Source organism: Micromonospora sp. CNZ322, from assembly GCF_007827755.1.
In genome coordinates this window covers 338,694-396,183 of sequence record NZ_VITD01000005.1, presented here as the reverse complement: position 1 = coordinate 396,183, position 57,490 = coordinate 338,694, and the positions used below count along the sequence as shown (strand labels likewise).

General features: G+C 69.5%; 51 protein-coding genes (2 of these 51 only partly in view). 28 read left to right on the top strand and 23 right to left on the bottom strand.

Translation table 11 applies throughout. The annotated features are described in order from the left end of the window. The 3 genes from FB453_RS15710 to FB453_RS15700 form a co-directional block, all read right to left on the bottom strand. Window positions 1-255, bottom strand: partial view of a double winged helix-containing putative transcriptional regulator gene (locus FB453_RS15710; RefSeq protein ID WP_186718302.1) — the 5' portion only. It extends 1,863 nt beyond the left edge of the window; only the first 255 of its 2,118 coding nucleotides appear in the window; the start codon lies at window positions 253-255; its stop codon lies off the left edge, out of view. Window positions 256-737: 482 nt separating this feature from the next. Next, window positions 738-1,400 (bottom strand): response regulator transcription factor, encoded by a 663-nt coding sequence (locus FB453_RS15705; RefSeq protein ID WP_112726174.1) that lies wholly within the window; start codon window positions 1,398-1,400, stop codon window positions 738-740. Beyond that, a complete protein-coding gene (locus FB453_RS15700; protein WP_145790947.1) occupies window positions 1,397-2,545 on the bottom strand; it encodes a sensor histidine kinase in 1,149 nt (382 codons plus the stop codon). The genes FB453_RS15705 and FB453_RS15700 overlap by 4 nt, the downstream gene beginning before the upstream one ends. Window positions 2,546-2,776: 231 nt before the next feature. Here FB453_RS15700 and FB453_RS15695 point away from each other — a divergent pair, with 231 nt between their 5' ends. After that, entirely contained in the window at window positions 2,777-3,253 is a 477-nt protein-coding gene (locus FB453_RS15695; RefSeq protein ID WP_486480284.1) for a DUF1772 domain-containing protein, read from the top strand. Next, window positions 3,250-3,759: a hypothetical protein gene (locus FB453_RS15690; protein ID WP_486480283.1), complete on the top strand. Its 510-nt coding sequence runs from the start codon at window positions 3,250-3,252 to the stop codon at window positions 3,757-3,759. The genes FB453_RS15695 and FB453_RS15690 overlap by 4 nt, the downstream gene beginning before the upstream one ends. A 100-nt stretch (window positions 3,760-3,859) precedes the next feature. On the opposite strand, the gene FB453_RS15685 is transcribed toward FB453_RS15690, so the two are convergent. Then, entirely contained in the window at window positions 3,860-5,104 is a 1,245-nt protein-coding gene (locus FB453_RS15685) for a PQQ-dependent sugar dehydrogenase (protein ID WP_145790945.1), read from the bottom strand. 195 nt (window positions 5,105-5,299) lie between these two features. Between FB453_RS15685 and FB453_RS15680 the strand changes: the two genes are divergently transcribed. From FB453_RS15680 to FB453_RS15655, 6 genes are all read left to right on the top strand, one after another. Next, complete coding sequence (locus FB453_RS15680) at window positions 5,300-6,535, top strand: low temperature requirement protein A (RefSeq protein WP_145790942.1); 1,236 nt, start codon at window positions 5,300-5,302, stop codon at window positions 6,533-6,535. Between the two features lie 42 nt (window positions 6,536-6,577). Continuing rightward, entirely contained in the window at window positions 6,578-7,114 is a 537-nt protein-coding gene (locus FB453_RS15675) for a TetR/AcrR family transcriptional regulator (RefSeq protein ID WP_145790940.1), read from the top strand. An 85-nt stretch (window positions 7,115-7,199) separates the two neighbouring features. Next, window positions 7,200-8,375: a GDSL-type esterase/lipase family protein gene (locus FB453_RS15670; protein ID WP_145790938.1), complete on the top strand. Its 1,176-nt coding sequence runs from the start codon at window positions 7,200-7,202 to the stop codon at window positions 8,373-8,375. A gap of 225 nt (window positions 8,376-8,600) precedes the next feature. Further along, the gene (locus tag FB453_RS15665) at window positions 8,601-10,382 is read left to right on the top strand and encodes a pyridoxal phosphate-dependent decarboxylase family protein (protein ID WP_486480282.1); all 1,782 of its coding nucleotides are present in this window, start codon (window positions 8,601-8,603) and stop codon (window positions 10,380-10,382) included. Window positions 10,383-10,465: 83 nt separating this feature from the next. Then, on the top strand, window positions 10,466-11,023 hold the full coding sequence (locus FB453_RS15660) for a hypothetical protein (RefSeq protein ID WP_145790936.1): 558 nt from the start codon (window positions 10,466-10,468) through the stop codon (window positions 11,021-11,023). A gap of 1 nt (window position 11,024) precedes the next feature. Further along, complete coding sequence (locus tag FB453_RS15655; RefSeq protein ID WP_145790933.1) at window positions 11,025-12,464, top strand: dihydrolipoyl dehydrogenase family protein; 1,440 nt, start codon at window positions 11,025-11,027, stop codon at window positions 12,462-12,464. A gap of 124 nt (window positions 12,465-12,588) precedes the next feature. Here FB453_RS15655 and FB453_RS15650 read toward each other — a convergent pair whose 3' ends face one another. Continuing rightward, entirely contained in the window at window positions 12,589-13,197 is a 609-nt protein-coding gene (locus FB453_RS15650) for a TetR/AcrR family transcriptional regulator (protein ID WP_145790931.1), read from the bottom strand. Window positions 13,198-13,426: 229 nt separating this feature from the next. Here FB453_RS15650 and FB453_RS15645 point away from each other — a divergent pair, with 229 nt between their 5' ends. Then, entirely contained in the window at window positions 13,427-14,200 is a 774-nt protein-coding gene (locus tag FB453_RS15645) for an alpha/beta hydrolase (protein WP_486480281.1), read from the top strand. Further along, window positions 14,197-14,643 carry a hypothetical protein gene (locus FB453_RS15640; protein ID WP_145790929.1) on the top strand — a complete coding sequence of 149 codons (447 nt, stop codon included), beginning with the start codon at window positions 14,197-14,199 and terminating at the stop codon, window positions 14,641-14,643. The genes FB453_RS15645 and FB453_RS15640 overlap by 4 nt, the downstream gene beginning before the upstream one ends. 51 nt (window positions 14,644-14,694) lie before the next feature. Here the strand turns inward: FB453_RS15640 and FB453_RS15635 are convergent, their stop codons facing one another. Further along, on the bottom strand, window positions 14,695-15,357 hold the full coding sequence (locus FB453_RS15635; RefSeq protein ID WP_145790926.1) for a class I SAM-dependent methyltransferase: 663 nt from the start codon (window positions 15,355-15,357) through the stop codon (window positions 14,695-14,697). A 313-nt stretch (window positions 15,358-15,670) separates the two neighbouring features. Beyond that, on the bottom strand, window positions 15,671-17,863 hold the full coding sequence (locus FB453_RS15630; RefSeq protein WP_145790924.1) for a UvrD-helicase domain-containing protein: 2,193 nt from the start codon (window positions 17,861-17,863) through the stop codon (window positions 15,671-15,673). Between the two features lie 222 nt (window positions 17,864-18,085). Between FB453_RS15630 and FB453_RS15625 the strand changes: the two genes are divergently transcribed. Next, on the top strand, window positions 18,086-18,895 hold the full coding sequence (locus tag FB453_RS15625; RefSeq protein ID WP_145790922.1) for a hypothetical protein: 810 nt from the start codon (window positions 18,086-18,088) through the stop codon (window positions 18,893-18,895). Window positions 18,896-18,973: 78 nt separating this feature from the next. Here FB453_RS15625 and FB453_RS15620 read toward each other — a convergent pair whose 3' ends face one another. Together FB453_RS15620 and FB453_RS15615 are read right to left on the bottom strand one after the other, a co-directional pair. Continuing rightward, entirely contained in the window at window positions 18,974-19,528 is a 555-nt protein-coding gene (locus FB453_RS15620) for a DUF4175 domain-containing protein (RefSeq protein WP_145790920.1), read from the bottom strand. A gap of 128 nt (window positions 19,529-19,656) precedes the next feature. Further along, complete coding sequence (locus tag FB453_RS15615; protein WP_145790918.1) at window positions 19,657-21,504, bottom strand: glycoside hydrolase family 15 protein; 1,848 nt, start codon at window positions 21,502-21,504, stop codon at window positions 19,657-19,659. Between the two features lie 272 nt (window positions 21,505-21,776). On the opposite strand from FB453_RS15615, the gene FB453_RS15610 reads away from it, so the two are divergent. Continuing rightward, the gene (locus FB453_RS15610) at window positions 21,777-22,550 is read left to right on the top strand and encodes a hypothetical protein (RefSeq protein WP_145790915.1); all 774 of its coding nucleotides are present in this window, start codon (window positions 21,777-21,779) and stop codon (window positions 22,548-22,550) included. Window positions 22,551-22,592: 42 nt separating this feature from the next. Here the strand turns inward: FB453_RS15610 and FB453_RS15605 are convergent, their stop codons facing one another. Beyond that, entirely contained in the window at window positions 22,593-23,597 is a 1,005-nt protein-coding gene (locus FB453_RS15605) for a LacI family DNA-binding transcriptional regulator (RefSeq protein ID WP_145790913.1), read from the bottom strand. A 139-nt stretch (window positions 23,598-23,736) separates the two neighbouring features. Between FB453_RS15605 and FB453_RS15600 the strand changes: the two genes are divergently transcribed. The 4 genes from FB453_RS15600 to FB453_RS15585 are packed head-to-tail and all read left to right on the top strand — an operon-like array spanning window position 23,737 to window position 29,265. Continuing rightward, window positions 23,737-25,044, top strand: a complete 1,308-nt coding sequence (locus FB453_RS15600; protein ID WP_145790910.1) for an extracellular solute-binding protein — start codon at window positions 23,737-23,739, stop codon at window positions 25,042-25,044. After that, window positions 25,041-26,039 (top strand): carbohydrate ABC transporter permease, encoded by a 999-nt coding sequence (locus FB453_RS15595; RefSeq protein WP_112584411.1) that lies wholly within the window; start codon window positions 25,041-25,043, stop codon window positions 26,037-26,039. The genes FB453_RS15600 and FB453_RS15595 overlap by 4 nt, the downstream gene beginning before the upstream one ends. A 2-nt stretch (window positions 26,040-26,041) precedes the next feature. Then, on the top strand, window positions 26,042-26,902 hold the full coding sequence (locus FB453_RS15590; protein WP_181518555.1) for a carbohydrate ABC transporter permease: 861 nt from the start codon (window positions 26,042-26,044) through the stop codon (window positions 26,900-26,902). A 38-nt stretch (window positions 26,903-26,940) separates the two neighbouring features. Further along, a complete protein-coding gene (locus FB453_RS15585) occupies window positions 26,941-29,265 on the top strand; it encodes a beta-xylosidase/alpha-l-arabinosidase (protein ID WP_145790908.1) in 2,325 nt (774 codons plus the stop codon). Window positions 29,266-29,405: 140 nt separating this feature from the next. On the opposite strand, the gene FB453_RS15580 is transcribed toward FB453_RS15585, so the two are convergent. Beyond that, window positions 29,406-30,266: an oxygenase MpaB family protein gene (locus tag FB453_RS15580; protein WP_145790906.1), complete on the bottom strand. Its 861-nt coding sequence runs from the start codon at window positions 30,264-30,266 to the stop codon at window positions 29,406-29,408. Beyond that, window positions 30,263-30,943: a haloacid dehalogenase-like hydrolase gene (locus tag FB453_RS15575; protein ID WP_145790904.1), complete on the bottom strand. Its 681-nt coding sequence runs from the start codon at window positions 30,941-30,943 to the stop codon at window positions 30,263-30,265. Before FB453_RS15575 ends, FB453_RS15580 begins: the two co-directional genes overlap by 4 nt. Before the next feature lie 200 nt (window positions 30,944-31,143). On the opposite strand from FB453_RS15575, the gene FB453_RS15570 reads away from it, so the two are divergent. Then, window positions 31,144-31,488, top strand: a complete 345-nt coding sequence (locus FB453_RS15570) for a hypothetical protein (RefSeq protein ID WP_145790902.1) — start codon at window positions 31,144-31,146, stop codon at window positions 31,486-31,488. 51 nt (window positions 31,489-31,539) lie between these two features. On the opposite strand, the gene FB453_RS15565 is transcribed toward FB453_RS15570, so the two are convergent. After that, window positions 31,540-32,586, bottom strand: a complete 1,047-nt coding sequence (locus FB453_RS15565; protein ID WP_145790899.1) for an SMP-30/gluconolactonase/LRE family protein — start codon at window positions 32,584-32,586, stop codon at window positions 31,540-31,542. A 283-nt stretch (window positions 32,587-32,869) separates the two neighbouring features. Between FB453_RS15565 and FB453_RS15560 the strand changes: the two genes are divergently transcribed. The 3 genes from FB453_RS15560 (at window position 32,870) to FB453_RS15550 (ending at window position 35,839) form a co-directional block, all read left to right on the top strand. Beyond that, on the top strand, window positions 32,870-34,048 hold the full coding sequence (locus FB453_RS15560; protein ID WP_145790897.1) for an aminotransferase class I/II-fold pyridoxal phosphate-dependent enzyme: 1,179 nt from the start codon (window positions 32,870-32,872) through the stop codon (window positions 34,046-34,048). A 106-nt stretch (window positions 34,049-34,154) separates the two neighbouring features. Continuing rightward, window positions 34,155-34,670: a SigE family RNA polymerase sigma factor gene (locus FB453_RS15555; RefSeq protein WP_091407022.1), complete on the top strand. Its 516-nt coding sequence runs from the start codon at window positions 34,155-34,157 to the stop codon at window positions 34,668-34,670. Next, window positions 34,667-35,839 carry a hypothetical protein gene (locus FB453_RS15550; RefSeq protein WP_145790895.1) on the top strand — a complete coding sequence of 391 codons (1,173 nt, stop codon included), beginning with the start codon at window positions 34,667-34,669 and terminating at the stop codon, window positions 35,837-35,839. Before FB453_RS15555 ends, FB453_RS15550 begins: the two co-directional genes overlap by 4 nt. A gap of 4 nt (window positions 35,840-35,843) precedes the next feature. Here the strand turns inward: FB453_RS15550 and FB453_RS15545 are convergent, their stop codons facing one another. Together FB453_RS15545 and FB453_RS15540 are read right to left on the bottom strand one after the other, a co-directional pair. Further along, window positions 35,844-36,242, bottom strand: a complete 399-nt coding sequence (locus tag FB453_RS15545; RefSeq protein ID WP_145790893.1) for a hypothetical protein — start codon at window positions 36,240-36,242, stop codon at window positions 35,844-35,846. Window positions 36,243-36,416: 174 nt separating this feature from the next. After that, on the bottom strand, window positions 36,417-37,142 hold the full coding sequence (locus FB453_RS15540; protein WP_486480280.1) for a TetR/AcrR family transcriptional regulator C-terminal domain-containing protein: 726 nt from the start codon (window positions 37,140-37,142) through the stop codon (window positions 36,417-36,419). Between the two features lie 96 nt (window positions 37,143-37,238). Here FB453_RS15540 and FB453_RS15535 point away from each other — a divergent pair, with 96 nt between their 5' ends. Further along, a complete protein-coding gene (locus FB453_RS15535) occupies window positions 37,239-37,469 on the top strand; it encodes a hypothetical protein (protein WP_112584423.1) in 231 nt (76 codons plus the stop codon). A 7-nt stretch (window positions 37,470-37,476) separates the two neighbouring features. Here FB453_RS15535 and FB453_RS15530 read toward each other — a convergent pair whose 3' ends face one another. Further along, a complete protein-coding gene (locus FB453_RS15530) occupies window positions 37,477-38,352 on the bottom strand; it encodes an alpha/beta fold hydrolase (protein WP_222431354.1) in 876 nt (291 codons plus the stop codon). Window positions 38,353-38,457: 105 nt separating this feature from the next. After that, window positions 38,458-38,802, bottom strand: a complete 345-nt coding sequence (locus FB453_RS15525; protein WP_145790891.1) for a DUF1330 domain-containing protein — start codon at window positions 38,800-38,802, stop codon at window positions 38,458-38,460. A gap of 167 nt (window positions 38,803-38,969) precedes the next feature. On the opposite strand from FB453_RS15525, the gene FB453_RS15520 reads away from it, so the two are divergent. Beyond that, window positions 38,970-39,773 carry a helix-turn-helix transcriptional regulator gene (locus FB453_RS15520; protein WP_145790889.1) on the top strand — a complete coding sequence of 268 codons (804 nt, stop codon included), beginning with the start codon at window positions 38,970-38,972 and terminating at the stop codon, window positions 39,771-39,773. Between the two features lie 15 nt (window positions 39,774-39,788). Here FB453_RS15520 and FB453_RS15515 read toward each other — a convergent pair whose 3' ends face one another. Continuing rightward, window positions 39,789-40,793, bottom strand: coding sequence for a hypothetical protein (locus FB453_RS15515; RefSeq protein WP_145790887.1), 1,005 nt, complete (start codon window positions 40,791-40,793; stop codon window positions 39,789-39,791). Between the two features lie 467 nt (window positions 40,794-41,260). Here FB453_RS15515 and FB453_RS15510 point away from each other — a divergent pair, with 467 nt between their 5' ends. Continuing rightward, a complete protein-coding gene (locus FB453_RS15510) occupies window positions 41,261-44,260 on the top strand; it encodes a glycoside hydrolase family 95 protein (protein WP_145790885.1) in 3,000 nt (999 codons plus the stop codon). On the opposite strand, the gene FB453_RS15505 is transcribed toward FB453_RS15510, so the two are convergent. Beyond that, window positions 44,196-45,572 carry an MFS transporter gene (locus FB453_RS15505; protein WP_486480279.1) on the bottom strand — a complete coding sequence of 459 codons (1,377 nt, stop codon included), beginning with the start codon at window positions 45,570-45,572 and terminating at the stop codon, window positions 44,196-44,198. The genes FB453_RS15510 and FB453_RS15505 overlap by 65 nt on opposite strands. A gap of 33 nt (window positions 45,573-45,605) precedes the next feature. Further along, complete coding sequence (locus tag FB453_RS15500; RefSeq protein WP_145790883.1) at window positions 45,606-46,388, bottom strand: SDR family oxidoreductase; 783 nt, start codon at window positions 46,386-46,388, stop codon at window positions 45,606-45,608. Between the two features lie 68 nt (window positions 46,389-46,456). Here FB453_RS15500 and FB453_RS15495 point away from each other — a divergent pair, with 68 nt between their 5' ends. Beyond that, window positions 46,457-47,434, top strand: a complete 978-nt coding sequence (locus tag FB453_RS15495; protein ID WP_486480278.1) for an ArsR/SmtB family transcription factor — start codon at window positions 46,457-46,459, stop codon at window positions 47,432-47,434. Between the two features lie 94 nt (window positions 47,435-47,528). On the opposite strand, the gene FB453_RS15490 is transcribed toward FB453_RS15495, so the two are convergent. Continuing rightward, window positions 47,529-50,990 (bottom strand): alpha-glucuronidase family glycosyl hydrolase, encoded by a 3,462-nt coding sequence (locus tag FB453_RS15490; RefSeq protein ID WP_145790881.1) that lies wholly within the window; start codon window positions 50,988-50,990, stop codon window positions 47,529-47,531. 148 nt (window positions 50,991-51,138) lie between these two features. Beyond that, the gene (locus FB453_RS15485; RefSeq protein WP_145790879.1) at window positions 51,139-52,221 is read right to left on the bottom strand and encodes a LacI family DNA-binding transcriptional regulator; all 1,083 of its coding nucleotides are present in this window, start codon (window positions 52,219-52,221) and stop codon (window positions 51,139-51,141) included. 185 nt (window positions 52,222-52,406) lie between these two features. Between FB453_RS15485 and FB453_RS15480 the strand changes: the two genes are divergently transcribed. Genes FB453_RS15480 through FB453_RS15465 form a run of 4 tightly spaced genes read left to right on the top strand, consistent with a single transcriptional unit; the run spans window position 52,407 to window position 56,522 of the window. After that, entirely contained in the window at window positions 52,407-53,627 is a 1,221-nt protein-coding gene (locus FB453_RS15480) for an ABC transporter substrate-binding protein (RefSeq protein ID WP_112584430.1), read from the top strand. Then, window positions 53,624-54,736, top strand: coding sequence for an ABC transporter ATP-binding protein (locus FB453_RS15475; RefSeq protein ID WP_145790877.1), 1,113 nt, complete (start codon window positions 53,624-53,626; stop codon window positions 54,734-54,736). The genes FB453_RS15480 and FB453_RS15475 overlap by 4 nt, the downstream gene beginning before the upstream one ends. Next, the gene (locus tag FB453_RS15470) at window positions 54,733-55,632 is read left to right on the top strand and encodes an ABC transporter permease (RefSeq protein ID WP_145790875.1); all 900 of its coding nucleotides are present in this window, start codon (window positions 54,733-54,735) and stop codon (window positions 55,630-55,632) included. The genes FB453_RS15475 and FB453_RS15470 overlap by 4 nt, the downstream gene beginning before the upstream one ends. After that, the gene (locus FB453_RS15465; protein ID WP_091406994.1) at window positions 55,632-56,522 is read left to right on the top strand and encodes an ABC transporter permease; all 891 of its coding nucleotides are present in this window, start codon (window positions 55,632-55,634) and stop codon (window positions 56,520-56,522) included. Before FB453_RS15470 ends, FB453_RS15465 begins: the two co-directional genes overlap by 1 nt. Here the strand turns inward: FB453_RS15465 and FB453_RS15460 are convergent. Next, window positions 56,500-57,490, bottom strand: partial view of a gluconokinase gene (locus tag FB453_RS15460; RefSeq protein ID WP_145790873.1) — the 3' portion only. Its footprint extends 536 nt past the window's final position; the window shows 991 of its 1,527 coding nt (coding positions 537-1,527); its start codon lies off the right edge, out of view; the stop codon is at window positions 56,500-56,502. The genes FB453_RS15465 and FB453_RS15460 overlap by 23 nt on opposite strands.

Below are 57,490 nucleotides of genomic sequence, written 5' to 3'. Positions count from 1 at the left end.
CCACGTCGCAGGCTCCAGTCTGGGGGCTGCGCCACCCTGGCGTCGTTCGATGCTCTCGATGTCGAACGACAACTCAGGCTTCGTGTCGAGGCCAACCGCGCGCCCCTCGCCGACCTGCTTGACGAGCTCGAGGACTAGCGGGAGCCACACCGCCTTACCGCCGAGCAGGCCCGGGATCGCGCTGGCCTGCCTGCGCCAGAGCGCCTTCTGTTCGGCGAGAACTTCGGGTCGGCCGGACGGATCACCATGCGTCATGGGGGACATCCTAGATAGACATTCAAGCAGTGATCAATGCCATCAAGGAGTACGTCAGCCTGATTAGGCATCTACTATGAGTTATCACGTCGGTCTGCCCAGGATGGCCCTGGCCGTCACGGTGGGGTACTCGGGACATCCTCGGCTTGTGCGCCAGCGAGGGCGGTGAAGGCACCAAGTTCTGCTGCGGGCCCCACCGAGTTGAAGAACCGCCGTGTCGCCGACGCGTGCGTGGTGGGAGGAGTCGTGCACGTCGGTCATGGACTCGTCTCTCGGATCGGTCGCTGGGCGGCCCGTTTGCTCGGATATCCGAAAGATCAGGCCAGCAGACGCGGGATGGCCAGTAGGCGGCGTCCGACGTTGTGCTCCCGAGCTGGTTGGTCACCTCGTCTGAGGCGCTGCTTGTGCCGCCGAGACACGGCTGTTGCTGCAAACTGCTCGACCAGTCGGGCTGGATGACCACGGACGAGCTGGTGCGAGGCTCAGCTGTCGCCGGGGCGCACCAGCCCGCTCTCGTACGCGATAACCACAAGCTGGGCCCGGTCGCGGGCGTTCAGTTTGTGCAGCAGACGACTCACGTACGTGCGGGCGGTGTCCGGGCTGAGATGCAGGGCCGCCCCGATCTCCACATTCGACCGTCCGGTGCCGACCTGTGCCAGGACGTCGCGTTCCCGCGCGGTGAGCCCGGTCAACCGGGCGGGGTCCGCGATGGGGGAGCGGGCGGCCGCGGCGATCACCCGCCGGGTCACCGCCGGTGACAGCAGCGCGTCCCCGCCGGCCACCACGCGGACGGCGTCCCGCAGGGCGTCGGGCGGGGTGTCCTTGAGGAGGAAGCCGGCGGCGCCGGCGCGGATGGCCTCGAAGAGGTACTCGTCGTCGTCGAAGGTGGTCAGCATGACCACCCGGACGTGGGCCAGCGCCGGGTCGGCGAGGATGCGGCGGGTGGCCTCGATACCGTCACCGCCGGGCATCCGGACATCCATCAGGACGACGTCGGGCCGCTGCTCGCGGGCGACCGCCACACCGGCCCGGCCGTCGCCGGCTTCGCCGACAACGGTGATGTCCGGGGCGCGTTCCAGCAACGCGCGGAGTCCGGTGCGGACCAGGTGCTGGTCGTCGACGAGGACGACGCGTACGTCGGTCATGCGGCGACTCCGGCCAGCGGTAGGTGGACCGAGACCCGGAAGCCGCCGTCAGCGGTCTCGCCGGCATCGAGGGTTCCGCCGAGCAGGGCAACCCGCTCCGACATACCGCGTAGCCCTTGACCCGTCTCAACCGCCGTGCCGCCGGCGGATCCCCGACCGTCGTCAACGATCTCCACCGACAGCCGGGCCGGGCTCGCCCGGATCGTCACAGTGGCGCGGGTGGCGTGTGCGTGGCGTAGCACATTGGTCAGTGCCTCCTGCACGATGCGGTACACAGTGCTGCCGACCACCGTGGGCAGGGTGTCGACCGAGCCGTCGATACGCAGTTCGACCGGCAGCCCACCGCGGCGGACGCCCTCAATGAGCGTACGCAGCTGGGTGAAACCGGGAGCCGGCTCGCGCGGCCCGGGCTCGCGACGCAGCGTGCCCACCGTGGCACGCAGCTCGGCCATGGCGCTGCCGCTCACCGAGTGGATCGCGGCCAGGGCGGCCTCGGCCCGCTCGGGTTCGGCATCAGCGAGTGCCTCCCTCGCCACAGCCGACTGCAGGGTGACCACCGACATCGTGTGTCCGAGCGTGTCGTGCACCTCCCGGGCAATGCGCAGCCGCTCGGCCTCGACCTGCCGGGCTGCCTCCCGGCGGCGTTCCTCGGCCGCCGAGGCGGCCTGCCGGGCCAGCGTGACCCGTAGCGAACGCCGGTTGCGGACGGCGTCACCGAGAGCGATGACGGCGAGTATCAGGGCCGCCTCGGAGCCGAGACCGGCACCGATCACGACAGAGATGTCGTCTCCCTCGACGAGCCGGGCGGCCACCGAAACGGCCAGCAGGCTCCCGCCGACGGCGGCGGCCGGGACCACCCGGCCCCGCTGGGCGGCCACGTAGAGGATGGCGGCGGCCGGCGCGGCCACGCCGACCGGCGGCAACTCCAGCGCGTAGTAGCCGAGGATGCCGGCGGCTGTCGCCAGCAGCGCGGGGACGGTCCAACGCCGGGCCACCAGCAGCAGTACGGCCAGGCCGACCCCGAACCCGCCGGCCAGCGCCGCCTGGGAGATCGGCGCGTCCTCGGTCACGATCGCAGCCGCGACCAGGCCCAGGATGGCCACAGCGAGCAGCGCCTCGGTTCGGGTGGGTGAGGTGGCCTGCACGTCCGTGAGCCTAAGTCGGCGCGGGCCCGCGCCGCTGCCGTCCGCAGGCATCGCCCCCGCCCCCATACGTACGTCGAGAAGCGATGCCAGCTCACGCGGCTGCGCGGCAGACGGCCCCGATTTGGCGACCTAGCGTCAACGGCGACATCACAGATCGTGACCACATGGGTCCCGAGATTAAGGAGAAGTACTGCTGTGTCCCGTATCAGGCTGACGTGGACCGTGCTTATCGTGCTCGTCTGGGCAGCGATGATGTCCTTTGGTGGGGTCGCGGCCGAGACCGTGATGCTCTACCCGAACATTTTCGGGGACGCACCCGCCTCGCTGGACCGGGCCCGTGAGTTCCTGGTCGCCGGAGGCCCGAGCGACTACTTCCCGCCGCTGGGCGCCTCGGTCGTGTTGATGAGCCTCGCCGCGACCGCCCTCACGTGGCGCAATCGGCGACTGCGGTGGTACGTCGCCGCCGCCGCGGCGGTCTTCATCGCCTGCGAGTTCCTGTTCTCGGTGGTGTTCTTCTGGCCACGCAACGAGATCATGTTCGTCGACCCGGTCGGCACGCACTCCCCGGAGTACCTACGCCAGGTTGCCGAGGAGTTCGTCGCCGGCCACTGGGTGCGCCTCGCCGGCGGAGCGGTGACATCCGCGCTGGCATTCACCGCCCTGCTGCGCTTCGCCAGGGAAACCGCGCCGGTACGGGCCACGCGATGAGCGTCGGGCGTCGCACGCTCGGGTTCTCGTGGCCTGCCCTGGTCGCGCTCGCCGTGTTGGCCGCACCGCGGGTGGTCCTGCACGACCTGCACGTCGTGGAGGAAGGGCAGCCCGCCGCCGTGCTGCTCGCGGTCGTACCGCTGATCTGTTGGGTCGCCGCCGTGCTGTGGCGGCGTCCGCCGCGTCCGTTCCTGACCGTGGTGGTCATCGGGGCGATCTACGGTGTTCTTCTCGCGGTTGGTCACCAGATTCTGTGGGACGAGGCGTTCGGTGCGACCGGGCCGAGGCTCGGGGACATCGACCCTCGGGCGCAGGAAGCGATCCTTCGGGTGGCGGCGGTGTTCTCCAGCCTCGTCACCGGAATCCTGACCGGGGTGGTGGCCGGGGCGGTGGCGGCGGTCCTGGGCCGGCTCGTCATCGGGCGGCAGCGCGCCGCCGGGCAGTCGGTCGAGAAGGCGTGGCGCGGACCGGACGACGCGGGTGCCACTCGGCCACCGCAAGGCTGATCTGTCAACCGGCGAGCACCAGCCCGGCGCGAGCAGGGGACGGCCGCTGAACGCGGCCGTCCCCAGAGGTGGTGCGGACGTCAAGGGCATGTCCCGAGGTTCAGCGGATCGTCGCCCCGCCGGTGGGGGTCGGCTGGATCCGCTCGAACCGCACCTTGCTCAGGAATCCCGGGAGGTCACTGAGCACGTACAGTTCGCCGTTCACATCGGCGCCGAACGCAGTCGGCTGGGTGGGGAAGGTGCCGATCTCAGCGGACTCGTAGCCACCCGTGGACTTGGGACGCACGGCGAAAGCGCGGGTCGAGCAGTAGTCGCTGGCGATGTAGGTGCCCCGCGCCTCCGGGGTGACGGACCCCCGGTACACCAGGCCGCCGATGATGGAGCAGTTCTCCGTCATGTAGTGGTCGTACTCGACGATCGGGTCGGTGAGCCGCACGCCCGGCCGGCACTGCGTCTCGTCGAAGACCGGCGTGCCCTCTCGACAGGACCAGCCGAGGTTCGCGCCACGCTGCGACGGGCGGACGTGGTTGATCTCCTCGATCAGACCCTGGCCGACGTCACCGATCCACAGCGAGTTGTCGGCCGGGTCGATGGAGAACTTCCACGGGTTGCGCAGCCCGTAGACCCAGATTTCCGGGCGCGCGCCCGGCGTGCGGACGAACGGGTTGTCGTAGGGCACGCAGTAGGGCTTTCCCCCGCAGCTGCGGTTGACGTCGATCCGCAGGATCTTGCCGAGCAGGGTGCCGAGGTTCTGGCCGCTCTTGTAGGGGTCGTTCGCGTAGCCACCGTCGCCGAGGGACCAGTAGAGGTAGCCGTCGCGGCCGAAGGCCACCTGTCCGCCGTTGTGGTTGCCGTACTCGGCGTGCGCCTGGGTGAGCAGCACCTGCACCCGATCAGGAGCGTTGATGGGCACTCGCGCCAGGGTCAGCGCGCCGGCCGGCAGGCTCGTGTAGGCCACGTAGAGCATCCCGGTCCGCGCGAAGTTCGGCGCCGGAGTGATGCCGAGAAGGCCGCGCTCGTTGTCCGACGTGTCGATCCGGGCGGTCAGGTCGATCACCGGGTCGGGTGCCAGGCCGGTGTCGGGGTGGTAGGCGCGGACAGTGCCGTTCTTCTCCGCGATCAGCATCCGGCCGTCCGGCAGCCCGGTGATCGCGATCGGACGCTGCAGACCGAAAGCCACCTGTTCGGAAACCACGGTCAGCTCAGCGAGTGGCGCAGCACGGAGTTTCGATGGGCCGGCCGCGGCGGTGCTGGCCACCGGCGCCGGTGGCGACAGAGACGTAGCCAGGGCCAGAACGAGCAACCCGGCCAGCATGGCGGCCGGGCGACGACGTCGTCGTGACATGTTCAGCTCCTCGAGCAGGTGGGTGGTGGACGCGGTCTGGGAGCGTTCCCACGATACATTGGCTCGAATCGATATCCAACCTCTCGCTGATCTCTCGCGGCCGGTCGTACCAGGTGTGGTTGCGGCGGGGTGCGCGCTGACGCAACTCCGGCGGCGGCCGGCTCGTTGGTAGCGAGGGGCGGACGGAGGCGGACGATGGCGGCGGGGCGGGGTGCCGAACTGCTGCGCCCTCCGGTGAGCTCGGGTCGGGCGACGTTCCTGGAGCTGTTCTTCGATCTGGCGTTCGTCGTGGCCCTCACCCGGGTCTCGCAACGATTCGCGGGGTTGAGCGATGACACCGGCTGGGCGCTCGCCGGGGGGTTCGGGCGTACCCTGCTGCTCTTTCTGGCGCTCTGGTTGATCTGGTCGCACACCGCCTGGATCACCAGCCGGTACGAACCGGAGCAGCCGATCATTCAGGCCGTCGTGGTCGGCACCATGTTCGCCGGCCTGATCATGGCGGTGACGCTGCCCCGCGCCATGGAGGAGCGAGCGCTGCCGTTCGCGGTCGCGTACCTGATGGTGATGGTGGTGCGGCCGCTGGTGGTCGCCGTCGCGCTGCGTGGCCATCCGCGACGGCTGGTGCCCTTCCGGCTTGTCGTATGGGCTCTGGCGAGCGCCCCGCTGTGGCTGGCCGGCGCGTTGGGCCCGGATCACCTCCGCCTGCCGCTGTGGGTTGTCGCCCTCGCTGTCGACTACCTCGCCTGGACTTTGGGCTGGCCGCTGCCGTGGCTCGGGGTCGCGAAGGTGGGTCGGTGGCGGATCGCGGGGACCCATCTCGCGGACCGTTATCAGCAGATGTTCCTCATCGCGCTCGGTGAGTCGATTCTGGTTATCGGCGTGGTCTTCAGCGGCGCGGACTACTCCGCGGAGCGGGCAGCCGCCTTCGCGGTCGCGTTCGCCACCAGCGCGCTGCTCTGGCGGATCTACTTCTACCGCGCCGGTCTGCTGCTGACGGAGGCGTTCGACCGGGCGGGTATGCCCGGCCGGCTGGGAGCGGTGTCGGAACGGACGCACCTGTTGATCGTGCTCAGCGTGCTCGTCACGGCGGTCGGCTACGAGCTGGTGATCGATCATCCGTACGGGCAGCCGCGGCCCAGTTGGCTGCTGTTCGTGGTGGGCGGTCCGATGCTCTTCCTCGTCGCCCGGGTGCGGTTGCAGCACGAGATTTTTGGTCGGGTTTCCCATTCCCACCTGATCGGATTGGTCGCTCTGCTGCTGTGCACGCCGGCGTTGGCCCAGTGGGCGCCGATGGTCGGGCTGAGCGTGGTGGCCGCAGTGCTGGCCCTGGTCGCGCTTGTCGACGCGTTGCGCAGGTGGGGACAGCCGACGGAGATTTCCGCTTCACCGATCGGAGGCGGAACCTCCGACGTTGGCGATTCCGAGGCGTAACGCGGTCAGGCGTAGCTACCGCGGCCACCGCAGACCCGCCGTCTGACCCGAGCGGGGGCGGAGTTGGCCGACGAGGTCGGCTTCGACGAGGTCACCGTCTCGGCGCTCGCCCGGCGGTGCGGCGTCAAGCTCCCGAGCTTGTACTCGCACCTGAAGAACTCACAGGATCTCCGGGTCCGCATTGCGCTGTTCGCGCTGGAGGAACTCGCTGACCGTGTGGCCGATGCCGTCGCCGGTCGTGCCGGCAGGGATGCCCTGGCCGCTTTCGCCGACGCCTACCGTGACTACGCCAGGGAGCACCCGGGCCGCTATGCCGCCGCTCGGCTCCGGCTCGATCCGGAAACGGCGGCCGCCAGCGCCGGCGTCCGGCACGCGCAGATGGCCAGGGCGATCCTGCGGGGCTATGAGTTGAATGACCCGGACGCGACGCACGCGGTCCGGCTGCTGGGCAGCGTCTTCCACGGCTACGTCAGCTTGGAGCTGGCCGGCGCTTTCGCGCACAGCGCCCCCGATGAGCAGCAATCCTGGGACTGGATCGTGGACTCACTCGACGCGCTGCTACGCAGCCGCGGCTCCTGACGGGGCGAGGGACGCACTAGTCCGCGAGTGGTTTGCGGCGCGGCGCGCCGGTGAACACCGATATTCCTCGAGAGGCATTGAGGTAATGACCACCGAGCATCACTGGACCACCCCGATCACTGCGGAGCTGCTGCGCGGCTTCGTCGACCTGGAGACGACCGCGCGCGGTCTGCTGCCGCATCGGCTGACCGCACGGGCGCGCCGGCAGATCCCCGACGACCAACTGGCCATGGCGGAGGCCCAGCCTTCCGGTGTGCGGCTGGCGTTCCGTACCGAGGCCACCACGATCGAACTGGACACGCTGCCCACCAAACGGGTCTACCAAGGCTTTCCGCCCCCACCGGACGGCGTCTACGACCTGCTGATCGACGGCCGCCTGACCGCGCAGGCCTCGGTGCCCGGAGGCAACGTCCGGACCGTCACCGACATGTTCACTCAAACCTCGGTGCTGGCCGAGGGGCCGACCGGCACCGCCCGCTTCGCCGATCTGCCCGCGGGTGAGAAAAACGTCGAGATCTGGCTCCCACACACGGAGATCACTGAGCTGATCGCGCTGCGCACCGACGCGCCCGTCGAGCAGACCCCGCCCAACCGGCGCAGGACGTGGCTACACCACCGCAGTTCCATCAGCCACGGTTCGAATGCCGGGCATCCCAGCGCCATCTGGCCGGCCCTGGCCGCGGCTGAGGGCGGCGTGGAGTTGGTCAACCTGGGGTTCGGCGGGAGCGCTCTGCTCGACCCGTTCACCGCCCGCGCCATGCGGGACATCACCGCGGACCTGATCAGCGTCAAGATCGGCATCAACATCGTCAACAGCGATGTGATGCGTCTACGCGCCTTCACCCCCGCGGTCCACGGGTTCCTCGACACTGTCCGGGAGGGGCATCCGACCACACCACTGCTGGTCGTGTCCGCCATCCTGTGCCCGGTGCAGGAAGACACGCCCGGCCCTCTCGCGCCAGACCTCGAGGGCGGGAGCCTGCGGTTCAAGGGCACGGGAGATCCGGCCGAACGCACCGCGGGGCGGCTGACCCTCAACATCATCCGTGACGAACTCGCCCGGATCGTCGAACAGCGCTCGGCCGACGACCCGAACCTGCACTACCTCGACGGACGCGACCTGTACGGCGCGGCCGACTACGCCGAACTCCCACTACCCGACGAGGTCCACCCCGACCCTGCCGGACATCGCCGCATCGCGGAGAACTTCGCGCGGCTCGCGTTCGGCGACGGCGGCCCATTCGCCACGAAGACCGGCTAACCGTTTGGGTACGCAGACATCGAGGACCGCGCCGAATTTCCGAGGTGCCGCCCGGGGGTGGGTTGCCGATTTCAGCTCCAGAGCCCTGCCGAGCGGTAGCGGCTCGGCTCGAAGATAGGTTGGCTCGATGGGAGACCTCGGGCACCTGTTCCGCTCGGCCGCCGAGCATGCCGCTGACTACCGAACGTCGCTGTCGGAGCGTCAGGTTGGAATTCCCGTCGACAGGTGGCGCTGAACGGTGCCTTCTCCGGCCCATTGCCCTCCGCGTCGTGCCCGCCGGAACAGGTGCTTGCCGACCTGATCGCTGCGGCCGAGCCGGGGCTGGTGGCCAGCGCCGGCCCGCGGTACTTCGGGTTCGTGGTCGGTGGCGCGTTGCCGGCGGCGACCGCGGCGGACATCGTGGCAGCTGGTTGGGACCAGCTCGCGACCAACGCCGTGACATCGCCGGCCGCTGTCGCGGCCGAAGCTGTCGCAGGTGGCTGGTTGAAGGAGTTGCTGGGTATCCCTGCGTCGGCGTCGGTCGGTTTCGTCACCGGTGCCCAGGCGGCCAACACCGCAGGGCTCGCCGCCGCCCGGCACCAGGTACTGGCGGATGCGGGCTGGGACGTGGAACGGCGCGGGCTGCTCGGGGCGCCACCGATCCGGGTGATCGCTGGTCAGGAGCGGCACGGGAGCATCGACCGGTCGCTGCGTCTGCTCGGCCTCGGGACCGACGCGGTGCGCCCGGTGCCCGCCGAGCCGAACGGTGCCATCGACCTCGAATCGCTGCGGGAGGCACTGCGGGCCGGATCGTCTGGTCCCACCATCGTTTGCCTGCAGGCCGGGAATGTGAACACCGGTGCCTGCGACCAACTCCGCGAGGCATGCGAACTGGCACGCCGGCACGGCGGCTGGGTGCACGTGGACGGGGCATTCGGGCTGTGGGCGGCGGCTAGCCCCGGCACCCGGCACCTGGTGGACGGGCTGGAGTTGGCCGATTCGTGGGCCTGCGACGGTCACAAGTGGCTCAATCTTCCGTACGACTCGGCGTTCGCGTTCTGCGCCCGGCCCGATGTGCACGCCGCGGCGATGTCCTACAGCGCCCCGTACCTGGTCGGTTCCGGCGGGACGCCAGTCGGAGCGGACCTGACCGCGGAGTCCTCACGGCGGGCTCGTGGGTTCGCCGTCTGGGCCGGACTGCGCGAACTGGGCAGCCTCGGCGTCGCCGCAGTGGTCGAGCGCTGCTGCGAGTTGGCCCGTCGATTCGCCGTCGGCCTGGCCAGGGCCGGCTTCGAGGTCGCGAACGAGGTGGTCCTCAACCAGGTGCTGGTCGGCTTCGGCGACGATGCGCGCACCGACCGGGTGGTGGCCGCGGTCCAGGCTGACGGCACCTGCTGGATGGGTGGAACAACGTGGCGAGGACGGCGGCTGATGCGGATCTCCGTGTCCAACGCCGCCACGACCGAAGCGGACGTGGACCGGTCGATCGCCGCGATCACCCGTCTCACCCGCACAACCGATCGGAGAGACGCGCACCGCGCGTTGATGTCGAAACGGCGTTCCTTCACGGGTAGTGGCGAGCGCCACGCCTTCCCCGCCCCCACCGAAAGAGTAGATAGAACGATCGGTCTTGACGAGGGAGGTCCGAGTCGGTACGGTTTTCACGGACAGAACGTTCGTTCTGCCTGGCGCCAGTCAAGTGTGCAGCTGTGCCTGAAGGAGACCGCCATGCCTACCAAGATCACCCTCGTCATCGGTAACCCCGCGGACCCCGACGACTTCGAGAAGGTCTACGCCGACGTACGCCGGGCCGCCGAGACGTTCCCGAAGCTTCAGCGGGTCGAGTCGGCCAAGGTGTGGCCGGAGGAGGACGGCACGCCCACTCCCGCGTACCGGACGCTCGACCTGTACTTCGCCAGCTACGAGGACGCCGCTGCCGCAGTCGCGACGCCCGCCGCCGGTGCCGTCTTCGGTGGGCTCCAGGGCGCTCAGGTGGAGATCACGGGGCTGTTCTCAATCATCGAGTAGCACCGCCCTTCCCCTCCCGCCAGCGGCCCGCCCCCCCGCTGGGCGTCCGTCCCCTTCGCTCCGGAATCACCGAGAGGATGACCATGACCACCCTTGCCGTTCCCGGCATCTCGACGACGGCCGCTGCCCTGCGGCGCTTGTACTTCGGTCGCTTCGCCTTCGCAATCGTCTGGGCTGCCGTGATGCTCCCACTCGCCAAGCACCTCAACCCCCTCACCGTCGCGCTGCTCGTGCTCTACCCGCTGTTCGACGTTGCCGCCGCCATCGTCGACGTCCGCGCGTCGCGAGCCACCGGATCGCCCACCCTGCTGTACGTGAACGTCGCGATCAGCCTGCTCGCCGCGGTGGGCCTGGGCGTCGCCGGCGCGTCCGGCATCCCTGCGGTCCTGCGCGTCTGGGGCGCCTGGGCGGTCGTGGCCGGACTGGTGCAGCTGATCGTGGCTGTCACCCGCCGCACGATGGGCGGCCAATGGCCGATGATCATCAGCGGTGGCATCTCCGTCATCGCCGGTGGATCGTTCGTCGCGGCCGCCTCCGCGGACAACCCGGCGCTGACCAACGCCATCGGCTACGCCATCCCCGGCGCCATCTTCTTCCTCATCGCGGCCATCCGCCTCGGCCGCGCCGCGAAGGGAAACTGACGTGCAGAACGCCACGTACGACGTCGTTGTCATCGGCGCGGGGCCGGTGGGGGAGAACGTCGCCGACCGCGTCGTGCAGGGCGGCCTGACCGCCGCGATCGTCGAGCGGGAACTGGTGGGTGGCGAGTGCTCGTACTGGGCCTGCATGCCGACCAAGGCATTGCTGCGCAGCCAGGCCGCGCTCCGGGCGGCTCGTCAGCTGCCCGGTGCGCGCGAGGCGGTGACCGGCGAGCTGGACGCGGCGGCCGTGCTGCGCCGCCGGGACGCCGTCGCCTCGCACTGGAAGGACGACGGTCAGGTGTCCTGGCTGGACTCCGCGGGGATCGCCCTGTACCGGGGCCAGGGGTGGATCGGCTCCGACCGGATCGTCGAGGTGACCGGGGCGGACGGCGCCACCACCTCGCTCACCGCCCGACACGCGGTCGTCATCGCGACCGGAAGTGGCGCACTGGTGCCGGACATCGCCGGTCTGCGTGAGGCGGCACCGTGGACCAGCCGTGAGGCAGCCGCCGCGAGCGAGGTTCCCGGCCGGCTCGCCATCATCGGCGGTGGCGTGGTGGCCACGGAGATGGCGACCGCGTACGCCGGCCTCGGATCAGCGGTGACGGTGCTCGTGCGCGACGGAGTGCTCACTCAGGCGGAGCCGTTCGTCGGCGAGCGGGTCACGCAGTCCCTGCGGGAAGCTGGCGTGTCGGTTCAACTCGGTGCCGAGGCCACGTCGGTGAGCCGCGACGGCGACGGCACGGTGCACATCACACTCACCGGCGGCGACCAGGTCGAGGCCGACGAGATCCTCGTCGCGATCGGCCGTACGCCGAACACGCACGACGTCGGCCTCGACCGGATCGGCCTGAAGCCGGGCGCCTGGCTCACTGTCGACGACACCCTGCGGGTGGTCGATGATGCCGGCGCGTTGATCGGCAACGGATGGCTGTACGCGGCCGGGGACGTCAACCGGCGTGTGCTCCTGACCCACCAGGGCAAGTACCAGGCTCGCGCGGTGGGCGACGTGATCGTGGCGCGGGCCACTGGCGAAGCGGCAGACGACCGCCCGTGGGGTCGGCACGTCGCCACCGCCGACGAGCGCGCCGTGCCGCAGGTCGTCTTCACCGACCCGGAGATCGCGTCGGTGGGGCTGACCGCAGCCGCCGCCGAGGCCGCCGGACTGCGGATCCGGGTCGTCGACTACGACCTGGCCGCCGTCGCCGGGGCCGCGCTGCACGCCGACGGCTACCAGGGGCACGCCCGGATGGTCGTGGACGAGGACCGACGGGTCATCGTCGGCCTCACCCTCGTCGGCCCGGACGTCGCGGAACTGATCCACGCCGCGACGATCGCCATCGTCGGCGAGGTCCCACTGGATCGGCTGTGGCACGCCGTGCCCGCGTACCCGACCGTCAGCGAGGTCTGGCTGCGCCTGCTGGAGGCGTACGGTCGCTGATCTGAGCCGTGCGGCCGTCCGCGCCGTCGCCTGCGAGCGAGGGCGGGCTCAACCGGTGGTGGAAACACTGAGGAGCTGGGTCATCCCCTCACCGGGGGTGGCCCAGCCCCAGGTCGTGCGCGGGCTAACGGGCCGACTCTGTCGACTGGCGCTCCGAGTTGATCCTGAGGAGTCCTTCGACACCGCGCAGGAAGGTCTCGGACACCAACGTGGGGTCGGAGAGGCATCCGGCCGCCATGGCGCCGTCCCGGAGCATGACGAAGTGGCGCGCTGCGGGGTCCGCCGTTCCTTCGTGGACCTGTGCCATGAGCGTGGTGATGGTGCCCAGGAACCATGCCCGGTGGGCGATGAGTTCTTGGTGCACGGGATGGCTGGTGTCGGGGTATTCCGCTGCGGCGTTCAGGAACGCGCACCCACGGAACCCGGGGGACTGGATGTTCTGAGCGATGGAATTGGCGATGGACAGGAGCGGCTCGACCGGCGAGAGGTTGGCGGCGAGGGCCTCGTCGACCATGCCGCGCTCCAGCTGATGCACCTCACGCAGGTAGGCCAGGATGAGGTCGTCCTTGCTGGGGAAGTGCCGGTAGAAGGTAGCCCTGGTCACCTTCGCCTCGGCGATGATCCGATCGACGCCAACGGAGTGGATGCCCTCCGCGTAGAAGATCCTGGTCGCCGTGCGGAGAAGCTTGAGACGTGCCTCAGAGGGTCGGGCATTGGGTTCGTCGCTCGCCATCCAACCATCTTAGCGACAGAACGTTCGGTCTGATCTGTACCTGAGGGCATTTCTTCGATCTCGCTGACGGTGGCCTCATCAGTGCTGGATTCTGGATGCGGCAACCCATCGGAGCCGGGATCGCGCGGGCTGATTCGCAATGCCGAGGAAATGCTCCGTCGACCGTCCTCGTCGGTCCGGCCTGCATACCGCAGGCAGCGGGTGGCGAGCCCCTCGAAAGGAACTCCAGATGAGCGCTGCTCCTGACATGTCTGCCCAGGAGATGCCGACAGTTGTGCTGATCCACGGGGCATTCGCCGGCTCGTCGAGTTGGAATGGGGTGATTGCCAACCTCAAACGTCGGGGTTACCCGGTCATTGCCGTCGCCAACCCGCTGCGCGGTGTGCAGAAGGACGCCGCTTACGTGCGGGCTCTCCTGGACAGCTTGCCCGGACCGGTTGTGATGGCCGCCCATTCCTACGGCGGGCTGGTCATGACCGAGGCCGCGGCTGGTGCCTCCAACGTCAAGGCCCTGGTGTACGTCGCCAGCGTGAGCCCGGACGTAGGCGAAAGTGTGATCGGGTTGCTCGGCAAGTACCCCGGAAGTCAGCTCGCCACCAGCATCAATATGGTGCCGATCCCCTCCGACGACGGCGGCACGACCATGGATCAGTACATCCTGCAGGACAAGTACCCCGAGGTGTTCGCCGCCGACGTCGACCCCGGCACCGCCGAAATCATGGCGGCAACGCAGCGGCCGGCCTCGGCGAGCGCCCAGGAGGAGAGCGTGACCAAGGCCGCCTGGAAGACGATCCCCTCCTGGACCCTGATCACCACCCAGGACCAGGGCATTCCGCCAGACCTGCAGCGCTTCCTGGCCGACAGGGCGGGCTCCACGGCAGTTGAGATCGCCGCTTCCCACGCGGTGGCCGTCTCGCAACCCGGCCCGGTCGCAGACCTCATCGACACCGCCGCCCGCGCCACGGCACGCTCTATGCAGATGTCCAAGAGTCGTCGGGGTTGACCAGGCTTGCCGAAGCGACGGTCCGGTTCATTCCACCGCTGTCGGTGCCGAGCAGAACCGTGCCCAAGCCGAGCGTCCGAAGCTGCGATGATGCTTCGGTGAGTCAGACAGCGGAATGGGACCGCGTGGTCGAGGGCGCCCGTGTTCATTTCATGGCCGGCCAGGACGACGAGCCGGAGACTGCCGACAACATCGATGCGCACCTGTACCTTGCTGATGGCACCCGTCGGTACGCCACGTTCATGACGACGGATGAGATCGGTCGCATCCTGCAACGTTGGGCTGTGACCGGGGAGGTTGGAGGCGGCCGATACTTCTCGTGCTCCGACCTGGTCATCATTCCGAGGCCCGGAGTCGAGGCGATGGTGGCGGCACTGGGAGAGATGATCCGATCCGGCGACGTCGACGTGATGCTCAGCAAGCTGGAGGACAGCGCGATCTAGTGCTGTGACCAACCGGGTGACACCCCGCCGGTCTACTTCGACTTGCCGTCGTCAACGCGGTGCCTGGGCCACAGCTTTCTGGGTGAGGAGATACCCCTGGGCGGGGCTGTCCGGCCCATCGGCAGGGACGCCACCCCAGAACACGGTGGTGAAGCCAGCGTCGGTGACACCTTGCTCCATCTCCTGCGGTGTCTGCCAGTAGAGGTCGAACTCGACGCCAAGATTGCTGCTGCGTCCCGCGCGTCGGACCTGACTGGTCCCGGCCTTGAAGGCGGTCACCAGATAGCCGCCCGGCCTGACGACGCGATACAGCTCGCCGAAGGCGGCTTGTCGATCGGCCGGTGCCAGGAAGATGAGGGAGTACCAGCAGACCACGCCTACCAGCGACGCGTCCTCGAAGGGCAGCTCACGCAGGTCGGCAACGTCGAATCGGTGAGCCGCATGGTCACGGCGGGCCACGCGGATCATCTCGGGTGAGAGGTCGACTCCCCAGGGCGCCAGGCCCTTGGCCGACAGGTAGGGCGCGAGGCGCCCTGTTCCGCAGCCGACGTCGCCGACGTTGGTGCCCAGCCCCGCGGCAAGCGCCAGTACGCAGAACAGGTCGAGGACGGCCCTCTCCGCGGGCATGCGATCCAGAGCGTCAGAAAGGCGTTCCGCATAGAGCTCGGCGAGGACGTCGTGCGCGGCTCGTAACTCTTCGGTCTTGGCATCCACGGGGAGGACTGTAGGAGCCCATGCCCACCCGCACCTGCCGCCGTCCGGGCGATCAGTGCGGGAAAGCGCGGGGGATGCGCGCGTCGAGAAGCTCGTCGCGGAACGCTTGGATGCGTGTGATGACCTGTCGTCTGCCGATGGTGTTCTCGACGCGGTCGAGGTAGAGGCATCGGGCCGCGGACGGCGGCGACCCGCCAGGCGGGGAGGTTGGACAGGGCACTGTGCAGGATCGTGCCGTCGAACCGGGTTGGGTTCTCCCTCGATCGGCGTGATGCCGTCGGGAAAGTGCCGGCCATCCCTTCTGCCTACGCGGCTAAGCCGCACAACCTGATTGCTGCGTGAGTGTCAGCTGTCCGAGTTCCTGGGTGCATCGGGTGAGCGCGACGTAGAGGCCGTTCCAACCGCGCGGTTCGGCGGCAATGCCCTGAGGGTCGATGAGGAGCGTCGCGTCCCATTCAAGTCCCTTGGACTGGGTTGCGGTGAGCACTGGCACATCACTCAGTACGGCTTGGAGTGTGACGATGCGCTCCGCGGGGGCGATGACGCCGACCGTGCCGCCGTGCCACCGTTGCTGCAACTGCCGCACTGCTTCGGCGGCGGCGCTGGCAAGCCCAGCCGGTGTGATGGTGAGCTCCCAGGGGGCGATGCCGGAGGAACGTACCGCTCGTGGCGGAGTGTTGTGGCTGCCAGCCTTCTTCAAGACCGGTTCGGTGAGGTCCATGACCTCGCGTGGGGTCTGGTAGCAAATGGTGAGTTCGGCGCCGGTCCAGCGGTCTCCGAAGGCAGCCCGCACCGCTTGTGCCCAGGTGGTGTGCCGGTGCGCTGCCTCGGCCTGGTCGATGTCGCCGACGGCGGTGATGGACCGACTGGGACAGCGCCGGAGAACCATCTGCCACTGCATTTCGGACAGCTCCTGCGCCTCGTCGATCACGACGTGGCCGTACACCCAACCGCGCTGGCGGCGAGCGCGGTCGGCGAGGAACTCGCCCTGTGGCTGCGGGGTGTGGACCTCGCCGAGCAGGTCGGCGAGGGCGTCGAGCAGAGGGATGTCGCTTGATGCCCATGGAGCGGGCTCGGCCGCGACGGCCGTGATCTCCTCGGAGGACAGCTGCGGCGCGAACCGGGCCAGCAGGGTGCGGTCGGTCAGGAAATCACCCAGCAGGGTTTCGGGGTCGAGGGTGGGCCACCATGCCTCGATGAACCGGGCGATGGTGGCGTTCTCGGCGATACGACAACGAAGCTGCTCGACTTCCTCCTCGGAGAGCAAGCCGTCGATGTCGCTGCCGGTGGACGTCCGGGTGGCGGAGTGGTCATGCTCCATGCCCTTGTCGACGCGGGCGAGGATGTCCTCGAAGCCTTCCTCCATCTCCTCCATCAGCGCCTCGCGCTGCTCGGCGACGACATCGGCCAGGAGGTGGTGCAACTGCTCGGCGAACGCCGCGCGGGCCCGGTGGTACGGGCGCCCCTGCACCGCCGAGGCGAGCGCCTGCGCCACAGTTGCGGCTGGAATGACGTAGAACTCGCCCTCCCAACGCAGCTTCAGCTCGCGCGGTCGGGGGAGCAGTGACGCGACGTAGCTTTCGAGCGTGGGCTGCCAGAGGGCACGGCCCTTGATTTCGGCCAGAAGCCGGCTCTCGTCGCGGCCCACCGCAACGTCGGCCAGCAGGGTGTCGCAGGTCGCCGAGACGACGGCTGTCTCACCGAGCGCCGGGAGCACCTGGGCGATGTACTGGAGGAACCGCGGCGAGGGGCCGAGGACCAGGACCGCCTGGTCGGCCATCTTTCGGTGGGTGAACAGCAGGTACGCGACGCGGTGCAGGGCAACCACTGTCTTGCCCGTGCCCGGACCGCCCTGGACGATCAGCGGGCCGGTCGCCTCAGCCCGGATGATGTCGTCCTGTTCGCGTTGCAGGGTGGAGATCGCCGTCGACATGTGACCGGTGCGCCGCTGGTCGAGGGCGGCCAGTAGAGCGCCTTCGCCAACGAGGTCCGCCGTTGTGCTCCCGTCCAGGGGCTCGTCGTCCACGCCGACGACGGCCGATCCCGTCGTGCGGATGTGCCGGCGCCGCGCCTGACCCTGTGGGTCGACAGCCGTCGCGGTGTAGAAGGGCCGAGCTGCGGGAGCGCGCCAGTCCACCAGCAGTGGCTCAGCGCCCTCGCCGTCGTTACGGAGACCGACACGGCCCACGTGGCGCACGGTGCCATCAAGGCCGTCGAGGCGGCCGAAGACGAGACCGTCCTCTGCTCGCCGTAGCTCGTCGTACTGCTGGCGGAGCATGCGCTGCCGGGCCCGCTCCAACGCGTCCAGGGGCTCTGACGAAAGCTCGACCTGCAGGTGATCGGCCAGCCTGTCGCGCCGGGCCGTGGCCAAGTCCAGAAACGCCTGTTCCTCGGCGACCGCGGATCGACGAGCGGCATCCTCTGCGATAGAGGTCGGCAGTTGGCCGTCAGGTGCTACTTCGTCGACGCCAGCGGTGCCGTTGCTTAGGGCAGACTTCCGGTGCATTCGCAAATCCTTGTATCGGGGTAACCCTCGGCCCGGATGAGCCGCAGCGCATTCGGCGGCAAGCATAGAGTTGGTTTCCCTCACCGGCCAGGAAATCAGCCGGCAGAGATCGGCATCTCAATGCCTTGCGGTTCCGGGGTTGCTTGTGGCCTCATCAATCCCATTTTCTTATTGACAGTCCAGTCTTCATCTGTTCTGCGGGAGGCGTTCCGAGCAGTACGGGTGCTCTTCGGCCTGCGGGCCTGGGTGCGGCAAGATGGCGGCGTGTCGATGGAACGCGTTGAAGCTCCGGCCAGGCTGTTGACCTGGCTCGCAGACCGTCCTGTTCGGGAGGCGACCACCGGCTACGACGCCGCTGGTTGGCAATCGTCGACCTGGGTTCTTCATTCGATGTACGAGAACCCCAGCCTTGCGGGTCTGGGCACTCACGACGAGCTGCGTCGCCACCGGCTCGAATCTGGCGACCTCGCGCCGGAGATCATCGGAGGCATAAACCTCGACGAGGGCACCGCCGACAGCGGTATTCCCTTGGGCTTCGTTGTCCGACCGGGTAGTCCTTGGCGACGGGCGCTCTGGTCGCAACATCTGACCGAGGGGCAGGCATCGGATGGGAGTTACCCGCCATGCCACCGCTGGTTCCCACACCGCAGTTGGCCCGTCGCCGTCCAGCCACCGCCTGAAGGGTCCCTCGACGAGGAGAGCCTGGATGCCCTACTGGACACCCTGAGCCGTTGGTCGGTCGATGGCCCCGGGACCAACTGCGTCGCCTTCTACGCGTCCTTGCCGGCCGGCAACTTCGACAATCCTCACGTCTGGCGGGGACCGTTGTCCGCAGTCCCCGAACTGCTCGAAGAACGTGGGGGCCCCTACCCGTTCTCGCCGACGAATCTGTGGCCCACGGACCGGTCCTGGTTCATCTGGACGGACTTCGACCTACTCGGCACCAAGGTCAGCGGGTCCGAGCAACTGGTCGAGGCGATCAAGAGCCACCCCGCTCTCGAGACGGTGGAGTGGCCCGCTCAACCGCGCTGAGGCGACCTACGGCAGACGTTGGTCGAGGTCGCGCGGCGCGAGGACGATCACCGCGTCGGCGAGGGCTGCCCCGCCTGGTCAGCTCAACGTGAAGGACGCGTCGTCGACGTCGAAGGCGGTGGCGCCGTTGCCGGCCGTCTCGCTGGCGAGGAAGCTGACCGTCGCGGTGCGTTCGGTAGTGGCGGTTCCGCTCGACATGACGTACTGCCGCCACTCCGCCCCGCCGTCGAAGGCCAGGGAGAACCTCGTCTTCGGGGGAATCCCGGTGACCGCCAGCCCGACGTTCAGGTAGTCGCCGCGGCTGGTCTCCGTGGTGGTGGTCCGCACCCAGAAACGGACCGTCAGGTCGCAGTTGGCCGGAACGGTGACGGTGGTGCGCAGCAGGTCGGCACGTGTCACGTCCAGCCCGGCGAAGGTGGCGTACGCGCGGCCGGTGTGTGCGGGCCGGGTCGCGTCGCCGAGCACGACGATGCGGGGGCCGGCCGTCCAGCCGGTGGTGCCGCGCTCGAACCCCGGGTTCGGGTGGATCTGCCCGGTGCAGGGCGGGTCCACCGCTGGCTGGCCGTGGGATGCGCCGCCCGTGGCCAGGAGCAGCAGGGCCGCGACCGAGACGGTGGTGACGAACGCCTTCATCGGTTCTCCCCGCGTCAATACATTCGAGATGGTCGATGTGTATCGACCATGCGCGATGGACGTGGGCGAGTCAAGCCCTTCCCGCCGTCGGCTCCGCGTGGGCGGCGGCTGGCCGCAACATGCTGGCGCTACCGCCTGCGGCGGGCGTCGGCCTCGGTGTCGAGCAGGTCGTTGAGCGTCAGCGCTGAGTTGATCAATGAGAGGTGGCTGAACGCCTGGGGATAGTTGCCGATCTGCTCCCCGGTCGAGGCGATCTCCTCGGCGTAGAGGCCGAGGTGGTTGCTGAAGGTGAACATCTTCTCGAACGTGAGTCGGGCGTCGTCGAGGCGGCCCGAACGGGCCAGCGCCTCGACGTACCAGAAGGTGCACATGTTGAAGGTGCCCTCATGGCCCGGGAGGCCGTCGGGGGAGTGGACCGGATCGTACCGGTGGACCAGGCTGTCGGAGACCAGCTCACGCTCGATCGCCTGCAAGGTGGACTGCCACAGTGGGTCGCTCGGCGTGACGAAACCGACCGACGGCATGGCGAGCAGCGCCGCGTCCAGCACTTTCTCGTCGTACGCCTGCACGAAGGTGCCGCGGGCCCGGTCGTATCCGCGCTCCATGACCTGGTTGTAGATGCGATTGCGCTGTTCGGTCCAGCAGGTCATGTCCCCTGGGCGGCCGGTGCGGGTGGCCAGCCGGATGGCCCGGTCCAGCGCGACCCAGGACATCACCCGACCGAAGGTGTAGTTGCGGGGGTGGTGGCGACTTTCCCAGATGCCGGCATCGGGTTGGTCCCAGTTGTGGCAGAGCCAGTCGACCAGCCGGACGGTGCTCTTCCACACCTGGTGCGAGACGCGGATGCCCTGCTCGTCGGCGAGGTGCATGGCGTAGAGGGCCTCGCCGTGGATGTCGAGCTGGAGCTGGTCGGCGGCGCCGTTGCCGATCCGCACCGGCCGGGAGCCTCGGTAGCCCTCCAGATGGTCCAGCACCTCCTCGTGCAGGTCGGAGGAGCCGTCCACCCGGTACATGATCTTCAGCGGGTCCTGGTGGTCGCCGGCCTCGCGGATTCGCTCGTCCAGCCAGTTCATGTACTGGCTGACCTCCTCGGTGAAGCCGAGGCCGAGCAGCGCGTGCACCGAGAACGACGTGTCGCGTACCCAGGTGTAGCGGTAGTCCCAGTTGCGGGTTCCGCCGACCAGCTCGGGCAGCGCGGTGGTGGGTGCGGCGATCATCGCGCCGGTCGGCGCGTACGTCATGAGTTTGAGCGTGATGGCCGAGCGCTCGACCATCTCCCGCCAGCGGCCGGTGTAGCGGGAACGTTCGAGCCAGCGCCGCCAGTAGTCCCGGGTCCACTCGAACATGCCCTGGATCTCTTCCGGCGAGAAGATGCGCGGTTCGGCGCCGCCCGTCTCCAGGACCACCCCGCCGGTGTCGCCCTCGTTCAGCGTGCCGTACGCGACCAGGTCGCCGCCCTCAAGGTGGACGTCACCCTGTTCGGAGATCAACCGCCGCACGGGGTCGACCGGGTTGAACGTCAGCGTCGCCGACCGGCTGCGGAAGACGTAACCGTTGTGGTGGCGCTCAAGCTGATGCTCTTCGCGGGCGTAGTCGAACCGCGGCCGGCACTCCACCCGGAAGCGCATGCTGCCGCGGACCATGGTGACGGTGCGGACCAGCCGATGCGCGTCGGTGGCCCGCTCGCCGGTGACCGGCATGAAGTCCGTCACCTCGGCCACCCCGTCGGCGCTGATGAACCGGGTGATCAGGATGGGTGTGCCGGGCAGGTAGAGCTGCTTGGTCACGTACCGCACGTCGTGCGGCGCGATCTGGAAGTAGCCGCCCTTCTCCTTGTCGAGCAGCGCGGCGAAGATGCTCGGCGAGTCGAACCGCGGCGCGCAGAACCAGTCGACCGTCCCGTCGCACGTCACCAGCGCGGCGGTCTGCAGGTCGCCGATGAGCCCGTGATCCTCGATCGCCGGATAGCTGTCCACGTCTCTCCCCGGTTCGGCTGCGTCCTGCGCACCGAACCTAGGGGAGGAATTGTCGTCTTAGGTGAGATTCACGTTCCGCCACCCTGTCGCGTGGCACAACCTGCACCGACCATCCGGCAGGCCCCGTCTCGTCTACCCGATCTGACCGGGCACGAGGAGCACGGCTGACGGTAAACCGTCTCCGGGCTCTGCGAAGATCATCGGTGCGGGCAACCTCGCCTCAGGGTGTTCCTGCTTGTCGCGTACCACTCGCACCGGAAGAGGGGGCAGTTGTGGCCAGGAACAAGCCGCCGTTTGCGATGAGGGCGATGCTCAGGCTGGAACGTGGCACCGCCAATGCCGCCGCCACTCTGCGCCGATACGCTCCGCTCGCCGACGAGCTCGGCGCCGACGGGATGGACGTCGACGTCGAACGCGCGGACGTGCTGCTGTCGGGCCGCCTCGTCGCCGTCAGCGAGGAACGCGCCATGCACGCCATGGCGCGCCCGCTGCTGCACCGCTTCGGGTGGCGCGAGCGGGACTTCGTCTACTCGTCGAACGTCCGCTACGCCGAAACCCTGGAACCCCCGTCCGGTCCGCCGGCCACCCGTCTGGTGATCAACCGGGCCAATCAGGAGCTGGGCTGGGAGGGTGCGACCCACGGCACCGGCCGAACCCCCGACCGGACCATGGAGATCGGGCCGCCCGAGGCCGAGTTCGTCGCCCGGCTCTTCGTCACTGTCGCGGCGACCACGATCGCCGGGACGGTGGAGGCGCTGGAGCCGTGGCTGGCCCGCGTCGAGCCCGCCGCGGTGGGCGTCGACCCGGGCCGCGCGGCCCTGTTGTTCCTCGCCCGCGCCGACCTTGGGACCGAGGCGGAGAGGCTCGGCCTGGGCCCGGTCGAGACCGGCCGCATCGAGGCGGATGCCGACCACGTCATCGAGACCGCGACGGCCGGCGACGGCACGACCCTCTGGCTGCGCCGCGGTACCGACCCGGTCTCCCGGCACTGGCCCGGCATCATCGAGATCCGAGAGATGGTGATCGACGACTCCTACCCGGACTAGACGGGAACGCTCGCCGCGCGGGCCCCCCGCCGGGCCCGGGCGTCAGTGCAGCGGGCGGCAGGAGGAACGGATGACCAGCTCGGTGGGGAGCCGGATGTGGGTGTCGCGTTCGACGCCGGCGATCAGGTCGACCAGCAGGCGCAACGCCTCGGCGCCCATCCGTTGCAGCGGCTGCATGATGGTCGTCAACGGCGGGCTGACAAGCGCCGACTCCGGTACGTTGTCGAACCCGATCACCGACAGGTCGTCGGGCACCGACAGGCCCATGTCGCGGGCCACGGTCATCGTGGAGATCGCGGAGAGGTCGTTACCCGCGAAGATCGCGCTCGGCCGGTCGGTGAGGGCGAGCAGCTCCGCGGCCGTGCCGGCGGCGCTCTCGATCCGGAACCCGCCGACGCGGACGAGGCGTTCGTCCACCGGCACGCCAGCCTCGGCCATGGCACTGCGGAAGCCGGCCTCGCGCAGCTGCGCCGACTTCAGGTCGGTGCGTCCACTGATGTGCCCGATCCGCGTGTGGCCGAGGGACAGCAGGTAGTTGGTCGCCAGCACGGCGCCGGCGAAGTTGTCCGAATCGACGGTGGGCAGGTCGGACGGCCCGGTGTGTGGGTCGACGGCCACGACGTGGAAGCTGTGCTCGGTCTCGACCACGGTCGGCGTGACGATCACGGCGCCGTCGATGAGAGTGCCGGAGAGTCGGGCCAGCGAGCGCCGCTCCCACCCCACGGCGGCGCCCTCGCCGTCCCCGCTGGAGTAGGCCAGCAGCTGGTATCCGCTCCCGGCGACCTCCTGCGACGCCCCTTTGAGCAGCTCGGTCGAGAACGGCTCGAACTCGGCGACCAGGATGCCGAGCACGTTGGTGCGGTGGCTGCGCAGGCTCTGCGCCCCCAGGCTCGCCTCGTAGCCGAGCTCGTGGATGACCTGCTGGACGCGCTCCACGGTCGCCTGGGCCACGCCGTAGCGGCCGTTGACGACCTTCGACACGGTCGCGACCGAGACGCCGGCAGTACGTGCCACATCCGACATCTTGACGCGCTGCTGAAACACCACGTCGATGATGATAGGGCCCCGCCGGGGGCGCGTCGTCAGCGACTCGAAAACGTTATCGATACCGATTGACATCAAGTTACATGACTGTAAAACTTCGCCGCAGGCCGAGTACCGCGACTGACTAGTCGAGGAGACATCGATGGCAACGAAGCGGCGTGCGAGTGCCGTTCTGGCACTGTTAATGACAAGTGTTGTCGTCCTCGCCGGGTGTTCCGGCGGCGGCGAAGAGGCAGCCCCTCAGAGCGAGCTGTACAAAGACCCGGTAACCCTGAGCTGGTGGCACAACGCCTCACAGGACGGGCCCGGCAAGACCTACTGGGAGAAGGTCGCCAAGGACTTCTCCGCACTCCACCCCACCGTCAAGATCGAGATCGAGGCGATCGAGACGAACCAGCTCCAGCGCACCCGGCTCCCTGCCGCGCTGCTGAGCAGCGACCCGCCGGACATCTTCCAGGCCTGGGGCGGCGGCGAGATGACCGAGCAGGTGGAGGCCGACTACCTCAAGGAGATCACCGACCAGACCAAGACCGAGGTCGGCGACATCGGCAGCGCCGCGGAGATCTGGCAGGTCAAGGGCAAGCAGTACGGCCTGCCGTTCCGGATGGGCATCGAGGGCGTCTGGTACAACAAGGAGATGTTCGCCAAGGCGGGCATCGCGGCTCCGCCGGCCACCTTCGAGGAGCTCAACACCGCGGTCACCAAGCTCAAGGCGATCAACGTCATTCCGATCGCCGTGGGTGCCGGTGACAAGTGGCCGGCCGCGCACTGGTGGTACAACATGGCGCTGCGCGCCTGCTCGGTCGACGCCCTCAAGAAGGCCTCCGCGGAGAAGAACTTCGACGATCCGTGCTTCGTGAAGGCCGGCCAGGACCTGAAGGCGTTCATCGACACCAAGCCGTTCCAGCCCAACTTCATCGCCACGCCGGGCCAGAACGACCCGACCAGCGCCAATGGCATGCTCGCCAACGGCAAGGCCGCGATGGAGCTCATGGGTGACTGGAACCGCGGCACGCTGGACACCGTCACCACGGACAAGGCGAAGCTCGCGTCGTTCCTCGGCTGGTTCCCGGTGCCGGCGATCTCCGGTTCCCCGGGTGACCCGAAGGCGGCTCTCGGCGGTGGCGACGGGTTCTCCTGCGCCAAGAACGCCCCGGCGGAGTGCGTCGAGTTCCTCAAGTACATCGTGAGCCCCGAGGTGCAGAAGGGCTACGCCGAGACCGGCACCGGCCTGCCTGTCGCCAAGGGCGCGGCGGATGCCGTGAAGGACCCCGCGTTGAAGTCCATCCTGGAGGCCACCTCCGGGGCGAGCTACGTCCAGCTCTGGCTGGACACGGCTTACGGCAGCACCGTCGGCAACGCGATGAACGACGCGATCGTCGCCATCTTCGCCGGCAACGGGACGCCTGAGAAGGTCGTCTCGGCAATGAAGGCGGCCGCAAGCAAGTGACCTCCGCCAACCAGATCCGTATGCCCGCCGGCGGCGCTTCCGCGTCGCCGGCGGGCCCCCACAGGGCCGGGCGCGACTCCGCCCGCCGAGCCGACAACCGCCGCAAGTGGTACGAGATCATCGGGCTCACCACGCCGGCCGTTCTGATCTACGTGATGTTCGTGCTGGTGCCGATGGGCTTCGCGGTCTACTACAGCCTGTTCCGGTGGCGCGGGGTCGGCCCTCCCACCGAGTTCGTCGGTCTGCGGAACTACACCCTCGCCTTCCAGGATCCGATCTTCCTCGACGCGTTGCGCAACAACGCGATCATCGTGTTCGGGTCGCTGCTGATCCAGGGCCCGATCGCCCTGGGCGTCGCCCTGCTGCTCAACCGTCGCTTCCGTGGGCGGGCGGTGTTCCGCCTGCTGGTGTTCGTGCCGTACGTGCTGGCCGAGGTCACCGTCGGCATCATGTGGAAGCTGCTGCTGACCGGCGACGGCACTGTCGACGCGCTGATGCGGTCGCTGGGCATGGGCGGCCTGGTGCAGGCCTGGCTGGCGGACCTGGACGTGGTCATCTGGACCCTGCTGGCCATCCTCACCTGGAAATACGTCGGCTTCGCCATCATCCTGCTCCTCGCCGGGCTGTCCAATGTGCCCGATGAGCTGACCGAGGCGGCGGCCATCGACGGCGCGAGCTGGTGGCAGATCCAACGGCACGTCACGATCCCGCTGCTCGGCCCGACGATCCGGATCTGGATGTTCCTGTCCATGATCGGCTCGCTGCAGATCTTCGACATGATCTGGGTGACCTCGGTGCCCGCGGTGCGGTCCCTTGGCGCATCGGCCACCATGGCCACATACATGGTGGACAACGGGTTCTTCGCCCGGCTGTGGGGCTACGGCAACGCTGTGGCGGTCATCCTGTTCGTCATCTCCTTCGTGGCGGCGCTGCTGTTCCAGCGGTTCCTGCTTCGCCGCGACATCGAGGGCGCCATCACCGGAAGGGCGAAGTGACGATGGCCGTGAACTCGGTTCTCCCCCCGTCCACCGGACGCCGTCAGGTTTCCTGGGGCACACCTCTCACCTACGCGCTCGCCCTCGCGATCGCCGCGGTGTCGATCGCCCCGGTCATCTACGTGGTCATCGGCGGTTTCCGCACCACCCCGCAGATCGTCGCGGACCCGGCCGGCCTGCCCGACCCGTTCGTCTGGGACAACTACGCCAGGGTGCTGACCCAGAGCAACTTCTGGCAACAGGCGTTCAACAGTGCGGTCATCGCCCTGGGAACCACGCTGGCCGTGGTCGTGCTCGGACTGGCCGCCGCGTTCGTGCTCGCCCGCTACCGCTTCCGCGGGCGGGAAGGGCTCTACACCTTCTTCACCCTCGGTCTGCTGTTTCCGGCCGGGGCGGCGATCCTGCCGCTCTACCTCATGCTGCGTGACCTGAACCTGATCAACTCCTACTACGCGGTGATCCTGCCGCAGGTCGCCTTCTCACTGCCACTGACGATCGTGATCCTGCGTCCCTTCCTCTCGGCCATCCCGAGAGAGTTGGAGGACGCCGCCGCCATCGATGGTGCGAGTCGGCTCGGCTTCCTCTGGCGCGTCGCGATGCCGCTGTCGCGGCCCGCGCTCGTCACCGTTGGCGTCCTGGCGTTCGTGGCGAGCTGGAACTCGTTCCTGCTGCCGCTGCTCGTCCTCAGTGACGTCAACCTGCACACCCTGCCGCTGGGTGTGCAGAACTTCTCCAGCCAGTACACCACCGACACGGCAGGCGTACTCGCCTTCACCTCGCTGGCGATGCTGCCGGCACTGCTCTTCTTCACGCTCGCGGAGAAGCAGATCGTCGGTGGCCTGCAGGGCGCGGTCAAGGGCTGAGCGGCAGCGGTACGAGCACAACCACAGGAAGGCACAGCATGACTGAGGTCCACGCGGTGGTGGGCGGGCCGGTGCCGGCTCAGGCCGGTCCGGTGCACGGACGACCGGACGGGCATGACGGCGAGGCCCGCGTACGCGATCTCCTCGGCCGGATGACGATCGAGGAGAAGATCGCCCAGCTCGTCGGCTTCTGGGAGAAGTCCGACGGCGAGGCGGTCGCACCGTTGCAGGGGGAGTTCGGCGACGCCTTCAAGCTCGAAGACTTCTCCCGGCACGGGCTCGGTCACCTCACCCGCGCCTACGGCACCCGCCCGTTGGACGCGGCGCAACGCGCGTCCTGGTTGTGGAAGTTCCAGCGGGACCTGGTCACCGGCACCCGGCTCGGCATCCCGGCGATCGTCCACGAGGAGTGCCTCACCGGGCTGTCCGCGTGGAAGGCGGCCACGTTCCCCACCCCGCTGGCCTGGGGTGCCGCGTTCGACCCCGAACTGGTCACCGAGATGGCCGCGGCGATCGGCGCCTCGATGCGGGCCCTGGGCGTGCACCAGGGGCTCTCTCCGGTGCTCGACGTGATCCGTGACCCCCGCTGGGGTCGGGTCGACGAGTGCATCGCCGAAGATCCGTACCTGGTCGGCACCATCGGCACCTCGTACGTGCGCGGTCTGCAGTCGCAGGGGGTGCACGCCACCCTCAAGCACTTCGCCGGCTACTCCGCCTCGCGCGCCGGGCGCAACTTCGCCCCGGTGCACGTCGGCCGCCGGGAACTGGCCGACGTGCTGCTCCTCCCGTTCGAGATGGCAATCATCGACGGGGACGCCCGCAGCGTCATGCACTCGTACACCGAGATCGACGGGGTGCCGGTCGCCGCCGACCCGACGATGCTGACCGGCATCCTGCGGGACCAGTGGGGCTTCGACGGCACTGTGGTGGCCGACTACTACGGGGTCGCGTTCCTGAACCTGCTGCACCACGTGGCGAGCGATCACGCGGACGCGGCCGGGCAGGCGTTGACCGCCGGTCTCGACGTCGAACTGCCGACCGGCGACGCCTATCTGACCCTGGGGGAATCGGTGCGGGCGGGCAAGCTCGACGAGGCGCTGATCGACCGCGCGGTGCTGCGGGTGCTGCGCCAGAAGCAGGACCTGGGGCTACTCGACGCGACATTCACCGACGAGCCGCCCCAGGCGATCGACCTCGACTCGCCCGAACACCGGTCGATCGCCCGCCGGCTCGCCGAGGAATCGATCGTGCTGGTCGCCAACCGGGACGCGCTGCCGCTGCCCGCCGGGCGACGGGTGGCCCTCATCGGCCCGAACGCCGACCGGCAGAGCGCGCTCTTCGGGTGCTACTCGTTCCTCAACCACGTGCTCGTCCAGCACCCCGGGGTGGAGACCGGCATCGAGGTGCCGACAGTGCTCGACGCCGTGCGGGCCGAGCTCGGCCGCGATCTCGTCACCTGGGCACGCGGCTGCGACGTGGACAACGACGACCGATCCGGCTTCGACGAGGCCGTCGCCACGGCCTCCGGCGCGGACGTGGCCGTCCTGGTCGTCGGCGACCACGCCGGCCTCTTCGGACGTGGCACGGTCGGCGAAGGCTGCGACCGGGACGACCTGGAACTGCCCGGCGTCCAGCGCGAACTGGTCGAGGCGGTGTTGGAAACCGGCACACCGGTCGTCCTCGTGCTGGTCACCGGCCGGCCGTACGCGGTCGACTGGGCGCTCTCGCGCTGCGCGGCGGTGGTGCAGGCGTTCTTCCCCGGCGAGGAGGGCGCCGGGGCGATCGCGGGGGTGCTCTCCGGGCGGGTCAACCCGTCGGGCCGGCTGCCGGTCAGCCTGCCCCGGTCGGCCGGCGCGCAGCCGTACTCCTACCTGCACCCCACCCTCGGTGCGGGCAACGAGGTGACCAACCTGCCGGCGACGCCCGTGGCGCCGTTCGGCCACGGCCTGTCCTACACGACATTCGCGTACAGCGAACTCACCGTGCCCGGCACGGCGCCCACCAGCGGGGCGGTAGGGGTGACCGTGCGGGTGACGAACACCGGCGCGGTCGCCGGCGACGACGTGGTTCAGCTCTACGGTCGCGACGTGGTCGCCTCGGTGACCCGGCCGGTGGCGCAGCTGCTCGGCTACCGGCGAGTCCATCTGGAACCGGGCCAGTCCGTCACGGTCGAGCTGACGGTGCCCACCACCCGTCTGGCCTTCTCCGACCGCACGTTCACCCGCGTGGTGGAGCCCGGCGACGTCGAGCTGTGGGTCGGCACCAGCGCGCGGCGGGACGCCCAGGCGGTGACCACGCTGGTCGGTGACACCGTCCTGGTCACCACCACCTCCCCACGCTGGACCACCACCGAGGTGCGCTGAGAGCCGGTCCGCCGACTGTCCCCAGCGGACGGTCGACGGACCGGCCCCACTCGCGCGCCGGTTCTCCGCGATGATCTCGCACGGGCAGCGGCGTAGGGCCGGCGCGCGTCCGAGCCGGCGACGCCACCACTACCGACGCGCTACTCCCGCACGCCGTCCTGGTGGGGGCCGAGCTGGCTGATCTCGTACCCGTCGGGGTAGCTCTTGGTCTTGATCCCATCGGCGAACAATGCGGTCGTCCGTGGTGCCCCGAACCACCGCTGCAACCGTGAGCGCAGCCGCAGGGCCAGGTGCAACCCCGCCCGGACCGGCCAGGCCGGCGTGTCGACCCGCGTTGCGCGCCGCAGCGGCGCGTCGTACAGGGCGCTGACCAGCGCGTTTCCCAGTGGAGCGAGCATCCGGGGGATCCGGGTGAGCATCAGCATGCGGGTGGCGCGTTCGATGGCCGCCGCGTCGTCGTTGGTTTGCAGGTGAGCTGCGTCGTACGCGTCGAACCAGGTCTCGAACTCGTCGTAGGACCCGGGGATGTCGGTGATGCCCATTCGTCGGCCGAGCTCCCGGTAGAACAGGTACGTGGCGTGACGTTCATGGCAGCAGGGTGGACGCCAGCCGTACTCCTGCAACCACCGGGTGGGGATCACGACCAGGCAGCCGAGGACGTAGCGGAAGTCGTCGTTGCTGATGTCGTACGGGCGGTGGATCTGGTTGACGCGCCGCAACGCCTCGCGGCCCCGGGGCTGGTCGAAGCCGTTGAGCACCATCTCGTACATCAGCAGTCCGGTGTCGTCGATCCGCTTCTGGGTGCGTTCGGTCAGCTCGCCCGTGGCGGTGTGCACCGTGGCGATCGCGGGGATGGAGAACGAACGGTTGAAGGCGAGGTTGAGCCCGAGCTTCATGTCCCACGGAAACTCGTAGCGCAGCATGGTCTGGTAGATGGCCAGGTAGTCGCGTTCCGGGTCGAGAGCACGGGTGCGGGTCAGGTTGTCGTAGCGGCCTCTCATCGGCGGACCTCCGGGCCCTGGCCACCCAACCAGGTGACGGTGGTCAGCCGGGCGCCGAGTAACCGGCGTGCCCGGGCGACCTGACGCGCGTTCGCGTTGACCAGCACGGGCTGCTCGGCGGCGCCGAGGATGGGCAGATCCGACAGCGAGTCGCTGTAGGCCACCCGCCACGGTGGCGTCACCCCCTGGCCGGCGAGCTGCGCCATCTTGGTCGCCCCGTGGTTGTGCACGATCAGCCTCGGCCCGCGAATGCGCGAGGCCACGAGCTCGACCCCGGCGAGGCCGATCGCGTCGAGCACCGCGCGCGCCAGGGTGTGCTCGCACGCGGTCACCACGATGACCCGGTCGCCGGCGGCGAGATGGGTACGGATCATCCGCAGACCGGGCGCGATGATCCGGCCTGGTTCCGCACCGAGGTCGGCGCCGAAGCGTGCCAACTCCGTCCGCAACTCCTCCGCGTTCCGGCCCAACAGGCCGATTCGGCTCACCGACCGCGCCGCCCATGGACGGAAGGCGGGAACGGTGGCGACGGGCGCGAGGAGGACGAGCGCGGCGGCGGCGAGCGGGAGCCGAGCACCCGCGAATGCAGTGCGTCGCAGGAACAGCCCGAATGCGTCCCCGCGCAGCAGTACACCGTCGAAGTCCACGATCACGGTGTCTGCGGTCGACGCCCTCATCGGTCTACCGACGGTGGTGCCACGGGCGGTTCGCCATGAGCCGAGTGTACGGGTGGCCGGGTGGGTCAGGTCGGCTCGGCTGTGCTCGGTAGCCGCGCCGACGAGGTCCTCCTGCTCCTCGCAGACCCGACGAGCGGCGCGGGGTTGGACGCGCTGCCGTCCCCGTTGGACTCGGTCGCGGACAGCCGGGCCGCGGCACGGTGGATCTGCGCGGCCTGCGCGAGCGGCTGGAGGCCGAGCCCTGGTACCACTTCGGCGGGTACGCCGGTGACGTCGACGGTCTGCCGCGTCATCGCCGGATCGCCGCGGAGATCACCTGCCGCCTGTCGACGGCCCCGCCGCAGGAGCGGGCCGCCCTCCGGGCAGGGCTCGCCACCGCGCGCCGCAACATCGCCCGGACCGACCCGTACCTGCGCTGGCTGCTCGCCACGGCGCACGCCTGGCAGGTCCGGGAGGCGTTGCGCCGGGCCCGCCGGCAGACCCTCCTGGCCGCCGCCCTGGTGGTGGTCGGGGCGGTGGTGTTCATCGCCGCGACCGCCGGATAGCGCGCCGCCTCGTCGGGCTACGACGGAAGCGGCGCGCCATACAGCAGTCGGTCAGTACGGATATCCGGGGACGTTGAGTCGCACGCTGTACAGCCCGGAGTCACCCCACCGGCCCGACGTGACGAAGAGGGTCTGCCGGTCGGGGCCGCCGAACGCCACATTGGTCGTGCCGGAGTTGCCGGACCGGATCGTGCCGAGCTGGGTGCCCGCCGGGGAGTAGACGTGGACCAGGGAATCCCCGCCCGAGGTCCAGTACACGTTGCCGGCGCAGTCGATCGTGCCGCCGTCCGGGCCGCCGATGTAGTTCACGAAGACGCTGCGAGCGCCGATGCTGCCATCGGGCTGGACCGCGTACTTGTAGATCTTGTTCTCGGAGTAGGCGCCCACGTACAGCGCGGTCCCGTCCGGCGAGAGCGAGATGCCGTTCGGTTGGCGCAACCGATCGTCGACCAGCGACACCTGCCCGTTGGAGACGCGGAAGACGCTGGTACGCCCGCTCATCTGGTCCGGGCGGTTGCCGCGCTGAAAGTTGGGGTCGGTGAAGTAGATGACACCGTCGGAACGGACCGCGACGTCGTTCGGCGAGTTGAACGCCCGGCCCTGGTAGTTCGGCGCGACAGTGCTGCGGGCCCGGTCGCTCAACCGGTACGCGGACACGCTCCGCTGGTCGTGAGTGGCCGCGACAAGCTGCTGACCGTCGGCGCTGAGTGCCAGGCCGTTGCTGCCGGCGTCGGCGATGAACGTGTCGAAGCTCGCCGGCGGGGTGAACCGGCGGATCGTCGACGGCTGGACGTTGTACGGCCCGGTGCCGGCGGTCATGTCCGACATCAGCAGGTAGCCGCCGTCGGCGACCCAGACCGGCCCTTCGAGGAACGTGAACCCGCCCTGGATACGCGGGGCCGTCACGGTGCTGGCCGGCAGCGGTGGACCGTAACTGGCCCCCGTCGGGCAGGCCCCGGGCGGTGCGCCGGGCGGACCGGCGAGCGCGGCGTGAGCGCTGACATGCGCAGCGTCGGTGGCAGCACCGGCGGGCAACGGGGTGGCGCTGACCGCGAGGCACAGGCCGGCCAGTGCGGCAATGGTGGGACGCCAGGTCATCGAATACTCCAATCGGCGTAGAGGGTTGCGATGGCCGGCGTGCGAGGTCGGTGGCTGGCACGGCGTGAGGGCGGGCCGTCGATGTGGATATTCGGGAGCCTAGGTTATGAACTCGCTACCCGCAGCAATCTTTCGCTGTTGATTCCGAGCGGTACGACGATCCCAAAAACAAAGACGCTGGTCAATGCCAAAACCGTCTCCGGAAATCTTTCCGGTACGACCACAGTGGACAAGTCAGTGGTGACCCGAGGCGTCGGCCGGAGGCAGGGAATAGGGTGGGGACATGAGTGGCCTGCTCAGTGGTGCGCGAACCGCGGTCAATCCTCTCCGCCAGCTCACGATCGACCAGCTCCGGCAGCGGACGAGCCTCAAGTGGCGGGAGTACCCCGACGACGTGCTGCCGCTCTGGGTCGCGGAGATGGACGTGCCCCTGGCCGAGCCGGTCGCGCGGGCGATCACCGATGCCGTCGCGCGCGGCGACACCGGCTACACCGCCGGAACGGCGTACCCGCAGGCAGTGTCCGAGTTCGCTGCGCGGCGGTGGGGTTGGGACGGGTTGGCCGTGGAGCGCACAGCGCTCGTGCCTGATGTCATGCACGGCGTCGTCGAGGCGCTGCGACTGGTCACCGAGCCGGGGGACGCGGTGGTCGTCAACTGCCCGGTCTACCCGCCGTTCTACGAGTCCGTGGCGCATGCCGAGCGCCGGATCATGGAGGCACCGCTCGGCGAGGACCTGCGGATCGACCTCGACGCGCTGGGGGACACGTTCCGGCGGGCTCGCGCCGGTGGCCGGCCGGCCGCGTACCTGCTCTGCAGCCCGCACAACCCGACCGGCGTCATGCACAGCGCGGCCGAGTTGACAGCCGTCGCCGAACTGGCCCAGCGGCACGGGGTGCGGGTGGTCGCCGACGAGATCCATGCTCCCGTGGTGGCTGGGGGAGCGCGGTTCGTGCCGTACCTCTCGGTGCCCGGCACGGAGAACGGCCTGTCGCTGATGTCCGCCTCCAAGGGGTGGAACCTTGCCGGCCTGCGCGGCGGGCTCCTGGCAGCCGGCCCGGCCGCGGCCGGGGACCTCGCCCGTGTCCCGTTCGGGGTCAGCGTCGGCACCAGCCACCTCGGCGTGATCGCCCACACCGCTGCCTTCCGCGACGGCGGCGAGTGGCTCGACGCCCTGTTGGCCGGCCTGGACGACAACCGTCGGCTCCTGACCGCGCTGCTCGCCGAGCACCTGCCGGCCGTCCGCTACCAGCCCGGTCAGGCCACCTATCTGGCCTGGCTGGACTGCCGCGCCCTGGGCCTCGGCGACGACCCGGCCAGCGTGTTCCTCGACCGTGGCCGGGTGGCGCTGAACTCCGGACTGGCGTTCGGCACCGGCGGTGTGGGGCACGTCCGATTGAACCTGGCCACCGCGCCGGAGCTCATCATCGAGGCGGTACACCGGATGACCAGCGCCGTCGGCTGAGGCCGTGGCGCGCGGCGGCCGGGCGGTAGGGCTTCCGAGCGTTCTTCGACGGGACGCAACCTGATGATGGTCCGGTCCCGTCGAGCTTGCGGAGGAGGGAGCCTCGATGGTGGATGCCGAGGGCGAGTTCGTGGAGTACGTCTCCGCGCGACTGCCGAGCCTGCATCGGACCGCGTTCCTGATGTGCGGCGACGCCCATCTGGCCGACGACGTGGTGCAGCAGACGGTCACGGCGCTCTACGTGAACTGGCGCCGGGTCAGCCGGGCCGACAACGTCGACGCGTACGTACATCGGATGCTGGTGCACAAGCTCGTCGATGAGAAGCGGTTGAGCTGGGCGAAGGTTCGCCTGCTGGGGTCGGTGCCGGAGCCGGAGCGCTCGCCGGTGACGCCACACGACGACCTGGCCGAGCGGGACAGCCTGCTCGCCGCGCTCGCCCGCCTCCCGCGCGGTCAGCGCACCGTGCTGGTCCTGCGCTTCCTGTGCGACCTGTCGCTGAGCGACACGGCCGCCGCGATGGGCTGCTCCGAAGGCAACGTGAAGTCGCAGACGGCTCGGGCCTTGGCGGCCGTCCGCCAGGTGCTCGACGTCACCGAGATGTCAGTGAGGAGCCCGAGATGACCACGGTGGACGATCAGCGGATCGCCGAGCTGCTGCGCTCGGTGCCGGTACCGGAGCCGCGGGTCGACCTGAGCCGGGCGGTCCGCGACGGTCGGCGGCGCCGCCAGCGTCGCCGAGCCGGCGGAATCGCCGCGCTGACGGTGCTGGCCGGGGTCGGTGTGGTGGGTGCCGTCCAGGTCGGCGGGACCACCAGCCCGCCAGTTCCCAACACGCCGGCGATCGCGGTGTCACCGGCGGTGACCGGGTCGGCCGCCCCGCGCCCGCCGGTCACCTGCCAGGCGTCGTGGTTGCCGCTGCCGGTCGGCGGTCCGGTCGCGGTGGCCAGCGGGGTCGATCCCACCGGACGGCACATCGTCGGCGACATCGGCACCGGGCGGGAGGACGGACGGGTCGTGCTGTGGACCGACGGCCGGCCGGTCGTCCTGCCGGCGACCGCGCGGCACGCGGCAGCGGTCAACACCCGTGGCTATGTGGTCGGCACCAACGGCGACGGCACCGGCTGGCTGTACCGGGACGGGAAGCTGCGTTTCCTGGCCACCCCGCCCGGCTACGACGCGGTGCTCGTGCACGCCGTCAACGGTCGGGGCGACATCGTCGGCACCGCCCGCAAATCCGACGACTCGCACCAGGCCGTGCTGTGGTCGACGGACCAACCCCAGAAGCACCGGCTGCTCGGCCAGCGGGGGTCGTCCGCGACCGGGATCACCGAGGACGGCACGATCGTCGGCACCGTCGGCGATCGGCCCTACCGGTGGACGCCGCGGGGCGTCGGGGCGGCGCTGGCAGTGCCCGACGGCTACCCGCGCGCGTCGGTCGACTCGGCGCAGGGCGAATGGGCGATCGGCACGGTTCCCGGCGGCCGACGGAGCGGCACCGTGCAGATGCTGCCGGTGCGGTGGAATCTCGCCACCGGGGCGGCGAGCCTGCTGCCCTTCCCGGGGACGAGCGGCATCGCCGGCAATGGTGATGTGCTGGTCGTCGACGGTGCGCCGCTGGTCGTGGCCCCGGACGGCACCTCCCGCCGGCTGCCGGGCCGACCCGAGGTTCGGGCGACCGAGGCGGGCACGTACACGGCCGAGGGAATCAGCGACGACGGTCTGACGGTGGTCGGGGCCGTCTACGAGAACCAGGCGTATCGGCCGCTGGTATGGCGGTGCACCCGGCAGTGACCGGTCACGTGATGGTGGACGGTCGCGGCGCCCAGGTGCCCGCGGCGCTGGCGATCAGGAGTATCACCGCTGGTAGGAACGCGACACCGATGCCCAGCCCGAGCAGCAGCCCCCAGCCGGTGAGGATGAGCGCGGCCACCACATCGGCGACCACTGTCAGTCGACCGATCCGCTGCGCGAGAACGGGCAGCAGTGCCGCGACAACGGGAACGCCGAGCAGATAGCTGGCCGCGGTGCCCGAGTCGTCCACGGTGAAGGGAGCCAGCATGGCGGCCACCAGCGCGGTGATCGCCAGGGCCGACCATCTGAGCACCGACCGGGTGTTGGCCGGCTTGCGGACCAGGACCACGAGACCGACGAGCAGGACACCCACGATTGCGCTGACGGCCGCCAGACCAGTCATCTCGTTCTCCTCGACCGCTGCGGGAGGAACTTCATCGAAGACGACGGATCGTCGCCTCCGTGTCCCACGATACGGCTGGTCGGGCCATCTGCACGAGGTCCCAGCCTCTTACTCGTTCCGGACGGTGCGGGGTCGGCGACGCCTGGTGGCACCGGTAACCGATGGGCTCGTTCGCTAGCCTCGGGCCGCCGTGCGGAGAATGCCGTTGAGGCCCTCCTCGAACAGCAGGTCGTCGTCCCATCGGGTGTCGTCGAGGTGGCCCGAGGCGTCGAGGGTCGGATAGGCGTTGGCGCTCGCCACGATATGGGCGCGGGCCGCGGCCCTGGTTTCAGGCTCCGTGGTCCGTCGCCAGGTGGCTTCGGTGAGCGAGGCGCCGATGACGTAGTTGGCCAGCAGGCGCGTCGCCACCGCGAGGTGCAGTCCGCTACAGCCGCCGCGTACCAGCGCCGATTGCAGAAACTCGGTGCGGGCCAGCACGTTCGGACCGAGCATGGGGCGGCCGACGAGCCCTGCGGCCCAGGGATGATCCAGCATGGCGCGACGCCAGGCGCGAGCGAGGACGCGGATGTCCTCCAGCCAGCTCTCGCTCGTGTCCGGAACGGGCACATCGCCGAAGATCCGGTCGACGGCCAGGTCCAGGACGTCGTCCTTCGTCCTCACGTGCCAGTACAACGCGGTCGCCGTGACGTCGAGCCGCTGCGCGAGACAGCGCATCGTCAGGCCCTCGGCGCTGAGCTCGTCCAGCACGATCACGGCAGCGTCCACGATGCGGTCGAGGGTCAAAGGTGGCTTCCGCCGCGCCCGCGACGGCGCCGCGCGCAGCCATACCGGCGGCGCGGCGTGATTGTCCGGTCGCGCCCTCGAGGGTGAGGTGGACATGCCGGGCTCGACGGGGGTCATGGAGGCATCTTAAACAGATGGACAGGCAATTTAACGACGGTAAGGTGATTGTCCGTACGGAAGTCGGGGTGACGGTTGGCGCAAGGAGGTCCCGGCATGCCTCTCCTGCGAATCCATCTCGACACCGACCGGACCACTGCCCGTCGCGTGCTGCAACTGCACCAGGAGGGCAGGATCCATCACGAGTCGCGGGAGGCCGCCCGGGAGCAGGCGTGGCGTCAGGGCCGCACCCCGGCCGGTGATCCGGTCTTCGTCGGCATCACCAACGGCCGTCGCGACGTGCAGTTGCTCTACGACGTCGAGGTCTACACCGACGCAACCCGTTGAGCAGGGGTCAGCCCGCGTCCAGTACCTCCCGCAGTCGCGCGGCGAACTCCTCGGGCTTGCCTGCGTAGCCGAACTCGCCGCCGAGGAACCCGCCGTGGTGGCTCGGGAACACCACGGCCTCCTGGCCGAGCAGCGCCGCGAGGCCCAGGGCGGTGCGAGCGGTGTACGTGCCGGCCGACTCCTCGCCGACCGCGACCACGATCCGGGTGGACGCGGCGTTGAGCACGCTCGCGTCGGGACGGTAGTCGGTGATCGCCCACGAGTTCTGCGACAGCAGCGGATCGTCGCGGCTGCCGTCGTCGTCGGCGGCCATGCCGAACATTGCCGGGTCGGGGGTGGGCTGGGCGAAGTAGGCATCGGTGAACTCGCCCTGCCAGGACGTCATGGCGATGAACGCGGCCATTCCCGCCCCCGAACCCTTCGCCTGGTACGCCTCATAGAAGCCGGCTCGGGCGCGCTCGGCTGCCGTGGCGTCGGGGAGCACGGCGTTGATCGGCGGTTCGTGCGCCACCAGGGTGGCGACGTCGTCGGGGTGGGTGGCGACCAGTTCGAGTGCGGTCACCGCGCCACCGCTGCTGGCGAAGACGTCGACCGGACCGACATCGAGCGCCTGAATGAGCGCGTGCAGGTCGGCGGCCTGCTGCTGCGGCGTGTGGTCGGACCGACCGTCCTTGCGGACGCTGCGGCCCAGACCACGCGGGTCGTAGGTGAGGACCGTGCGGTCCGTGAAGTGCGGGGCGAGCGCGGTGAAGCCTTCCGCCGCCATCGGCTGGCCGATCATGAGTAGCGCCCGATGGGCGCCAGTGGGAGGTAGCGGGCCGCGGACGTCGTAGACCAGGTCGACGCCGGGAATGGCCAGGGTGTGCGTCTGGATGTCCTGCATCCGATGAGACTACGGCCGGCTGACCTGTGTCAGGGTGCCGTGCGGGCGGCGAGCCATCGGTTCTTCGGGACGGCGCTCGTGCCCTGGCGGGGAGCAGGTCAGGTGCTACCGATCGGTGGCGCGGCGAATGGCCGCGGCCATCTGCGACGAGTCGTGCCCGGACTCGACTCCGTCGACGAGAATCACCTCGCCGGTGAGGTGCCTCGTCCGCAAAGGCTTGATCTCCTGATAATCGCTGGACTGGTACCAGGAGCGGGCCTGCTGCAGGTCGGGAAACTCAATGACGATCACGTCGCCGGGCCAGTCGCCCTCCAGGACGTCGATGGCACCGCCGTGGACGATGAACCGGCCCGCGAAAGGCGCGAGGGTGGCGTTGATTCGCTCCAGGTACGTCAGCACCTCGGCGTGGACGGGTGCCTTGCGGAGGTGTGCGAGCGCGTACGCGGTCATGTTTGTCCGTCCTTGGCGTCTGGTTTTCTGACGTGGGTCGCGGTGGTGGCCACCGCTTCACGGCACCGGATCGGTCGTTCCGGAAGCGATCTTTCCGGCGTCGTGGTGGGCTGTCGATTACCTCGCAGGTAATGGCCCGGCTGTCAGTGCGGAATTAGGGTCGGTGAGTGACGATCTCGACCCGGCACGGGCGCCCAGTGGGGGAGCTGCTGCGCGACTGGCGCCGGACTCGCGGAATGAGCCAGCTCGACCTGTCGATCGAGGCGGGAGTGTCGGCCCGGCACCTGAGCTTCGTCGAGACCGGCCGATCCCGGCCGAGCCCTGAGCTCCTCCTGCGGTTGGCCGAACACCTGGAGATGCCGCTGGCCGAGCGCAACACGATGCTGCTGGCCGGCGGCTACGCGCCTGCGTACCCCCGCCACGAACTGAGCGACCCCGAGCTGGCACCGGTACGGGCCGCCGTACGGCAGATCCTCGACGGTCACAGCCCGTACCCCGCGCTGCTCGTGGACCAGCACTGGCACCTCGTCGACGCCAACCCTGCCGTCGACCTGTTCACAATGGATGTGCAGCCCCACCTGCTCACCCCACCGATCAACGTGCTGCGCCTCGGCCTGCACCCCGACGGTCTGGCGCCGCGCATCGTCAACCTGCCCGAGTGGCGCGCCCACCTGCTGAAACGGCTGCACCAGCAGGCGGCGACAACCAACGACCCGATCCTGTACGACCTGCACGAGGAGCTTCGCGGCTATCCCGGTGGTGACGTCGACACGACACCGGCCAGCGATGCCCTTTCACGTGTTCTCGTCCCGCTGCGCTACCGGCACTGTGACCAGGAGCTGTCCTTCGTCAGCACCACTACCCTCTTCGGTACGCCGCGGGATGTGACAGTCGCCGGGTTGGCCGTCGAGGCGTTCTTTCCCGCTGACTCGGCGACCACGCAAGCCCTCCGAGCCCGTGCCGCGTCGTGACCCGGCCGCTGCCCGTCACCCGGGGGGAGCGGCCGGTGGCTGACGGAGCGCGTCGTCGATGATGCCCGGCATCCGCCGGGCCACTCCGGCGAGGAGATCCGCTACCTGCACGCGTGGATCGTCACGGGAGTCGACGACCACCAGCCCCGCCAGGGGCGACACGCCGTTCGGCAGTGCTCCAGCCCGGTTGACGCCGACCGCCGACGCGTCGCCGTCGGCCAACACGCGCTGGAGGCGGGTCAGCCGGTCGGCCGTCAGGGCGCTCTGCTCGTCGTGGGTCACCAGCACCTGCCGCTGGCCGCCGCTCCAGGACAGAACCGTCTCCGCCAGCGCCGGCAGCAGCGGTTCCAGCGGGGGAGGGAACGTGCGGTCGTCGACGTCGAGCCTGGCCACCACGGCCCGCACGTAACTCGGGCTGAGCCCGTCGAGGACGGCGTCGGCCACCGTGCCGAGGCCGTGTCGCCGCAGCGCGTCGCGGGCCTGGAAGAACCGCTGCACGGTCTGGTCGACCGGAAGTCGCCGCTTCATTCGGACCAGATCGACGAACGCCGACAGGAAGGCGCCCCAGTCGCCTCCCGCCGAACGTCCGGCCTCGTGCAGGGCGAGAGCCGCCGGATGGTGCTCGCGAGCCAGGCGGGTGCCCGCCGCGTACGACGGCTCGGCCAGCAGGAAGTCCACGATCCGGGTGACGAGGAAGAATTCCTTGTCGATGAGGTGAACGTGCGCGCGGCCGGCCAGCGCCGCCAGGAACCACTCCAGTGCCTCTTGCGCACCCGACCCGCGCAGGAACCGGCCGGACTTGAGCTCGTGCGGTGAGAACCGGAACCCGGACCGCAGGGCGGTGATGAGCGCGACCGCCTCGTCGACGGCCAGGTCGACGCTCGCATGCGTGATCACCGGAGCGGTCGAGTGCAGCAGGTTCGTTCCCGAGAATCCTGACTCGTCGCAGGCGATCTCCACGACGGCCCCGACCACCACCGCGCCGCCCGGCGGTAGTCCGCCCTGAAGAGGCGATCTCACCGCCGCCCTCCCGCCATGCCGCCCATGGTTACCCGTGGGCCGGCGGAGAACAACCGGATTGCGTACGGGAGTCGCAGTCCTGAGCCGCTTCGGGGCGCACTTCGGAGCTGGTGCGCGGCTGGCTCGGCTGCCCGCCTGCGTACATCTGATGTATGCCCATCGGGGTGGGTGATCGTCGGCGTGATTCTGGCGGATCGCAGTGCTGTGCCTTGTCGCTACGCCGCTGCTCATCCGCTCGTGCATGTTGCTGACCGGCGAGAGCGGCGCCGTGTCCACCCATCGATCGACCGTTGCCTATTCTGTGGCCCCGGAGTAACCTTCCCGAAACACATCAGATGTCTGGCTCGCCAAGGCCCGGCGTCGGCCTGCTCAGGCAGGGCCCGGTTGGCCACCAAGCGGATCCCCATGTCGAGTCCCATAGTTGTCACGCTTCGGGGTGGCCGGACTGGTCACCGTTTGGAGGATCGATGTCAGACCTGACCCGACGGCAGGCCCTCAAGATCGGCGCAGCCGGCGCGGGTGGTGCTCTCCTGCCGGTGCCCTGGACCGCCGTGGCACGAGCGGACTCGGTGGCGCCGCCGCAGGTGTTGGCCGCCGGGGACCTCGCCCTCTGGTACGACGAGGGAGCAGGGACCGACTGGCTGCGGGCGCTGCCGATCGGCAACGGCCGGCTCGGCGCCATGGTCTTCGGCAACGTCGACACCGAGCGACTTCAGCTCAATGAGGACACCGTCTGGGCCGGTGGGCCGCACGACCCCAGCAACCCCAGAGGCGCGGGAGCACTCGCGGAGATCCGGCGGCTGGTCAACGCGAACCAGTGGACCCAGGCCCAGGATCTGATCAACCAGACCATGATGGGCAACCCCGGCGGCCAGCTCGCCTACCAGACCGTCGGCAACCTGCGGCTCGCCTTCGGTTCCGCCAGCGGAGCGTCACAGTACGACCGGACGCTCGACCTCACCACCGCCACCGTGACGACGTCGTACGTGCTGAACGGCGTTCGTCACCAGCGGGAGGTGTTCGCCAGCGCGCCCGACCAGGTCATCGCGATCCGACTGACCGCCGACCGGACCGGCTCGATCAGCTTCACCGCCACCTTCGACAGCCCGCAGCGCACCACGGTGTCCAGCCCGGACGGCACCACGATCGGCCTCGACGGCGTCTCCGGAAACATGGAGGGCGTCACCGGCGCGGTCCGCTTCCTGGCCCTGGCCAACGCGACAGTCAGCGGCGGCAGCGTGTCCAGCTCCGGCGGCACCCTGCGGGTGACCAACGCCAACAGCGTGACCCTGCTGATCTCCATCGGCTCCAGCTACGTCAACTACCGCAACGTCGGCGGCGACTACCAGGGCATCGCCCGGCAGCGCCTCACCGGCGCGCGGGCCAGCAGCTACGACCAGCTGCGCAGCCGGCACGTGGCCGACTACCAGGCGCTGTTCGGCCGGGTCACTCTCGATCTGGGGCGCACGTCCGCGGCCGACCAGACGACGGATGTCCGGATCGCCCAGCACAACAGCGTCAACGACCCGCAGTTCTCCACGCTGCTGTTCCAGTACGGCCGCTACCTGCTGATCTCGTCGTCGCGGCCCGGCACCCAGCCGGCCAACCTCCAGGGCATCTGGAACGACTCGCTGGCCCCGGCGTGGGACTCGAAATACACGATCAACGCCAACCTGCCGATGAACTACTGGCCGGCCAACACCACCAACCTGGCCGAGTGCCACAACCCGGTCTTCGACATGGTCAGAGACCTCGCCGTCGCCGGAGCGCGGACCGCCCAGGTGCAGTACGGCGCCGCCAGTGGCTGGGTCACCCACCACAACACCGACGCGTGGCGGGCCACCGCGGTGGTGGACGGCGCGTTCTGGGGCATGTGGCAGACCGGCGGTGCCTGGCTGTCCACGTTGATCTGGGACCACTACCTGTTCAACGGCGACATCGAGTTCCTGCGGACGAACTACCCGGCCATGAAGGGCGCGGCGCAGTTCTTCCTCAACACTCTGGTGACCGAGCCGACCCTCGGTTACCTGGTGACCAACCCGTCGAACTCGCCGGAGCTGAGTCACCACGCGAACGCCAGCGTGTGCGCCGGCCCCACCATGGACAACCAGATCCTGCGGGACCTGTTCGACGCGTGCGCCCGGGCCAGCGAGATCCTCAACGTGGACAGCACCTTCCGGGCGCAGGTTCGCGCCACCCGGGACCGGCTCCCACCCATGAAGATCGGCTCGCGCGGCAACATCATGGAGTGGCTCTACGACTGGGTGGAGACCGAACCCAACCACCGGCACATCTCGCACCTGTACGGGCTGGCCCCCAGCAACCAGATCACCAAGCGCGGCACCCCGCAGCTGTTCGAGGCGGCCCGGCGGACCCTGGCGCTGCGCGGCGACGACGGCACAGGCTGGTCGTTGGCCTGGAAAATCAACTTCTGGGCTCGGATGGAGGAGGGCAAGCGGGCCCACGACCTGATCCGCTACCTTGCCACCACCGCGCGGCTCGCGCCCAACATGTTCGACCTGCACCCGCCGTTCCAGATCGACGGCAACTTCGGCGCCACCGCCGGCATCGCCGAGATGCTGTTGCAGAGCCACACCGGCGAGCTGCACGTCCTGCCCGCGCTGCCGCCGGCCTGGCCGAACGGGCGGGTGACCGGCCTGCGCGGTCGGGGTGGGCACACGGTCGGCATCACCTGGGCGAGCGGTCTGGCCACCGAGATCCTCATCCGACCGGACCGGGCCGGCACCGTCCGCCTGCGCTCCCGGATCCTGACCGGCACCGTCACGGTGGTCGACACCGCCGACGGTACGGCGGCCCGGACCACCCGGATCGAGTCCGACCTGATCGACGTCACAGTGCAGGCCGGACGCACCTACCGCGTCACCAGTTCCGGTGCCACCACGCCGACGCTGGAGCAGAGCTTCAGCAACGTCGGCATCACCAGCGACAGCAACACCAACGTCGGGAACTTCGACGGCGGCGGGGCCTCGCTCTCCGCGCAGGCGCTGGCGCAGGCCGGTGCCAGCCCGGGCGGCACGGTGAGCCGCAACGGGGTCAACTTCCGCTGGCCCAACGTCAGCTCCGGGGCCGCCGACAACGCCGTCGCCTCGGGCCAGACCATCGGCGTGACCGGCACCGGCAGCACGCTCGGTTTCCTGCTGACCGGCACCTACGGCGCGGTGTCGGGGACCGGGACTGTGGTCTACGCCGACGGCACCCGCCAGGCGTTCACGTTGAGCACGCCCGACTGGTACGGCGGGCCGCACTCCGGGGGCACCGCGGCCATCGTGTCCGCGTACCAGAACCGGCCCAACAACGGCCGCCAGGCCACCGCCGCCTGCATCTACTACGTGGGTGTCGCGTTGCAGAGCAAGGCGGTGGCCTCGGTCGTGCTGCCCAACATCAGCGCCCGGCCCGCCACGAACGTGCCGACCATGCACATCTTCGCCATCGCGATCGGGGGCTGACGGCAACGAATCCTGCTCGGGGGAGCACGACCGGGCCCGTCCCCACCAGGGACGGGCCCGGTCGCGGCTCCTCGCCCAACGAGGTGGGCCGTGCCGCGATGATCTCGGAGGTCCCGGTGTTCTGGGCGGCGACCGTGGTTCGAGGGTGGCCGGTGGTCGGGCTTGACGTCAGGTGGCGGGCAAGAGCGATCGCGGCGAGGAGCGCCAGGACCGCGCATACGCCCAGCCACCCGAAGTGGGCGTAGGCGCGGGCTCCGAGCCAGGAGCCGAGGCTGCCGCCGAGGTAGGCACAGGTCATGTAGGCGGTGTTGAGTCTGCTCCGGGCTTCCGGCCGCAGGGCGTAGATGCGTACCTGGTTGGCGACCATGCCGGACTGCATCCCGACGTCGAGCAGCAACGTGCCGAGCGCCAGTGCCGCGAGGCCTCCCGCCCCGCCGAGACTGGCGAACGCGAGGACGACGGCCGAGGCGATGACCCCGAGCAGGCAGGCCAGATTCACCGCGTCGCTGCCCCGACGGTCCACCTGCCGTCCGGCGACCGGGGTGCACAGCATTGTCGCCGCGTTGACAAGTGCGAGCGTTCCGACCGCCGGTGCGCCCAAGTCGTATGTGGGACCGGTGAGCAGCAGCGCGACGGCGGTCCAGACCGCGGAGAAACCGGCGAAGACCGTCGCCTGGTAGAAGCAGGAGCGGCGCAGGTCGGCCTCGGTGCGCAGCAGTCGCAGCGACTCGGCCAGCAGCGCTGGGTATCGGTGTCCGGACGGCGGTCGTGTTGTCGGCAGTACGCGGGCCATGACCACGGCGATGAACAGCACGGACGCCGCCGCCGTCAGGTAGGGGGCCCGCCATCCGAACCAGTCGCCGATGGTGCCCGCGACGGTGCGGGACAGCAGCATGCCAGCGATGGAGCCGCTCAGCAGGGTGCCGCTGACCACGCCGCGCTGGTCGTCGGCAACGAGTCCGGCTGCCATGGGGCCGATGATCGGCGCGACAACCGTCGTGACCCCGACGAGGGCGCTCGCGCCGACGAACGGCGGCAGCGCGGGTGCGGCGCTCGCGGCGAGCAGCCCCAGCCCGGTGAGGCCGAGCAGGGTGACGATCAGCGGGCGGTGCGGGAGCCGGTCGCCGAGCGGCACCAACAGGAAGATCCCGGCGGCATAGCCGAACTGCACCGCGGTCACCACCAGGGCGGCCGAGTCAGCGCTGACGTGCAGGCTGGCGGCGACCAGCGGGCTGATCGTCTGGGGGAAGTAGATGTTTCCGACGGCGACCCCGCAGGTGAGGGCGAGGAGCACCAGCAGCCTGCGACTCATGTGCGAACCGCCTGTGCGAAAGCGTCGGTCACGTCAGTCCACCGGCCCGCCGGCGACGTAGATGACCTGGCCGGAGACGAACCCGGCTTCGGGGCTGACCAGGTACGACGCGGTGTGCGCGATGTCCTCGGGCTCGCCGACCCGGCGCACCGGGATGGTCTGCGCCACGATCCGCTGGTGCTCCTCGAAGCTGCGGCCCCGCCGCTGAGCCCCGACCCTGGTCATGTCACTGACCACGAAGCCTGGCCCGATGGCGTTCGCCGTCACGCCGTGCTGCCCGAGCCGCAGCGCGAGCGATTTGGTGAAGCCGATCAGACCGGCCTTCGCGGCGGCGTAGTCAACGCGGCCGGAATCGCCGAGCGCGGAAATGCTCGACATGTTGACGATCCGTCCCCAGCCGGCCGCCATCATGTAGGGGGTCACGGCCCGGGTGAGGAAGAACGTTCCGCGCAGGCTGACCCCGGTGACCGCGTCCCACTGCTGGGTGCTCGTCTCCTCGACGCCGGCGTTGGGGCCGCCGATGCCGGCGTTGTTGATCAGCACCGTCGGTGATCCCAACTCGGCCGCGATCCGAGTGACAGCGGCGGTCACGGCCGACTCGTCGTTGACGTCGGCGGCGAACGCCGCCGCTGTTCCGCCGTCGCGCGTGATGGCATCCACGGTGCCGGCGCAGTCTTCCTCGACCAGGTCGACCACGGCGACCGCGAGGCCATCGCGCGCCAAACGCCTGGACACCCCGGCGCCGATGCCCCGTGCCGCGCCCGTGACGATCGCCGTACGCCGAATGACCTGCTCTGTCATGTTGATCTGTGTCATGCCGGATAGTCCACGGCACGGTGGCGGCGACGCCAAGCGATGTAGCCTGCAGCTTAATGATCAGCTTCATGCTCAGCGTCGAGGACCTCGCGGACACCCGCTTCGCGATCTCACCGATCTACCAGACCGTGCTCAGCCTGCGGGTATTGCGCGAGCCCGGCTTGTATGCGCTGCACCTGCCGTGGCGCAGGTCGGTTCTCGGCAGACTCGATAAGCCCGGTGCCGACCTGCTGATGTCCCTGGTCGGACCGGATCGCGCCGTTGCGGATTTCCTGACGCCCCGGCCGACGGAGTTCGCCGTAACCTTCGAAGAAGAGTTGGCCGCAGTACGCCGGACGCCTCCGGATGTCGTTCGCCGCGACGTGTTGGCCGTGTACGTACGTGGCCGGCTTCCGGACATCTTGCAGGAGATCGCCGCGGACGACGATGCTCCTGTCCTCGCACTCCGCGATGCCATCTGCGACCACCTCCAGCGTTACTGGGAGATCGCGATCAAGCCGACCTGGCCGCAGATGCGACTGGTCCTGGAAGCAGACATGACCTACCGCGCCAGACAACTGGCCGTCGGAGGCGCGCGCCTGCTCTTCGCCGACATGCACCCGAATCTGCGCTGGCAGGACGGCGTCCTGCACATCGACAAGATGATCGGCAGGCACCATGTCGCGGCAGCCGGCCGAGGACTTCTGCTGGTGCCGTCCGTGTTCTCCTACAAGCCCGCCCCGCCAGTCAGCCCGCAGGAACCGCCAGTGCTGGCATACCCCTGCCGTGGAGTAGCAACGCTCTGGGCGCCGACACCGACCGCCGACGCGGCCGCCGTCACATCGCTCCTCGGCGCGCCCAGAGCGCGACTGCTCCACCTCCTTGCCGAACCGCTACCGACCGTGGAGATCGCCCGCCGGCTCACCGTCACACCCAGCGCCGTGTCACAACACCTGAAGGTCCTCCACGGGACAGGCCTGATCACTCGCGCCCGCGACGGACGGCACGTGCTGTACCGGCGCAGCCCTCTTGGTGACCAGGTGGTCGGCCAGGCGGCGGAGCAGTGATCCCGGTGGACCGAGACGCTGTCCCTCGGTGATCATGCCCGCCAGCCACATGCTGCCACGACCCCAGCCCCGTCTTGAGTTAGGACTTACTCGTCTAGGGGATGCGCTCGCCGCGGCTCTCGATCCGGAAGTAGTCGAAGGCGACGTCGAGGTCGGTGGAGGTGCCGGCCCGGTTGAAGGCCAGCAGCCCGGCCTTCGTCGCCTCGACGTTGAGCGTCGTGGAGCCGATGTAGCGGTAGACGCTCCCGTCGGTGGAGTAGTAGGCGCGGTAGCTGTCCCCGATCTTGGTCAGTCGCAGCCAGATGGCGCCGACGGCCCCGACGATGCGCTGGGCGTCGGCTCCGGTGATCTCCAGGGTGGACGCCGTGCCGTTCTGTTCGCGCAGGAAGACGATCCGGGTCTTGTTGACGGCGGCGGTCGCGTTGCCCATCTCCCAGACGAGCTTCACGTAGTTGTTGTCGTCCGCGTACCCGAGCACACCGCCCTGCTCGTTGTTGGCGGCGAGTGGGCGGGAGAAGACGATCCTGGACTCGGCCGTCCAGTCGCCGTCGACGTCCTGCAGGGCCAGGTTCCTCGCGGTGTTGGCGTTGCCCTGGAGGTCGCCCTGCTGCGCGGTGATGACCAGGGACCCGTCGGCCAGACGCCGGCTGCTCTCGTCCGGCCGGACCCACTGCCACTGCGGGCCGAGCTGAGCCGAGTCGAACTCGTCGCTGCCGGTGATGGTGGTGTTCAAATCCACCGTGTAGACCGATGAGGCTCCGCCGTTGGTGACGGTGACCCGGGCCTGCCCGGTGGGGCTGGTCGCCTGCTCGACCGCGACCGTGGCGGTGGGGTCGGCGGCGCTGGCGGTGACCGTCGGCACTGTCGTGGTGCCGGCCGGCGTGAGGGCGTTGTAGCGCAGCAACGTCGGCGCGAAGGACGCCAGACGCTTGCCGTCGACACGCAGGGCGGTCAGCGTCGTGTCGGGCACCAGGTTGAAGACGTAGTTCTTCACCAGGGGGCCGAAGAAGCTCTCCGTCGTGACCTTGACGACCGCCTGACCAGGTACGTCGGCCGCCTGGGAGATGATCTCGTAGCGGGCCTTCCGGTCGGCCGTCCGCACCTTCGTGATGGTCGGCGAGGCCCCGGCCGGCACCGGGATGGTGTACGAGGTGTCCGACAGGTTGAAGCCGCCGAATCTCTTCCCGTTCACCACGATCGTCGCCGACAGCGGTGCGTCGTCGACCGGGATGTCCCGCCCGGTGAACTCCTTCCAGTAGTTCACCGAGGTGTCCCGCCAGTCGGCGGCGTCCGCCTCGTGCACCGCCAGCTTGGCGCGTACCTCGGCGAACCGGCGCGCGTCGATGTCGGGTTGCAGAGCGTCCCAGGTCTCCCGCATCCAGGTCACGTACTGCACGCCCATCTGGTAGCGGTAGACCAACTCGTCCCAGAACGTCCGGCCGCTGTCCATCCGATGGCCCCACGGCACGTGGTGGAACCACATCAGCAGGTTCTCCGGGACCGAGTTGATGTTCCCGTAGCGCTGCTGCAACCGGGGAAAGTACTGCGCGGCCAGGTTGCTGCCGGTGGGGGAGCGGTCGAAGCCCAGACCGACGCTGTCGGCCTTGTTGTAGTAGATCGGGCTCCAGTCGTCGCGGCCCGCCCAGTCGGCGGGGTCGGGGCGGTAGTGGACGCCCTCGGCGAACTGGTGGCCGATGCCCAGCGGCGTCTGGTAGCTGACCAGCGACTCCCACGAGCCCATCATCATCCGGTGGATGGTGTCGACGACGCGTCGGTCGTTGCTCCAGGTCATCCGCGTCCAGTCGGTAGCGATGTCCGTCGAGTCGAGCGTCCAGTCCCACGCCTGACGACCGAAGGCGAACAGGTTCGCCTGGGCGAAGTGGTGCCCGGTGAGGTTGTCCGCGTTGCCGAGGTTGGCGACACCCACGATGGCGGTGTCCGGGTGGTGCTGGGCGGTCCCGTCGACGATGTTGCCGACCAGGCGCTTCTTGAGCAGCTTCCCGTTCGCGTCGGTCGCGTACGTGTCGGTCTTGAGGATCTCCTCGTACATCGGGCCGAGGTAGGCCAGCATCCAGTTCTGGCCGGTGTACTCCTGGGTGATCTGGAGTTCCAGGGCCTGGTTGGTGTTCTCCATCCGGCCGAACATCGGGTGGATGGGCTCCCGGGCCTGGAAGTCCAGTGGCCCGTTCTTGGTCTGGAGGAACACGTTGTCGGCGAAGCGTCCCCGGCTGCCGTCCGGCTGGACCTCGTCGTCGATCGGCCCGAACTCCAGGTAGGCCCGCTTGAGCCGGTCGTTGTCGACCTCGGCGTTGTAGACGAACGTCCGCCAGTGCACTGTCATCCCGAGCGGCGCCACCGCGGCGGCGATGGCGTTGGCGCCGTCACCGTGGTCGTACCCGAAGTCCTGTGGCCCCGGCTGGCCCTCGGAGTTGGCCTTGACGGTGAGGCCCATGAAGTCCGGGATCGCGGCCTGGATCTGCTGGGCCCGGCGGTGCCACCAGCCCCGGAAATCCGCGCCGTACGGATCGAGTTGGCTGTTGGTCAGCGTGTCCGGCGCGAACCGGCTGTCGGTGGGCGCGGTGTAGCGGATCGACAGGCCCAGCCTGATGCCGTACGGACGCAGCGCGTCGGCCAGGGCGGCCTCCTGCGCGATGCGGGTGCTCGTCAGGTACGCGTTGTCGGCGTTGACGTTGTTGATGGTGATGCCGTTGATACCCAGCGACGCCAACGCGCGTGCCATGACGAGGTAGCGGTCGAGAATGACGGGCAGATTCCGGCCGGCGCTGGCGCCGGTGGCTGCGAAGTTGAAGATCGCCCCGCTCTCCCCGTTCAGCCCGCCGATTCCGGAGGCGTTGTTGCCCGCGTAGAGACGCTCGGTCTCCCAGTTGTTCAGCAAACGATGCTTGATCTTCGGTGACTCCGCGACGCGGAGGTGGTCGATGGGTTTCTGGGTCTGTAGCAGCCGCAGGAAGGCGAAGGTGCCGTACAGCGCGCCGAGGTCGGTGTTGCCGGCGATGACGGTGAAGCGTGCCCTGCCCTTCGACACCGACCGGACGAGGTAGCCCTCGTCGCCCACTTTGGCCAGGTCGCGGGTGGCGATGGTGCGGCCCACCAGCGGCGAACTCGTCGGCGTGCCCACCACGACCGCGCCGTCGGGGACCGTGCCGCCGTCGACGGTCGCCACGGGTGTCGGTTGGCCGAGCAGCCCGCCCAGACCGCGGACCAGTTCGTCCCGGGCGGCACCCAGCGTGGTCTCGACGAGCTTCTCGCGTGAATCGGGGGCCATGGCGAGGTCCGTCGTGTGCCGGTGGACCTTCGTGGCGTCGGCGTTCTCGACCACGATCGCCGTGGCCGCGCGGCGGTAGTCACGCAGCAGCTTCGCGTCGTCGACCGGTACGTATCGCAGCCACAGGTCGGAGCCGTTGTAGTCGTCCGGCGACGGGGCCGCGGCGACCGGCGTGGTGGTGGCGACAGTGAGGGTGGCCGCGACGGTGGCCAGTGCCGTGCCCAGCACGATGAGGGTTCGCCGTAGCCGGGGCACCGAAGCTCGGTTCATCGCCATCTCCTCGTTCGTTCGCTGGGGACGCCGTTCGGCCCGTCCCGCGAGCGCAACGACGTTGCTGGATGGATGCGCGTCGATCCTTCCCGGCGTGGCTCCACCCCGGCAACGAGTTGTCGTTTCTTGTCGCGGGGCCGCGTGGCCCTCACGGCAGGCGGGCCGCCGGGCCGGGAACGGGCCGCTGCCGCACCCACGCGGGTCGGGCCCGACCGGGGCTCGGGTTGCGCACGGCCGTCGAGTCGCGGACCACGAGGCGTACCGGCAGGACCATCGGCCGGCCGGTGTGCCCGGGCGCCCCCTCGATCATCGTGAGCAGGTGCCGGGTAGCGGCCGAGCCTTCCGCGTAGAGCGGTGCCGCGACGGTGGTGAGCCCGGGCGTGACGATGTCGGCGGCGAGGATGTTGTCGAAGCCCACGACGCTGACGTCGCCCGGAACGTTGACGCCCATCCGGCTGAGACCGCGGATGATCCCGATGGCCATCTGGTCGTTGAAGGCCAGGACCGCCGTCGCGGGACGCGCGCACAGCTCCTGCGCGGCCCGCTCACCGCCCGCCAGGGTGGGGCTGAACGGCCCGATCTGGCGAACCTTGATCTCCAGCTCCATGCCCGCCTCGAGCAGCGAGCGCCAGCGCACACCATTGGGCCAGGACGCCTGCGGCCCCGCGACGTAGGTGATGTGGTCGTGCCCCAACTCGCCGAGGTGTTCGGCGGCCCGCCGCACACCACGAGGGTCGTCCGTGACGACGCACGGCACGTCGGCGAGAGCGCGGTTGAGGACCACCACCGGCCGCTGCTTGGCGACCATCCGGATGGCCGAGTCGGACATCCGGCTGCTGGCCAGCACGATGCCGTCGACTGTCGACATGGTGCGTTCGACCGCCGCCCGTTCCAGCCGGTCGGACTCCTGGGCGTCGATCAGCACTGTGGTGTATTCGCCGTCGGCCGCCACCTCCTGCGCGCCGCGCACGATCTCGGCGTACACCGGGTTGGTGATGTCGGCGATCACCAGCGCGATCATCTGCGTCCGGGACGTGGTGAGGGCGCGAGCGAGGGGGTTGGTCCGGTAGCCCAACCGCTCGGCGACCCGCCGGATCCGTTCGGCGGTCTCGGAGTTGACGCGACTCGGTCGGGAGAAGGCGCGGGACACCGTGGACGGTGAGACGTCCGCCTCACGGGCGACGTCGTAGATCGTGACTCGCTGTCCCGGCGGCCTGATGTGGTCGGGCATCTGCATGCTCCTCCCGGCTACGCGCCGTGATCATGGTATGGCGGCAGTGAATACTCGGCAATGCCCCCGCAACAATCCAGCAGCCCGATCACATTCGCGCGAGGCAATACATGGCAACCCGTTGCCGTCGCGGCGCGCCGGCTGCCTCAATCAGCACTGATGACACCTGGCGGAGGGAACGGCTCATGGGTATCTCGCGGCGCGGCGCTCTCCTGGTCACGGCATCGTCACTCCTGGTGGGCACGGTCGGGTGTGGGGCACCCGAGGCCCCCGGCGACAACACTGGCGACAGCACCGGTGAGGTGCCACAGCGGCCCGGTAAGGCCGTCACGCTCAACGTCCTCGACGTGGCGGGCAACCTCCAGCTGACCCAGGGAATGATCGACGAGTTCGTCTCGAAGAACCCCGACGTGATCTCCCGGGTCACCTATTCCAAGGCGCCCGCGCCCGAGCTGGCCGGGAAGATCAAGGCCCAGCAGGGGGCGGACCGGGTGGACATCGGCCTCGTGCTGACCGGCGTCGACGGCCTGGCCGCCGGGATAGAGCAGGGGCTCTGGATCGACGTGTTGCCGACCTTCCAGGACCGTCTCGGCGGCATGAGCAACTACCTGGAGCCGGCCGCCGCGATGCAGAAGCTCGCCGGCAACGCGGGCGTCACCGTCACCTACTACCCGTCCGGTCCGCTGCTCGAATATCTGCCGTCGCGCCTGGCGACGCCACCCACCAGCGCGGACGCACTGCTCGCCTGGGCCAGAGCCAACCCCCGGAAATTCCAGTACGCCCGCCCGGCCAACTCCGGCCCGGGCCGGACGTTTCTGATGGGTCTGCCCTACATCCTGGGCGACTCGAACCCCAAGGACCCCACCGCGGGCTGGGACAAGACATGGGCCTTCCTCAAGGAGTTGGGCCAGTACGTCGACTACTACCCGTCCGGCACCACCGAGACGATGAAGAACCTCGCCAACGGCACCGCGCACCTGATCGTCAGCACAACCGGTTGGGACATCAACCCGCGGGTGCTCGGCACGGTGCCCAAGGAGGCCAGGATCACCCCGATCGACGGCTTCCACTGGGTCACCGACGCGCACTACGCCGTCCTGCCCAAGGGCGTGTCGACCGACACCCAGGCCGCCGTGCTGGCCCTGCTGGCGTTCATGCTCACCCCTGAACAGCAGGCGAAGGCGTACGACGAGGGTTACTTCTACCCGGGCCCGGCGATCAAGGAGGTCCAGCTCTCGTCGGCGCCGCAGAAGAGCCAGGACGCGATCCGGGAGTTCGGTCGACCCGAGTACGACGCGCTGATCGCCGGAAACCCGACCGAGGTCCCGCTCGACGCGAAGAGCCTGGTGGCGGCGTTCAGCCGCTGGGACCGCGAGATCGGCGGCGGCAAGGTCAAGCAGGGATGAGCGCCTTCACCCAGCTACGGCTGGACGGGGTGTCCCGCCGGTTCGGTGGCCAGGCCGCGCTCACCGAGCTGGACCTGACGATCGAGGCGGGGGAGTTCATCGCCCTGCTCGGCCCGTCCGGCTGCGGCAAGTCGACGGCGTTGAACTGCCTGGCCGGGCTGCTGCCGTTGACGGAGGGGAGCATCTGGCAGGACGAGCGCCGTATCGACACGCTCCCACCGGAGCGGCGCGGCTTCGGCATGGTGTTCCAGAGCTACGCCCTCTTTCCGCACCTGACGGTCCGGGCGAACATCGCCTTCGGACTGCGCATGCGGCGGCTACCCAAGGAGGAGACGCGCCGGCGTACGGCGGAGGCGGTGCGGCTGGTGCGACTGGAGGACCACGTCGACAAGCTGCCCGGCCAGCTCTCGGGTGGCCAGCAGCAACGCGTCGCCATCGCCCGTGCCGTCGTGTTCGAGCCGTCCCTGGTGTTGATGGACGAGCCGTTGAGCAACCTCGACGCCAAGCTGCGCCTGGAGATGCGGACCGAGATCCGCCGGCTGCACCAGTCGTTGGGGCTCACCACCGTCTACGTGACCCACGACCAGGAGGAGGCGCTGTCCCTGGCCGACCGGCTGGTGGTGCTGCGGGAGGGGCGGGTGCAGCAGATCGGCTCGCCGCGTGAGCTGCACACCCGACCGGCGAACTGGCACGTCGCCGACTTCATGGGCTACCGCAACCTGTGGCGGGGGCGGGTGGAGCAGTCCGAAGGTGCCCGGGCCACCGTCGAGTCGTCCGGTCATCGCCTGCTTGGTGAGGTGGTGGGGGGCCTCCAGCCAGGGGCGGAGGCGGTGGTCGCGGTACGCCCCGAGGACATCCGCGTCGACGGGCCCGGCGAGACCCGCAACGCCATGTCGGCGACGGTCGAGGTGGTGGAGTACCAGGGCCGCGAGCTGGCGGCCGAGGCCCGCACCGACACCGGACTGCTGCTGCACCTGCGGACCGAGCAGCGGATCGCGCCGGGCGACCAGGTCAAGCTGGCCGTCGACCCGCAGCGGCTGCTCGTCTATCCCGCCGACGCGTCGACGCAGCCCGACCGCCTCGCGGACGCCCCGGCGGCGACGCGGTGAGCGGTACCGGGCCCGGGAGGCCGCTGGCGCACTGGCAGCACCGTCTCGCCGAGCGGGGCGTCGATCGTCAGCTCTGGTTGCTGGTCCCGGCCCTGGTCTTCGTCATCGCCCTGTTCCTCTACCCGTTCTTCTACGGGCTGACGCTCTCGTTCCAGCCGACCAGGGGCGGGCCGTTCAGCGACTACGCCCGGTTCTTCTCCGACTCCTACGAGCGCGGCACGATCTGGATCACGCTGCGGATCGCGTTGCCCGCCGCGCTCCTGAACGTCCTCGCGGCGGTGCCGATCGCCTACCGGATGCGCGGCCGGTTCCGGGGCAAACGGCTGGTCACCACGCTGCTGGTCGTGCCGATCACACTCGGCACGGTCCTCACCGCACAGGGGTTGCTGAACTTCCTCGGCCCCACCGGCTGGTTCAACCGGATCCTGCTGGCCACCCATCTCGTCGACGAGCCGGTGCGGCTGACCCACAACTACTGGGGCGTGTTCTTCTCCCTGGTGATCACCGGCTTTCCGTTCGCGTTCCTGCTGGTGCTCTCGTACCTGTCCGGCATCGACCCGACCCTGGAACGAGCGGCCGCGACGCTGGGCGCGGACTGGCGTCGTCGGTTCACCCGGATCACCCTGCCGCTGCTGATGCCCGGCCTCGCCACGACCTTCTGCCTGACGTTCGTCCTGGCGTTCAGTGTGTTCCCGTCGGCAGTTCTGGTCGGCAACCCGGCCGGGGAGACCCGGGTCATCTCCCTCGCCGCCTACCAGGCGGCCTACGAGCAGTACGACTACCCGTACGCGTCGGCGATCGCCATGATCATGGGCTTCGTCGAGCTGGTCATCATCGCTGTGGTGCTGGCCGCTCGTAGCCGCTTCTACACCGGCTCCACGGGAGGCAAGGGCTGATGGCAACGACCACCCAGGCCCCACCAGCGCGGCCCCCCGCCACCAGCACCGACCGGCGGCGGCGCATCGCCGCGCGCCCGGCCGCCTGGATCGTGTGGGGCGTCGTCATCTTCTTCTTCCTCAACCTGCTGGGCGTCGTGGCGTCCGTGCTGGTCAGCTCGTTCGGCCAGCGCTGGTTCGACACCTGGCTCCCGGACGGCTACACCACCAGCTGGTACGCCCGAGCCTGGGACGAGTTCGCGCTCCTCCAGGTCATCGTCGTGACACTGGAGGTCTCCGTACTCGTCGTGGGCCTCTCGCTGGTGATCGGCGTGCCGGCCGCCTACGCCCTCGCGCGGCGCTCGTTCCCGGGCAAACGGCTGATCTTCCTGGTGTTCCTGCTGCCCATTCTGATGCCTCCGATCACGTACGGCATCCCGCTGGCGACAGTCCTCTACAAGTTCGGCCTGGCCGGGCACATGTCCGGGGTGGTGCTCGCCAACCTCGTGCCGTCGGTGCCCTTCGTCATCCTGACCATGACCCCGTTCATCGAGCAGATCGACCCGAGGATCGAGAGCGCCGCGCGCATGTGCGGCGCGGGCCTGCGGACGGTGTTCCTCCGGGTTCTCACGCCGCTGCTCGTGCCGGGCATCCTCGCCTCCGCGATCCTCGTGCTGGTCCGGACCGTGGGCATGTTCGAGCTCACCTTCCTGACCGCGGGGCCGGACTCGCAGACCCTTGTGGTGGCGCTCTACTACTCGATGTCCGCATCCGGGATCAGGGCACAACAGTCGGTCGACGCCATGGCGGTCATCTACACCTCGATGATGCTGGTCCTCCTCGTCGTCGCGCTGCGCTACGTCAACCCGACTCAGCTGGTGGCCCAGGTCAAGGACGAGCCGGAGCACTGAGGCCGGCGCTGGCGTCGAGGATCTCGCCCAGGCGACCCGCGACAGTGAGGAGCGCGGGCAGTCTCGTCCGCAGACCGCGGTAGGCCGCGGCGAGAGCCGGGTCCACAGCGACGGGCTCGCCACCGACAACCCCGGGATCGAGCTGGGTGAGCGCCTCCTGAAGATCGGCGGTGTGCCCGATCGCGAAGAGCCCGAGGGTCGCCGCGCCGAGGGTGACATGGTCGGCCACACCCGTGACGCGGACCGGGCAGTCCAGCACCGCCGCCATCACCTCGCGCCACAGCGGCGACCCGAAGGCGCCGCCGGTCAGGCGGACGCTGTCGATCGGCGTCAGCTCGGCCAGCCGGTCACGGACACCAGCGAGTTGCAGGCAGACGCCCTCCACGGCGGCCCGGACCAGGTGGCCGCGCGAGTGCTCGCTACGCAGACCCAGGAACGCGCCCGGCGGGGCACTGCCCTGCGGCGAGGGCTCGTCGGCCCGCAGGTAGGGCAGCATCACGAGACCGTCGCTGCCCGGTGCGATCCGCTCGGCGAGATCCAGGAGCGAGGGCGCGGCACTGTCGTCACCGAGGACGCGTCCCGCCCACCGCACGACGTTGCCGCCGTTGCTGAGCGCGCCGCCGACAACCCAGGCGTCGTCGGTCAGCGCACCGCAGGAGAACGTCTCCGCCGGGTCGGTGAGGGGAGCCTCGACGACCGTCCGCAGGGACCCGGTGGCCCCGAGCGTCAGGCCACCGACGGTGGGGTCGATCGCCGCCGCGCCCAGACTGCGCAACGGACCGTCCCCCGCGCCGACGACCACCGGTGTGCCGGAGGGCAGGCCGACCGCGCGCCCGGCCGTCGGCGACAACCGCAACACCGCCGTCGTGGGCAGCACCGGGGGCAGCTGACTCTCGGACACCCCGGCAAGATCGAGTACGGCGGGACTCCACACCCGACGGTGCACGTCGAACATCCCGGTGCCGGAT

Coding starts and splice junctions, on each gene's coding strand:
- FB453_RS15465 (WP_091406994.1), top strand. CDS start 55,632: ATGGCAACGACCACCCAGGCCCCACCAGCGCGGCCCCCCGCCACCAGC.
- FB453_RS15530 (WP_222431354.1), bottom strand. CDS start 38,352: ATGCAGGACATCCAGACGCACACCCTGGCCATTCCCGGCGTCGACCTG.
- FB453_RS15540 (WP_486480280.1), bottom strand. CDS start 37,142: ATGACCCCCGTCGAGCCCGGCATGTCCACCTCACCCTCGAGGGCGCGA.
- FB453_RS15490 (WP_145790881.1), bottom strand. CDS start 50,990: ATGAACCGAGCTTCGGTGCCCCGGCTACGGCGAACCCTCATCGTGCTG.
- FB453_RS15510 (WP_145790885.1), top strand. CDS start 41,261: ATGTCAGACCTGACCCGACGGCAGGCCCTCAAGATCGGCGCAGCCGGC.
- FB453_RS15630 (WP_145790924.1), bottom strand. CDS start 17,863: ATGCACCGGAAGTCTGCCCTAAGCAACGGCACCGCTGGCGTCGACGAA.
- FB453_RS15620 (WP_145790920.1), bottom strand. CDS start 19,528: ATGAAGGCGTTCGTCACCACCGTCTCGGTCGCGGCCCTGCTGCTCCTG.
- FB453_RS15685 (WP_145790945.1), bottom strand. CDS start 5,104: ATGTCACGACGACGTCGTCGCCCGGCCGCCATGCTGGCCGGGTTGCTC.
- FB453_RS15645 (WP_486480281.1), top strand. CDS start 13,427: ATGAGCGCTGCTCCTGACATGTCTGCCCAGGAGATGCCGACAGTTGTG.
- FB453_RS15535 (WP_112584423.1), top strand. CDS start 37,239: ATGCCTCTCCTGCGAATCCATCTCGACACCGACCGGACCACTGCCCGT.
- FB453_RS15495 (WP_486480278.1), top strand. CDS start 46,457: ATGCTCAGCGTCGAGGACCTCGCGGACACCCGCTTCGCGATCTCACCG.
- FB453_RS15485 (WP_145790879.1), bottom strand. CDS start 52,221: ATGCCCGACCACATCAGGCCGCCGGGACAGCGAGTCACGATCTACGAC.
- FB453_RS15670 (WP_145790938.1), top strand. CDS start 7,200: ATGACCACCGAGCATCACTGGACCACCCCGATCACTGCGGAGCTGCTG.
- FB453_RS15480 (WP_112584430.1), top strand. CDS start 52,407: ATGGGTATCTCGCGGCGCGGCGCTCTCCTGGTCACGGCATCGTCACTC.
- FB453_RS15585 (WP_145790908.1), top strand. CDS start 26,941: ATGACTGAGGTCCACGCGGTGGTGGGCGGGCCGGTGCCGGCTCAGGCC.
- FB453_RS15545 (WP_145790893.1), bottom strand. CDS start 36,242: ATGACTGGTCTGGCGGCCGTCAGCGCAATCGTGGGTGTCCTGCTCGTC.
- FB453_RS15690 (WP_486480283.1), top strand. CDS start 3,250: ATGAGCGTCGGGCGTCGCACGCTCGGGTTCTCGTGGCCTGCCCTGGTC.
- FB453_RS15580 (WP_145790906.1), bottom strand. CDS start 30,266: ATGAGAGGCCGCTACGACAACCTGACCCGCACCCGTGCTCTCGACCCG.
- FB453_RS15560 (WP_145790897.1), top strand. CDS start 32,870: ATGAGTGGCCTGCTCAGTGGTGCGCGAACCGCGGTCAATCCTCTCCGC.
- FB453_RS15475 (WP_145790877.1), top strand. CDS start 53,624: ATGAGCGCCTTCACCCAGCTACGGCTGGACGGGGTGTCCCGCCGGTTC.
- FB453_RS15575 (WP_145790904.1), bottom strand. CDS start 30,943: ATGAGGGCGTCGACCGCAGACACCGTGATCGTGGACTTCGACGGTGTA.
- FB453_RS15555 (WP_091407022.1), top strand. CDS start 34,155: ATGGTGGATGCCGAGGGCGAGTTCGTGGAGTACGTCTCCGCGCGACTG.
- FB453_RS15525 (WP_145790891.1), bottom strand. CDS start 38,802: ATGACCGCGTACGCGCTCGCACACCTCCGCAAGGCACCCGTCCACGCC.
- FB453_RS15590 (WP_181518555.1), top strand. CDS start 26,042: ATGGCCGTGAACTCGGTTCTCCCCCCGTCCACCGGACGCCGTCAGGTT.
- FB453_RS15565 (WP_145790899.1), bottom strand. CDS start 32,586: ATGACCTGGCGTCCCACCATTGCCGCACTGGCCGGCCTGTGCCTCGCG.
- FB453_RS15680 (WP_145790942.1), top strand. CDS start 5,300: ATGGCGGCGGGGCGGGGTGCCGAACTGCTGCGCCCTCCGGTGAGCTCG.
- FB453_RS15660 (WP_145790936.1), top strand. CDS start 10,466: ATGACCACCCTTGCCGTTCCCGGCATCTCGACGACGGCCGCTGCCCTG.
- FB453_RS15705 (WP_112726174.1), bottom strand. CDS start 1,400: ATGACCGACGTACGCGTCGTCCTCGTCGACGACCAGCACCTGGTCCGC.
- FB453_RS15650 (WP_145790931.1), bottom strand. CDS start 13,197: ATGGCGAGCGACGAACCCAATGCCCGACCCTCTGAGGCACGTCTCAAG.
- FB453_RS15600 (WP_145790910.1), top strand. CDS start 23,737: ATGGCAACGAAGCGGCGTGCGAGTGCCGTTCTGGCACTGTTAATGACA.
- FB453_RS15550 (WP_145790895.1), top strand. CDS start 34,667: ATGACCACGGTGGACGATCAGCGGATCGCCGAGCTGCTGCGCTCGGTG.
- FB453_RS15505 (WP_486480279.1), bottom strand. CDS start 45,572: ATGAGTCGCAGGCTGCTGGTGCTCCTCGCCCTCACCTGCGGGGTCGCC.
- FB453_RS15500 (WP_145790883.1), bottom strand. CDS start 46,388: ATGACACAGATCAACATGACAGAGCAGGTCATTCGGCGTACGGCGATC.